We start from the raw sequence: 54,574 nt of genomic DNA on the forward strand, positions 1-54,574 counted from the left end.
GCGATACGCCTGGACAAATATGAAAGAAAGCTAATGTATTAATAGGGCCAGCGAACAGTAACAGCCAAATTAAGGATGCAGACACTCCAATATACGGCGCTATTGCCAAGAGATTGACTTTTTCATCTTTCGGCACTCAGCTTGTCGATGCCGATTTGGCTGATTTCGGCGCGAATGGAGACGATCATGAATTTTCGGATGCTTGCGGCCCTTGTCGTTGCTTTTGTCGGCTTGGCGGCCTTTCCTGTTTCGGCCTCCGCAGCCACCGCCTATACCACCGGAACGTTGAATGTGCGAAGCGGCCCCGGCCCCGGCTATGCCAGGGTCGCGACACTGCCGGCCGGCCACAGGGTGACGGTGTTCGGTTGCGAAGGCAGCTGGTGCTCGATTCGCGCCGCTGGAATACGAGGCTGGGCCAGTGCAAACTATCTGGATCGCGTCCACGTGGTGCGCCCGATCGTCGTGCAGCCACACATCGTCATTCGCCCGCCGCATTACCGTCCGCATAGGCCGCACCGGCCGCACAAGCCGCGTCCCCACAAGCCGCAGTGCAAGATCGCGCCCGGCTTCCCTTGCAAGTAGCGGCAGTCAGTCAGTCAGTTATAGCGATCAGCCCCGTGCACCTGCCAAGGCACGCGGGGCTGATCGTATGATGCGCTGTTCCCAATCGCGATCGACGGAAACTTCTGACTCTCAAGCGCCGCCCACATCGAAATGCAGCCTCTTGGCAGAGTCGATCGACTTGTGCGAGCGCACCTGTTCCAGCACGTTTTCCGGGAACGGCGCGTCGAGATAGAGCAGCGCAATGGCGTCGCCGCCTGGCCGGTTGCGGCCAAGCTGGAAATTGGCGATGTTGACGCCGTTCTCGCCGCAGACCGTGCCGAGCAGGCCGATGATGCCCGGTGCGTCGGCATTGGTCGTGTAGAGCATGTGCTGGCCGACCTCGGCGTCGAGATTGATGCCCTTGATCTGGATGAAGCGCGGCTTGCCGTCCGAGAAGCAGGTGCCGGCGATCGAGCGCGTCCTGTGCTCGGTCTTGACCGTCAGCTTGATATAACCGTCGAACACGCCCGATTTGTCACGCTTGACCTCGGCGACGATGATGCCCCGCTCCTTCACCATGATCGGCGCCGACACCATGTTGACGTCGGAGACCTGCGGCCGGATCAGCCCGGCGAGGGTAGCGCTGATCAGCGCGCGCGTGTTCATCGTCGCGGTCGAGCCGTCGAACAGGATCTCGACCTCCTTGATCGGATCCTCGGTGACCTGGCCGACAAAGGCGCCGAGCACTTCGGCAAGCTTGACGAAAGGCTTCAAACGCGGCGCCTCCTCGGCGGTGATCGACGGCATGTTGATGGCGTTGGAAACGGCGCCCTTGATCAGATAGTCGGACATCTGCTCGGCGACATGCAGGGCGACATTCTCTTGCGCCTCGGTGGTCGAAGCCCCGAGATGCGGCGTCACCACAACATTCTCCATGCCGAACAGTTCGTTCTGCTCGGCCGGTTCGACCTCGAACACATCGATGCCGACGCCTGCCACCTTGCCGCTTTTCAGCGCCGCGACCAGGTCGGCCTCGACGATCAATCCGCCACGGGCGCAATTGATGATGCGCACGCCGGTCTTCATCTTGGCGATCGCCGCTGTGTCAATGATGTTGCGCGTCTTGTCGGTCAGCGGCGTGTGCAGGGTGATGAAATCGGCGCGGGCGAACAGCTCGTCGAGTTCGACCTTCTCGACGCCGAGTTCCTCGGCACGGCTGTCCGACAGGAACGGGTCGAAGGCGACGACGTGCATCTTCAGGCCGACGCCGCGCGTCGCCACGATCGAGCCGATATTGCCGCAGCCGATGATGCCCAGCGTCTTGCCGGTGATCTCGATGCCCATGAAGCGGTTCTTTTCCCACTTGCCGGCATGGGTCGAGGCGTTGGCTTCCGGTATCTGGCGGGCCAGTGCGAAGATCATAGCCACGGCATGTTCCGCCGTGGTGATCGAATTGCCGAAGGGTGTGTTCATCACGATGATGCCCTTGCGGCTCGCCGCCGGGATGTCGACATTGTCGACGCCGATGCCGGCGCGGCCGACCACCTTCAGCCTGGTGGCGGCGTTGATCAGCTTTTCGGTGACTTTCGTCGCCGAACGGATGGCGAGGCCGTCATATTGGCCGATCACTTCGAGCAGTTTTTCCTTGTCCTTGCCGAGATCGGGCAAGTAATCGACCTCGACGCCGCGGTCTTTGAATATCTGCACGGCAGTGGTGGAGAGTTTGTCTGAGACGAGAACGCGGGGCGCCATGGCGGCCTCCTTCAAATGGGATTAATCCGTTTGGGAATGGGCGGCCCGAGGGCCGCCACTGGAAAACTCAGGCGGCCGCCTTGAGCGAAGCCTTCTGCTGGGCGAAGGCCCAGTCGAGCCAGGGCAGCAGCGCCTCAACGTCGGTGGCCTCGACGGTCGCCCCGCACCAGATGCGCAGGCCGGGCGGCGCGTCGCGATAGGCGCCGATATCGTAAGCGACGCCTTCCTTGTCGAGCGCGGAGACCAGCCCCTTGGCGAAGGCCGCCTGCCCGTCGGCGTCGAGTGCTGCAACATCCGGATCGGTGAAGGAAAGGCAGACGGACGTGTTCGACCGCGTTGCCGGGTCGGTCGCGAGATGGCCGAGCCACGAGGACTTGTCGACGAAGCCGTCGAGAACGGCGGCATTGGCGTCGGCGCGGGAAATCAAGGCGTCGAGCCCGCCGATCGACTTCGCCCAGAGAAGCGCATCGAGATAGTCCTCGACGCACAGCATCGACGGCGTGTTGATGGTCTCGCCCTTGAAGATGCCTTCGATCAGCTTGCCGCCCGAGGTGAGGCGGAAGATTTTCGGCAGCGGCCAGGCCGGCTTGTAGCTCTCCAGCCGCTCGACGGCGCGCGGGCTGAGGATCAGCATGCCGTGCGCGCCCTCGCCGCCCAGCACCTTCTGCCAGGAGAAGGTGACGACATCCAACTTCCTGAAATCGAGCCTTTGTGCAAACGCCGCCGAGGTCGCGTCGCAGATGGTCAGACCTTTACGAACGGCCGGAATGAAATCACCGTCCGGCACGCGCACGCCGGACGTGGTGCCGTTCCAGGTGAAGACCACATCGCGGTCGAAGTCGATCTTTGTCAGGTCGGGCAATGCGCCGTAGCCGGCTTCGATCTTGCGCACGTCGGCAAGCTTGAGCTGCTTGACCACATCGGTGACCCAGCCGGAACCGAAACTCTCCCAGGCGACCATGTCGACGCCGCGCTCGCCGAGCAGCGACCACAGCGCCATCTCGACCGCGCCGGTGTCCGACGCCGGCACGATGCCGATGCGGTAATCTGCCGGAACCTGGAGGATTTCACGCGTCAGCTCGATCGCCTGTTCGAGCTTGGCCTTGCCAATCTTGGCGCGGTGAGAGCGTCCGAGCGCGGCCTTGGTCAGCGCCTCAACCGACCAGCCGGGGCGCTTTGCGCAGGGACCTGAGGAAAAATGGGGATTTGCCGGACGGAGTCCGGGCTTCGTATGCGTCGTCATCGTGGTCTATCCTTCCAGATAGTGGCCCCTCGTTGGGGAGGGGTGGCCCACGGACGGCGATATGCGTTCAGGCTTCCGGCGTCAAGAGGAAAGTTTTTGTCGCTGGCGGGATACTCGCCGCAATCTGCGGCTCGGTCCGAAATGAAAACGGCGGATCTCTTGATCCGCCGTAGGCATTTTCTGGTCTATGCAATTCACCAAAGGTCGTAGCGCAAGCCGAGCTTGACCTGATGGTTGCTGATCCCTTTTTGAACAGGGAACGAATTCAGGCTCTCGGCGGTGATATATTCGGCGTCGGGAGCGGAAAAATACTGGTAGCCCAGATCGATCTGCACATTCTTTGAAACCTGATAGGCAAGGCCCGCATTCAACGTATAGGCCACAGAGTATTTCGCCTTGGAGCTATGTTGGTCAAAATCATCCGTGTCGTCGCCATTGTCGGTAAAATAGCTCGCCGAGAGATCGTATTTGCTTCGAACGATGCCGATGCCGGCGCCGACATAAGGCGTAATGCCGACATATGTGCCGAGATCGACATAGCCGTTGAGTATGCCCGAGAGCGCATTGTTCTTGAGGTTTCCGGACGCCACGGTCGGCTCTGCCGCCGTTGCCGAATCGTCATAGCTGAAGCTGAACTTGTTGCCGGGCAGATAGCCGAGGTTGAGATCGGCGCGGAGATAATCATTGAAATGATATCCGAAGCCGATGCTCGCGAAATACGCGTCTTCGCTCTCGCTCTCGCTGGCGGGGGTAAAGGCGAAATCCTGATCCTCGAAGCTCGTGTCCGGCAGGTAGGCGACATCGCCGCGCAGGTACCATCCAGAGCCGACCTCGACCGGCTTATAGTCCGGCGCCTGATCGACATAGACAGGCGGATCGTAGTCGGCGCCGAGCGCCTTCGACAGAGGCATCAAGGCGATTGTGGCAAGCGCCAGCGCTATACGCGATTTGACTGTCATGGTCCCCGACTCCCGAACTTGGCGCCATATGCGAGCGCCGTTTCAAGAGCCATTGTTAACCATACTGGTTAAGTGGCGGTTAAGGATAACAGGTGGTTAGCGAATTGATTTCCGCCGGACCAAGCAATGCAGACAAAACGAAATCGCCCGGACAATGCCGGGCGGTTCGCGAATTGTAATGCTGCAAGTATTACTTTGTGTAGACCGGTTCCGGTTCGGGTTGATAGGCCACTGGCGCAGCGCATCCATTATTGCCGCCGAACTGATAGCGCAAACCGCCGCGCACCTCGTGCGTATTAAACCCGCTGTCGAAGCCCGGGCCGGAGCTGCTCACATCATACTCGAACATGCGGCCTCCCTGAATATGGGAGAAACGGTAGCCCGCGTCGAGGATCACTTTGTCAGTCAGGCAGTAGGAAGCACCGGCCATCAGAGCGTAAGCGAACCGCCAGTTGGACGTGCCAGGGTTGAATTCGGTGGTGTTCGGATCCCTGACATCATCCCATTTCACGCGTGCGCCACCGATGCCGGCGCCGACATAGGGAGTGATGCCGTGATAGGTGCCGAGGTCGACATAGGCGTTGGCAAGCAGCAGCAAGGCGCTCATTTTCGACACCTCGGTCGATGTCGTGACGCCATCCGTGGTTGCGCCATCGAAGTCCGAGTTGAACCAGTAGTCGGCCGTCAGATCGGTGCGGAAATAATCGTTGATTTTGTAGCCGACACCACCGCCGAACGAAAAGGCCCCTTTCAGATCGCCGCTGCTGAAACTGTTTGTGCCGGGCGGCGGCCCGTAGGTGATGTAGTCGGCGCCACGGAAATCCGACCAGTGATAATCGATATCACCGCGAATATACCAGCCACCAACATCCACCGGCTGCTCATAGACGGGCGGTGGCGCCTGCTCGACCACCGGCGGCTCCACCAAGTCGGCGGCGAACGCCGGTCCAGCTACGCCAGCCAACAGCGCGGCAAAGAGGGTCATTCTTGCTGTGTTGAACATACTTGTCACCCCTAAAACCCTCGGAACGGCGAATGCGTCCGGCTATGGTTGATTTCAACGTGGATAATGAATTGCAAAGGTTAAAAGGCATTTAACCCTATTGCTTAACCACGAATCTTTAGAATCCAAGGGATCGGGCGGCCGTTGCTTTAGAGCAGTTCCAGGAAAAGTGTGAAGCGGTTTTCCCGGGAAAAGCGCGTAGCGCTTTCCTTAGGGAATTGCGCAAAAACAAGGAGATAGAGCGGCTCGGTGTTTCCGTGGAACGATAAATCGCTCTATGCGGACAGACGCGTAGATCCAACGAAAAAGCCCGCCGGAAGGCGGGCTTTCAAACTGATTTCGGTGCGGATCCGTAAAGGAATCAGGCGGCGCTGCGCGCTTCCGAAATGACCTCGACGATGTCGTTGACGACCGCCTCGACCAGTTGCTGGTCGTCGCCTTCCGCCATGACGCGAATGAGCGGCTCCGTGCCGGACGGCCGAATGACCAGGCGCCCGGCCTTGCCGAGGCGGTGGCGTGCATCTTCGATCGCCGCCTTGACCGGGGCTTCCTCGAGCGGCTTGCCACCGGAAATATGGACGTTCTTCAGAAGCTGCGGCACCGGCTCGAACTTCTTCGACAATTCGCTGACCGGCCGGTTCTGCCGCTTGATGCAGGCCAGCACCTGGAGCGCCGAGACGAGGCCGTCGCCGGTCGTGGAAAAATCGGACAGCACGATGTGGCCCGACTGTTCGCCGCCGACATTCAAACCATGCGCGCGCATGTGCTCGACGACGTAGCGGTCGCCGACCTTGGTGCGGTGCAATTGCAGGTTCATGTCGCCAAGGAAGCGTTCGAGGCCGAGATTGGACATCACCGTCGAGACGACGCCGCCGCCGGCCAGTCGTCCGCTCTGCTGCCAGGACTCGGCGATCAGCGCCATGATCTGGTCGCCATCGACGATGGCGCCATTTTCGTCGACGATGACGACGCGGTCGGCGTCACCGTCGAGCGCGATGCCAATATCGGCGCGCACTTCGTGCACCTTCTTCTGCAGGCCGGCCGGATGGGTCGAGCCGCATTCCTTGTTGATATTGAAGCCGTTGGGTTCGACATTGAGGGCGACGACCTCGGCGCCGAGTTCCCACAGCGCCTCGGGCGCCACCTTGTAGGCGGCGCCATTGGCGCAATCGACGACGATACGCAGCCCCGAAAGCGACATTGACCGCGGCAGCGTGCGCTTGGCGAATTCGATATAGCGGTCATGCACGCCGTCGACGCGCTTGGCGCGGCCGAGCCCGTCCGAATCGGCGAGCGCCAGCTCGATGTCCTTGTCGAGCATCCCCTCGATGCGCTCCTCGATCTCGTCGGAGAGCTTGTAGCCGTCGGGGCCGAACAGCTTGATACCGTTGTCGTAGTAGGGATTGTGCGAGGCCGAGATCATCACGCCGATGTCGGCGCGCAGCGAGCGCACCAGCATGGCGACAGCAGGCGTCGGGATCGGGCCGAGCAGGAACACGTCCATGCCGGCGGCGCAAAGGCCAGCCACCATCGCATTCTCGATCATGTAGCCGGAAAGCCTGGTGTCCTTGCCGAGCACGACACGGTGGCGGTGGCTGCCGCGCTGGAACGAAAGGCCGGCGGCCATGCCGACCCTCATGGCGACCTCCGCCGTCATTGGAAACCTGTTCGCGCGCCCGCGAATACCGTCCGTGCCGAAATAACGTCCTGCCATGCTAGCCACCTTCCTCGATGGTTCTTCCCGAGAACTCATGCCACAATTGGCCTAAGCCCCTATCATCACATTGAATGATTGTGCGTTACCAATCCTTATAAAATCATTGTTTTGTGTGTTTTGTGCCACGCCGGCGCGGTGGATTTAAAGCTTTCGCAATGAGACCGCGTCGGGGTTCAGGAACTCTAGGTCAAACCGGGCGATTGCTACCACAGGGCGGCCTCACTGCGATAGACTGGTACTGGCAAAAGCGCAATCCGCCGTGAATGCGTCCGCGAAAACCCTTGCCCGGGACCGATGATCGGCAACGATTTCATCACCTTGTCGCAAAGAACGCGTTTTCTTTATGCTCCCTGCAGTACTTAGCATCTGGCGCAACCGGTCGTTGAGCGCTATTGATTTGCCAGGGACATAATATGGGCGGCAGCAACGGAGAAACGCCATGCTCATCCATCGACTAGCCACTATGACGGGCCTTGCCGTCGCGACCTTGTTCCTGGCGGCGCCGGCCAACGCGCTGACCATGGCCGAGTGCAGCACCAAGTACAACGCGGCCAAGGATGCGGGAACACTGAACGGGCAGAACTGGAACCAGTTCCGCAAGGCCGAATGCGGTACCGACGCCAGCGCCACCACCACTGACACCCCTACTGACACCAAGCCGGCCAAGAAGGCGGCAAAAGCCACCGACACCACCGGGGCCGCTGCCACGGACGACGCCGCGGCACCGGGCCTGACGGCGAAGGAATGCAGCACCAAATATCAGGCCGCGAAAGCCGCTGGCACGCTGAATGGCATGAAGTGGAACGATTTCCGCAAGACAGAATGCGCCGCCGGCGCCAGCGCCGCGGCAGCACCTGCCAAGGCGACGACCAACGCAGCGGCCACCGACGACGACGCACCGGGCCTGACGGCGAAAGAATGTAGCACCAAGTATCAGGCTGCAAAGGCCGCCGGCACGCTGAATGGCATGAAGTGGAACGACTTCCGCAAGAGCGAATGTGCCGCCGGTGCCAGCGCCGCGGCAGAACCCGCCAATACGACGACCACGGCAGCGACCACCCCTGACGCCGGCAAAGGCCTCAGCATGGCGGACTGCAGCGCCAAATACCAGGCGGCCAAGGCCGGCAACACGCTGAACGGCATGAAGTGGAACGACTTCCGCAAGAGCGCGTGCGGCGCCGGCGCATCCGACGACGACACCGTGCCGGCTGCCGACGAGGCAAACTACAGCAACGATCCGGAGACACCGACCATCACCGCGCCGAAGGGCGTCAAGTTCCCGAAGGCGATCTCCAACAAGTACAGCAGTGAAACCCCTGGCAAGGCGCGGCTGCACACTTGCCTCGATCAGTACTACGCCAACAAGGATGCCAATGCGCTGGGCGGCCTCAAGTGGATCCAGAAGGGCGGCGGCTTCTACAGCCTGTGCAACGCCGCGCTGAAGAGCTGATCGGCAGCAGCATCTGAAAACAGGAAGGCCCGCGAACCGCAAGGTTCGCGGGCCTTTTGTCGCCACCGCCCGGCGAATGAAGCGCTCTTGCCCCGAGATCGGCGAGAGGATGGGACTGACGCCACAACAAGCGCCCTCGAGCGCGGCGCATAGCGGGTAGATCGATTGACTAAATTAGTTGCCCTTGAGGGCGTCCGAAAGCGTTTCGAACGAGCCTGGAAAATAAGCGACATTGTGCCAAGGACGCTTGCTGAGCGCCTCGGCAAGCGCCCGCGCCTGCGCCGCGTCGCGGCCAAACAGCACAATGCGCGTATTGAAATCGTTGAGCGGCATCGGGCTTCCCTGTACTTTAGCAGCCTTTTCAGGGGGAAGGTTGCTGGCCAGCGGCAAGCTCCCCTTCGAGAATTGGTCGGCTGATCTCGCATCCAGAAAGACCGCTGTCTGGTCATTCCTGAAGATCCTGACGATCCCTTCGAGTTCGATTTCAGTGGGACCACCGAGCGCGCGCCAGATCGGCATGCCGAGTTGGAACCTCCGCACGTTGGTGAACCCGGCAGCAAGCAATTGGTCGCTCATCCGCCGACTGGCTTGGCAGAACGGACCATTGCAATAGAGGACTAAGGCCTTGCTCTTGTCGCCCTTGACCAACCGCTCGACTCCTGCGACCGCCCCGGCGGGCGGGCCTTCCAGATTCTGCGCACCAGGAATATGGCCACTCACGAACTCGTCACGCGGTCGCGTGTCGAGGACGATCGCGCTGCCATCGGCCAGGATGCGTCGCATCTGTCCGGTGCTGACCTCCTGGGTTTTCTGGTCAACTTCTCCAATAGTGGCCTGGTAGATATTGGCAGTTTGAGCGAAGGCGTCGCCCACGAATAGTGCTGCTGCTGCGACAATCGACGAAAGAAGACTTACGTTGCGCTTTCTCATGTACCATCTCGCTGTTACAAGGTTTGTCTTTTCCGGCTAAGCAAATGACGCCAAAGCGGATGGCGTGCGCTACGATTGGCAATGCGCGCTTTGGCCTTGGAGGCGAAATATTGAGGGAGGCCAGCTTACGCATCGCTTACGCATACGCGATGCCATCTGGCCCTTCTCGCTGGCCAAGACCGGCGGAAAAACAAAAACGCCACGGCCAGAGCCGCGGCGTTTCGAGAATTCAAGTCTCCTGGCCGAACTTAGCTTGACGGCTGGGGCTCCATGCCGCCTTCCGGCTCCGGACCCTTCTTGCGGCGGCTGCCGGACTTCGGCACGGCCGAGCCGCGGCTCGGCGGCGTGTCGTCGCCAAGGTCGCGCGAAGGCTTGTGGCCGGCGATCAGCTGCTTGATCTCCTCGCCGGACAGCGTCTCGTACTCCAGCAGCCCTTGAGCCAGCGCGATCCATTCCTTCTTCTTCTTGGTCAGGATCGACTTCGCGGTCGAATAGGCCTCGTCGATCAGCCGGCGCACTTCGGCGTCAATGATCTGCGCCGTCTCTTCCGAGACGTTCTGCGTACGCGCCACCGAGTGGCCGAGGAAGACTTCCTCCTGGTTGTCGCCATAAGCGACGTGGCCAAGCTTGTCGGAAAAGCCCCAGCGCGTGACCATGGCGCGCGCCAGCTTGGTCGCCTGCTCGATGTCCGAGGAGGCGCCCGAAGTGATGTTCTCCTTGCCGAACTTGAACTCCTCGGCAACGCGGCCGCCCATCATGATGGCGAGGCGCGAAATCATGTATTTGTAGCTCATCGAATAGCGGTCGCCTTCCGGCAACTGCATGACCATGCCAAGCGCACGGCCGCGCGGGATGATGGTCGCCTTATGCAGCGGATCGGCCGACGGCACGTTGAGCGCCAGGATGGCGTGGCCGGCCTCGTGATAGGCAGTGAGTTCCTTCTCGGCCTGGGTCATCGCCGACGAGCGGCGCTCGGCGCCCATCATGATCTTGTCCTTGGCGTCCTCGAATTCGGCCATGGTGACGAGGCGCTTGTTGCGCCGCGCCGCCATCAGGGCGGATTCGTTGACAAGGTTCATCAGATCGGCGCCCGAAAAGCCCGGCGTGCCACGCGCGACCACCTTGAGGTCGACATTGGGCGCCAGCGGCACGTTGCGCACATGCACCTTCAGGATCTTCTCGCGGCCGACGATGTCGGGGTTCGGCACCACCACCTGGCGGTCGAAACGGCCGGGCCTGAGCAGCGCCGGGTCGAGCACGTCGGGGCGGTTGGTGGCGGCGATCAGGATGATGCTTTCGTTGGATTCGAAACCGTCCATCTCGACCAGCAACTGGTTCAGCGTCTGTTCGCGCTCATCGTTGCCGCCGCCCAGCCCAGCGCCGCGATGGCGGCCGACCGCGTCGATTTCGTCGATGAAGATGATGCAGGGTGCATTCTTCTTGGCCTGGTCGAACATGTCGCGAACGCGGCTCGCGCCGACACCCACGAACATCTCGACGAAGTCCGAGCCGGAAATGGTGAAGAACGGCACATTCGCCTCACCGGCGACCGAGCGGGCAAGCAGCGTCTTGCCGGTTCCGGGAGGGCCGACCAAAAGCACGCCGCGCGGAATCTTGCCGCCGAGCCGCTGGAACTTCTGCGGATCGCGCAGGAACTCGACGATCTCTTCCAGATCTTCCTTGGCTTCGTCGACGCCGGCGACATCCTGGAATGTGACGCGGCCATGCGCCTCGGTCAAAAGCTTGGCCTTGGACTTGCCGAAGCCCATGGCGCGGCCGGAGCCGGACTGCATCTGGCGCATGAAGAATATCCAGACGCCAAGGATCAGGATCATCGGCAGCCAGGAGATGAGATAGCCGAACAGCGAATTGGAGCCGTCGGATTCGGGGCGCGCATTGATGGTGACATTCTTGTCCTGCAGCCTTGAAACCAGCGACGGATCGCCCGGCGAATAGGTCTGGAAGCCGGTGGAGCTGTCCGTATAGGTACCGGAGATGCGGGCACCCGCGATCGTCACCGTCTTGACCCGGCCCGCCGCGACGTCCTGCAGGAACTGCGAATAGGGGACATCGCTCGATGCGCCGCGCGTCTGCGGCGTCTGGAACAGATTGAAGAGGGCGATGAGCAGGACCGCTATGATCGCCCAGAGCGCGAGATTGCGATAATTCGGATTCATCAATTGTCCCGTTGGTGTCCGCCGGCGGACACGCGTCATGAGAGGAAACTTGGCCCTAACATAGGGAGAGCGCCTCCCCTTGCCAAGCTAAACAGAATGTCTCGGTTAAGCTTTCGCCGATCATGGACCGGCACTGCGGCCGCCGAATGGCAAGACCGGAACGGGTGGCGCGCCGATCAGTGCGGCGACAGCCCCAGCCGGCTCCAGGTCGAAGGACGGCAGGAAGCGGGCAAAGGGCGCAACGACCGGCCGAATGGCGATCATTGCCGAAACCTGGCTATCCCCCGGCAAACCAAGGCATTCGCCGCTGCGCCACAGTGCCGGTTCGGTCGCCAGCGCGGCGCGGAAAAGGCTTGATGGCGTGCTGTTCCCGGCAGTTGCGCGCTTTGCGGCAGGGGCCGTCCCGAGGGGCGCGATCGACAGCGATGCGATCACCAATGCATCTGATTTGTCGCTCAATGTGATCCGCCGGCGGCCGTCCCAAAGAGCTTTTTCCTCCGCTGGATCCGCAGGCGGCAGGTTGCGGTTTTCGCGGCGCAGGAAGACGCCGGCGCGCCGTGCATCGACCGCCGTCCGCGACAATGTGGCGCGAAAGGGAGTGGCGCGAAATGGTTCACCTCCCATTCGGTCGAACAAGACTTCGCTGCGGGCCTGGTCGGGCAGGAAGCCAACGCCGCCGACGGTCGCCAGAAGGATGCGCAACACATAGACGGCAGCCCGGTCGTCGCCAGCCATGGCGAAACCGGGATCGAGGCGGATGAGGCCATCGGCCGGCCGGGAGGCGTAACTGCGGATCAGGGCGGCCGCCCGACGGCCAAGCTCTTCGCGCTCGGTGGCCGCGCGGCCGGCCAGCGCCAGCGCGTCGCCCATGCGCTGTCCGCCGTCCTTGGCTGCGAGCACCGCGCGGATGCGCGGCCGCTCGAAAGTGTCATCTTCATTGGTCGGATCTTCGGCCCAGTCGACATTTGCGCACCGCAGGATTTCGCGTAGCGCCGCCCGCCGCGTACCGAGCAGCGGCCTCACGATCCAGGTTTGCCAATCATAGAGAGTGGCCGGCGCCATGCCGGCAAGGCCTCGCCCTTCCTCTCGCGGCCCCTCCTCGCGCGGCCCCTGCTCGCGCGCTTGCCGCATCAGCACGGTCTCGGCCTGGTCGTCGGCCGTGTGCCCGGTCAGGATCAGACCGATGCCTTCCCGCTCGGCGGCCTCGGCCAGCAGCCGGTAGCGTGCCGTGCGCGCGGCGGCGGGCAAGCCGGTCGACGGCTTCGGCCCCGACCAGACCATGATGCGATGAGCAATGCCGCGTTCCGCGCAGAGCCTGGCCACGGCCCGCGCCTCTATCGCCGCATCCGGCCTCAGGCCGTGATCGATCGTCACCGCCAGCAGTTTCGTTGCGGGCGCGGTACGGTCGAGATGGTCTTTGAGGAGAAGAAGAAGAGCGGTCGAATCGCTGCCGCCGGACACGGCTGCAACAGCGCCGTTGGTAAAATCGATCTCAGAAAAAAGGTGTTCCGAAAGGTCAGGCTCGGTTTCGAGCATCAATGCATGTCGCCCAAATGTAGGCCTGGTTTTGGGGCAACGGCATGCAAGGGAAAAACTAGCACGCCGCCAGCGCCCTTTCCTGCTTGACGCGTTCCTTGAGCGCGCCTGAGATGTCGGGATAACGCTTGCCGATCTCGCCGAAGGTGGCGCAGGCCACGTCGCGCTGGTTCAATCCGACCAGCGACACGCCGAGCTTCAGCAGCATGTCGGGCGCCTTCTTGGCTTTCGGGTATTCCTTGCTGGCGGAGAGGAACGTCTCGGCCGCGTCGCGGTATTTCTGCTGGCCAAGCAGCGATTCACCCAGCCAGTAGTGCGCGTCCGCGGCCTTGGCATCCTTGGGGAAACGGGAGATATGATCGCGAAACCCCTGTTCGGCGGTGCTGTAGTCGCCGGACAGGATGAACTGGTAGGAATTGCGGTAGAGCTCCTCCGGGTCGTTGGTCGAAGGCAGCGCCGCAACCACTGTGCCGTCGGACTTACCGGTATTTGCGCCAGCGGCCGGGGCGCCGGTGGCCGGCTCGGTGGTCTCCGCCGGAGCCGTCGCCTGCGTGGTGCCATCGGCGTTGACCACATTGCCGTTCTTGTCGACGGTGATGGTGCCGAACGTCTTCGGCGGTGCGCCGGTCACCACCTTGCCTGGATCGCCTGTGGGCGATTCGACGATGACCTCTCCGACGCTCTGGCCATCGGCGGGCGGCGCAGCCGCGTCGGCCGGTGCCTGCGTCGCCGGAGCTTCGGCGACGCTGCTGTCGGTGTTGTCGTCCTGAGGGGCGGCCTGCGACTTCTTCTGCTCGGCCGGCTGCTGCGCGCCCTGCGAACCGCCTTCCAACTGCTGGAAGCGGAATTCGTTGTCTTCCTGCTGCTTGCGGATCTGTTCCTGCATCTGCAGGATCTGGAAATTGAGCTCCTCGATCTTGCCGTTCATCTGCCGGAGCTGGTCCTCAAGGCCGGTGACGCCGGCGCCATCCTGCTGCGCGATCCGCTGCTCTTCCGGCTTCTCCTTGTTCTTGTCGCCGAAAATGCCGAGCGTCGGCAGATAGAAGGAGAATCCGCTCTCTGCTGGCTGCCCGGTGCTGCTTGCCCCGGTACCGCTAGCAAGTGTGGCAGCGCTTGATACAAGCAGTAACGCCAGCGTGCCGCTCAAGACCAATCTGAAATACATGTGCCTCTCGTCGTGAAAATCGTTTAGCCTTTTGCGCCCTTCGGTCAAAGTGGGACCAAGCGCTCTCGGCTCTTAGCAGGACGCGAGACTTCGGCCAAATTTTGTTTCGGGAGGTCACATATGAAAAAGGCGGCCAGATGGCCGCCTTTCGTATCGATGTGTGGCATTTCTGCCGACCACAGCGCCGCGCATCCTTGGATGCGCAAAGGACACTTTTGATCCTAGGAACCGGCGCCGCTGAGCGTGGTGACGGCGCGGCGGTTCTGCGACCAGCAGGAGATGTCGTCGCAGACCGCGACCGGACGCTCCTTGCCGTAGGAGATGGTCTTCAGGCGGCTGGCGGAAACGCCCCGGGCGACGAGAAAGTCGCGGGTGGCGGCGGCGCGGCGGGCACCGAGCGCCAGATTGTATTCGCGCGTGCCGCGCTCGTCGGCATGGCCTTCGATGACGATGGCATATTGCTTGTACTGGTTCAGCCACTGTGCCTGGCGCGAAAGCGTCGTCTGCGCGTCGGCGCGGATCGAGGACGAGTCCGTGTCGAAGAAGATACGGTCGCCGATATTGACGGTGAAGTCCTGGGCCGAGCCGGGTGTTGCCGCGCCGGCGCCGTTGAGGCCAAGGTCGGCGGCGCTGTTCGGGGTCTTCTTCGAGGCGCAACCGGTGATGGCGAGCATCGCGACCAGCGCGATCATCACCGGGTTTGTGGTAAGTCTTGCGATACGGCCCATGCCGCCTCTCCTTCGCATTTCGAGTGATTTCGTTGATCACCCAGTAACCACGTTTGGGTTAACCGGCATTCAAGAAACACGGTTAAAATTTGGTTTCGGCCGCCGTCCGCAGCCGAAATGACCGAGCGCCACAGTGGTCGCGGACCGTAGGCGGAAATGCGGCCAAAACGCGACTTTGACGTGAAAAAAGCCCCTCAACGGGGCTTTTGAGGCACTGTTGCCAAGTTGCAACGAAGCGAGCGAGAGGCTCGGCCAAAATCGCCTTGGTTTTATTCCAGCAGTGGCGACCAGGCCGGGTCCGAAGCGAAATTCGCCGTCGGGATCGACTGTTCGTTGCGGCCGGTGAGATCGACCGAAATCAGTTTTGGCCCACCGGCCGAATCCCGGAAGAACATCAGCACGCGGCCATTGGGCGCCCAGGTCGGCCCCTCCTGCTGGAAGCCGGAGGACAGGATGCGCTCGCCCGAGCCGTCGGTCTTCATGACGCCGATCTGGAATTCGCCGGCGGTCTGCTTGGTGAAGGCGATGAGGTCGCCGCGCGGCGACCACACTGGCGTCGAATAGACGCCATCGCCGAAGGAGATGCGGGTCTGGCCCGAACCGTCGGCGCCCATGACGTAGATCTGCGCGCGGCCGCCACGATCGGAGGTGAATACGACCTTGCTGCCGTCCGGTGAATAGGACGGCGAGGTGTCGATGGCGGTCGAATTGGTCAGCCTCGTCGTCGAGCGGCTTCTCAGATCCATGGCGAAGATGTTGGAATTGCCGTCGTCGCGCAGCAGGCTCATGATCACCTTCTGGCCGTCGGGCGAAAAGCGCGGCGCGAAGGTCATGCCGGGAAAGTTGCCGACCAGTTCACGCTGCCCGGTCTCGATCTGCAGCAGATAGACCTTCGGCTGGCCGCTTTCGTACGACATATAGGTGATTTCCTGCCGGTTCGGCGAGAAACGCGGCGTCAGCACGATCGACTTGCCGTTCGAGAGATAGCGGACGTTGGCGCCATCCTGGTCCATGATGGCTAGGCGCTTCTTGCGCGCGTTCTTGGCGCCCGATTCGTCGATGAAGACGACGCGCGTGTCGAAATAGCCCTTCTCACCGGTCAGCCGCTCATAGATGGCGTCGGCAATGATGTGGGCGACACGCCTGGTGTTGGCGTCGTTGGCGAAGAACTGCTCGCCGGACATCTGCTGGCCGGCAAAAGTGTCCCAAAGCCGGTATTGCGCGCGGACGCGGCCATCGGCCTCCTTGCTGACGCTGCCGGTCACCAGCGCCTGCGCATTGATGACCTTCCAGTCATCGAAGCGGGGCGCGGCGTCCGGGTTGGTGATCTTCTCTATGAAGGCGCTCTTGTCGATCGGCGCGAACAGGCCGGAGCGTTTCAGGTCTGCGCTGACGATGCCGGAAATCTCCGTGCCCAGTGCATCACCGCCCTGGAAATCGGTGATGGCGATCGGCAGCGGCTCGACATTGCCCTTGTTGACGTTGAGCTCAACCAGCGCATACGCGGGCAAGGTGGCGGCAGCGGTCATGCCCAGCGCCATCGCTGCGATCGTCAGGAGCGGCTTGAGAATGGATTTCATATCTTCTCGCTTCTCTTCCTTGATTGTGTGGACGCCCTGGCCTAGAGGCCAAGCATCTCCCTTGGGTCGAACGTGACCCGGATGTCGGACCAGATGTCTTGCTTGCCGGCCGGAACTTGCAGGCCGGCCACATCGCATTTCTGAACCGCGCGCACGGCACTTTCGTCGAACGGTCGGTTACCGCTCGATTTTTCGACTGCCGGCCGGCCGGTCAGCTTGCCGGAGGCGTCCAGATTGAACCGGACCACGACGACGAAATTCTCCGAACCCTCGAGCCCGACCGGAAGCGTCCAGCAGCCGCCGAGCTGAGACTCCAATGCCCCCTGCTCCGACCTGGAAAGCTTCTGGCCTTGGTCCTTTTCGCCGCCAAGCGACGACGGCTGGGTTGACCGCTTGGCGCCGCCGCCGGACGGCTTCTGCTTGTCGAGCAAGGCAGAAATCTCGTCGGCATTGAATTGCTTGTCGTCCGATTTCGGCCTGGACGAGGCTTCCTTGACCGACTTGTCGGCGTCCTTGCGATCCGGCGCCTTGGCGCTTTCGGCCTGGGCCGGCTGCGGCTTCGGGCGCGCTTCAGGCGCGGGCGCGGTGTCTGGAAGCTGCGTCGTCTCGGTCGGCGGCTCCTGGGCAATGGCCTCGGCCACGGCATCGGGCTTGACCTCAGGCTTCGGCTCGATCGCGGCGGTCTTGTCCTGCGGCGGAGCAGGCGTCGGCTCCTTGGCCGGTGTCGGCTTGGGATCCACCTGCTTGACCGGCTCGGGCTTGACCTCTTCTTTCGGCTGCGGCACCGGCGCAACCTCCGTCGCCGGAATAGGCTTCGGCTGTTCCTTCGGCTTCGGCACGTCCTCGGGCTTGGGCTTCTCGGTCGGCGTCGGCGCAGGCGGCGGCGCCGAGGCCAGATCGACCGGCTTTGGCTTGGCTTCCGGCGTCACGGGCTTGTCGGTGTCGACGCTGTTTTCGCCGACCTTCTGGGCATCGGGCACGATGTCCGGTCGCTGCGTCGGCAGCGGCGCCGGCTTCTCATGCATCACCGCCTTCTTGTCACCCTGCAGGACCTGCGCCGTTGCTTCCATCGGCACGATGTCGACCGACACCGATTCCACATCGGACGCGGGCATCGCGGGCGGCGAGGACAACGTGAAGAGGCCGAAGGCCAGCGCCACCGTATGCAAGATCACCGATGTGGTGAGGCCGGTCCGCATCTTCTCGTCTACTGTTCCTGTTCCTGCAGCGAAACCAGGCCGATGTTCTTGTAACCGGCGGCCGAAATGCGGGCCATCACCTTCATCGCGGTGCCATAGTCCGTCGATTTGTCACCGCGGATAAAGATGCGCTCGTCATAACCGGTCTTCGAAATCGCCTGCAGCTTTGCTATCAGTTCCTCGATCGGGATCTCGGTTTCCTGGAGATAGATCTGGCCGGTCGCGTTGATCGAAACGGTGATCGGCTGCGTGTCGACATTCATCGCCTTGGCCTGTGTGTCCGGCAGGTCAATCGGCACGCCGACCGTCAGCAGGGGTGCGGCCACCATGAAGATGATCAACAGCACCAGCATCACATCGACCATCGGCGTGACGTTGATTTCCGATATCAGCGCGTGATGGCGGCCGCGCCGCCTGTGGCCGCGCCCGCCGCGTCCCGCCATGCCTACGGACATACCCATCTCGTTACTCCTCAGGCCTTAGGCGCTACTTTTTCATCGATTTGGCGCGAGAGTATGGCGGAGAACTCGTCGGCGAAGCCCTCCATGCGCACGGCGATCTTGTTCGCGTCGGATGACAGCTTGTTGTAGGCGATGACGGCCGGAATGGCCGCGAGCAGGCCGATAGCCGTGGCCAGCAGCGCCTCGGCAATGCCGGGTGCCACCACCGACAGGCTGGTGTTCTTCGAGGCGGCGATCGCCTGGAACGAGGTCATGATGCCGATGACGGTGCCGAACAGGCCGATGAAGGGCGCGGCCGAGCCCGTGGTGGCGAGGAAGCCGAGGCGGCCTTCCAGCCGCTCCATCTCGCGGGTCAGCGCCAGATCCATCGCCTTGTCGATGCGGGTCTGCAGACCGAGCGGCGATTTCGCGCCCTTCTCGAAGCTCTTCTTCCATTCGCGCATGGCGGCCACGAAGATAGCGCCCATGCCAGTGGTCTTGCGGTCGGCGAGTGTGCGGTAAAGCTCTTCCAGCGACTGTCCCGACCAGAACACCTGCTCGAAGCGGTTGAGCGCCAGCCGCATGCGGGCATAGGCGACGAGCTTGTCGACGATGATCGCCCATGTCCAGATCGAGGCGCAGAGCAGGCCGATCATGACCAGCTTGACCACCCAGCCGGCCTGCATGAACAGCGCCCAAATCGACAAATGCGCGCCCGGTTCGGCGAGTGCGATGTTTTCCATGGTTACGTCCTTAAGATTTTCCGGGCATCGCTGGCGGCTGGCCCATGGGCATCCCTTGTGGTCCGTGCGCGCAAAGCTCGCGGAACAACCCCAAATGCACCGTTGGCGGCCTTTTCGGGGCAAATATTGGTGAAAGGAAGGCGCGTGGATTCTTCCAATCTTCACCAATCTCTTCATGAACCGTTATGGTTAAGGATGGGTTAGGACGCATGGCGCGACGCATTGCCGCGCCTCCGGCGCCAACCACCGTTCAGGGAGAATGCGCTTTAGCCCGCGGCTCGGGGCATGAAGGCCGCGACCCAATCTTTCGGAAAACGTCTTGGCCGGCCGTTCTCGCCGATGATCGCTGCCTCGACCCGCGCCTCGACCAGCACCTCGCCGCCGCGCTTCAGTTGTTGCGCCATGAAGATGCGTGCGCCGGAAATGTCCTCGGTGCGCGTGTCGATGGTCAGGATGTCGTCCATGCGAGCGGGCGTGCGGAAATCGATCTCCATGCGCCGCACCACCCAGACGATCTTTTCGCCATGCTTGCCCTCGGCCAACTCGGTATGATGGACGCCTGCGAGCCTGAGATAGTCAGAACGGCCGCGTTCGAAGAATTCGAGATAGCGCGCGTGGTAGACGACGCCGGAGAAATCGGTGTCGGCATAATAGACCCGCGCCATCAGCCGATGGCCGAACTCGGTCAGCGCCCCGGAAAGCCCGGCGGAGAGCGCCGCCGATTCACCATGATCGTCCATCGCGCTTTCCTTTTCTGGCCCGAGCGGGCAGGTGTTTGTGGGCGCAGGAACCGGATGGCACTGTTGGGCGCGATGATCAAGACCTTGATGGCGGCATTGCTGGCGCTCGGCGCGCTGGCGTTGCCCAGCCAGGCCGCAAGCTTTTCGATGAAGCGCGGCCTCAACCTCGACCAGTGGACGACGTGGCCGGGCGAGGACAAATGGGGCGACCGGCAGGCCATTTTGCCCTATCCGGAATGGCGCAAATTCCTCAACGACGATGACCTCAAGGCGCTGAAGAGCGCCGGTTTCGATTTCCTGCGCATGCCGGTCGACCCGTCGCCGTTCCTGTCCGGCGAGACGCTGACGCTGCGCGACGACCTCTATGCCAGCGTCCTGGACTCGGTGCGCATGATCAATCGCGCCGGCTTGAAGGTGATCGTCGACATGCATCTGATTCCGGCCGGCGGCAGCCGCAAGATCGGCATGGGCGAGGTGATGGACGACCCGAAGACCTTCGACGCCTATATCGAAATGGTGCGCACAATGGCGCGCACGCTGGCCGCGGAAGACCCGACAAAGGTCGCCTTCGAGCCGATGAACGAGCCGATCGTCGATTGCGACGGTGACGGCACCAGCCTGTGGCCGGAGCGTCAGCAAAAACTGTTCGCGGCGGCGCGTGCGTCGGCGACGAAGCTGACCCTGATCCTGACCGGCGCCTGCTATTCCAATGCGGCATCGCTGGCCAGGATCGATCCGAGGGCGATCCCCGACGACAACATCATCTGGACCTTTCATTCCTACGATCCGTTCCTGCTCACCCATCAGGGCGCGACCTGGACCGGCGATTTCATTCCCTATGTCACCGGCCTGCCCTATCCGCTCACCGCCGTGCCACGTGCTGAGCTCGATGTGACGCTCGACACGATCCGCGCCAGGATCAAGGCCGAGGCGCCATGGGCGCGCCAGAACGGCCTGCTCGCCTATCTCGACGAGCAGGTGGCCAGCATGGATACGGACGAAAAGCTGCTCGCTGTCATGGACGCGCCGTTCAAGACTGTCGAAGCCTGGGCGAAGGCCAAAGGGATAAAGCCGGAAAACATCACGCTCGGCGAATTCGGCATGATCCGCCAGGAGTATGGCAATGCTTATGTGATGCCGGGCCAATACCGCGCCGCCTATGTCAAAGACATGATCGCACGCGCCGAGGCGCACGGCATTTCATGGTCGGTGTGGAGCTATGGCGGCGCCTTCGGCATCGTCGATGCTTTTGATGGCGAGAAGGCTGAGCCGGACGTGATGGACGCGATCACATCGCTTCATTGAAGCCGTTCATGCCGAACCCAGTTCGATCGAAAGAATCTCCGGGCGCATCCAAAAACGCACCGGCAGGATACTGAAGCCGAGCCCTCCGGAGACGATCAGGTTGCGGTTCTCCTCCACGACATGGCCATAGGCGAAGCGGTTGCCAAAACGCGATGGCACGACCGGAGAATAGCCGAACAGCCGCACCTGCCCGCCATGGGTATGACCGGAAAGTGTGAGCGAAACGCGTGACGGCACCTTCGGGAAGATATCCGGCTCATGCGCCAGCAGGATGACGGGCGCTCCGTCGCTCGCCTTGGCAAGCGTGCCATCGAGATCGTCCAATCCCTTGAACCCGTCGCGATCCTGGCTTGGCAGCAAAGCGAGCTGGTCCGCCAGCCCGGCGATCCAAAAGCCATGCCCGTCTTTTTCCAAGCGCACGACATCGTTCTCCAGCACCGGAATGCCGACGTTTTCGAGCGCTTTGCGCGCCACGACCGGTCCGGCGCCCGCCTTCTGTGCCTCGGGATCCGACCACCAGTCGTGATTGCCGAGGATCGAGAGCACGCCGAGCGGCGCCTTCAGCCCGGAAAGGGCCTGCGCCCATTCCGATGCCGGCACACCATCCGTCACCAGACGCATGCTGGCCGTATAGTCGCCAAGCAGCACGATGAGGTCGGGCTGCAACGCGTTCGCGTCCCTGACAAGCGAAGCGATCCTTTCAGGCGTCATCCATGGCCGGCAGGCATGGATGTCGGCGAGGGCAACGACCCGTAGCCGCAAACCTGCCGGCCAGTTTGGCGGCGTCAGCGAATAACGCTTCACATGGGTCAGCAGCATCGGCTCGATGCCGACCGCATAGGCGCTGAGCGACACCATCGAGAAGAACGAGCCACCGACGAGGCGCAGGAAACCACGTCTGGAGATCATCGGTCAGCTCCGGCTGTTCCAGGGACCGGCGGTCCCACAGGCAAGGTTCGGGTTAAATCCGGGAATTGCGCCGGCACGCTGACCGAGATGAGAAGATTTTGCGTAGCTGGAGCATGTCGCCAAAAAAATGCGCAGCAGTTTGAGACAACGACATGCCCAGAAAAAGACCTGATGCGCATCACTTTTAATGGCGATACGCATCAGGATGCACATCAGGGCGTGGCTGGAAGTGCCGTTTTCAAGTCGTCGGCCTCGGCGACCTTCTCCATCGTGTTGATGCTCACATGCGGCCATCTGATCAGGCCCGGCAGACCATCGCGACGCGGGAAAAAATCGAGAAGCACGATTTGCAAATATTGCAGGATGAGGCGCGGCGTTCCCGCGGGCGTCAACTCCTCCAATTCCATTATCCAGAAAGTCGATATCATTTCGGCCGCGTTGGCCTGCCTTACGATGAAGGGAATGTTGACGATCCCGGCGGTCTCGACAGCCGTGCTGACCTGCAGCTTCGTCGTTCTGGTTACGGTTCCCGGGGCGCCGCCGACAAGAAGCAGATGTGGCTCCACCGGATCGAAACCCGGAAATCCGGGAGCGGTCACAACGCCCTTGAACGGAGTAGTATGAAAATGATTGTAGGGCGCCAGATAGGGACTGGCGAGGTTCTGGTTGACGCCTATCGGCAACCCGTTGATTGCCGGAATCGTCGGTGGCCCGTTGGTGACTTCGCCCGCACCCAGCGCAAGCAATGAATCGCCATGCGGAATGGTTCCAAGGCGTCCAATATTGCTCGTCTTCTCAGCCTCGTTGGTCATGAACAACCAAAGGCCCGGCTCGTGATGAATTGTGGTGTTGGGATCTCCCTGCAGGCCGCTTGCCGGAAAATCGGCGGCAAGCAACTGCTCGATCCGCTGCTCGTAGTCCAGTGCGACCACGACCTGGTCGGTATTGATCGCAGCTCCGTTCCTCTTGATGCCGCGATTCTTGACGCCCTTGTCCACCAAAGTGAACTTGAGCACCTCATCATATTGATTGACCAGGAGCCTGTAGTCGATGCCGCTGTCTGGCGAGGCGAATGGCAAAGCGATCGCGTTCCAGCCGCGACCCTTCATGCCCGGGTCATTCTTCCACGTACCCGGAAGCAACTTGAGTACATCGAGATCGCTGTCATCCTCTCTGGCGACTTCGATGTAGCGCGCTTCGTTTTTAAGTTCGGTCACTCGGCTTGCAGTAATCATGAGATTCCCCCTGCTGGCTTAGTTGACTAACAACATCATCCTTCGCCGCCATCAACGGCAAAGAAAGCTAAAAAACCCAATCTGTGTTGTTATGCGTGGACGTGTAGGGTCGCATAATACGCACTGCCTAAAATAACTCTATACTATTAAAAAAAGCCAATTCGAAAATTGGATCGCTAAAAAAAATGAGAATTACTATCAGTATTTCAGTCTTTTTCAGTCATCACCTTTCAGTTCCGGAGAAGACACGAAAGCATTCCTGGCCGAGATTCGTCTGTGAACTGCGTCACTCTTCCTGGAACAGGCTGATCTGCTGCTGGGCCAGATCCTTCGGCGCGTCGAGGCCGAGATGCCGCCAGGCATTGGCAGTCAGCACGCGGCCGCGTGGCGTGCGCTGGATGAAGCCCTGCTGGATAAGATAGGGCTCGATGATGTCCTCGATGGCGTCGCGCGGCTCGGAAAGCCCGGCCGCGATCGTCTCGATGCCGACCGGCCCGCCGCCGAAATTGCGGGCGATCATCGAGAGGTACCGGCGGTCGAGCGCGTCGAGGCCGAGCGCATCCACCTCCAGCCGGGTCAGCGCCTCGTCGGCGATCCGGCGGTCGACATGACCGTCACCGGCGACCGATGCAAAATCGCGTACGCGGCGCAAGAGCCGGCCGGCGATGCGCGGCGTACCACGGGCCCGCCGCGCGATCTCCAGCGCGCCGTCGTCGCCGAGCGACATTGAAAGGATGCGGGCACCGCGCCGCACGATCTGCTCGAGCTCCTCGACCGAGTAGAAATTGAGCCGCACTGGAATGCCGAAGCGGTCGCGCAGCGGATTGGTGAGCAGCCCAAGCCGCGTCGTGGCCGCAACGAGGGTGAAGCGGGCGAGATCGATCTTGACCGAACGCGCCGCCGGCCCCTCGCCGATGATCAGGTCGAGCTGGAAATCCTCCATCGCCGGATAGAGGATTTCCTCTACCGCCGGATTGAGCCGGTGGATTTCGTCGATAAACAGGACGTCGCGGTCTTCAAGATTGGTGAGCAGCGCTGCCAGATCGCCGGCCTTGGCGATGACCGGACCAGAGGTGGAACGGAAATTGACGCCGAGTTCACGCGCCATAATTTGCGCCAGTGTTGTCTTGCCGAGGCCCGGCGGTCCGACGAACAGCACATGGTCGAGCGCCTCGCCGCGCCCCTTGGCGGCGTCGACGAAGACTTTCAGATTGGCCCGCACCGCCGCCTGGCCGACAAACTCGCCGAGCGTCTGCGGACGCAAGGTCTGCTCGGCATCCTCGCCGCGCTTGTCGGGGGCAATGAGGCGGGGGGAAAGGCTCATGCCGCCTTCCTTGCATATGGCAAGGGACCGGACAAGCGCGGTCTCACCGCGCCAACTCCTTCAGCCCGAAGCGGATGAGCTTGGACGCATCCGCGCCCTCGCCGGCGCTCTTCAGCGCCGCTGCAACCGCATTGGCGGAGATATCGCGCGAATAGCCGAGATTGACCAGCGCCGAGACGGCGTCGGTGATCGGCGCCGGCGCCACGCCCTCGCCCAACTCCTGCTTCAGGCCGATGGTGCCGGAGGCAGCGCCCGCATAGGCCGGCGCCTTGTTCTTCAATTCGGTGACGATGCGCTCGGCCACCTTCTTGCCGACGCCCGGCGCGCGGCTAACCATGGCGATATCCCGCAACGCAATCGCATTGGCGAGATCGGCCGGCGCCATCGTCGACAGCACCGCCAGCGCCACCTTGGCGCCGACGCCTTGCACATTATTCAACAGGAGCCGGAACCATTCGCGTTCCAGAACTGACTGGAAGCCATAGAGTCTGATCATGTCCTCGCGCACATAGGTCTCGATGAACAGCACCACTGCCTCGCCGGGCGCGGGCAAGGCCGCCAGCGTGCGCGCCGAACAGTAGGCGACATAGCCGACGCCATGCACGTCGACGAGGCAGAAATCCTCGTCGATCTCGTCCAGCGTCCCCTTCAGCTTGCCTATCATTTGAGCTTGCCGATCATGCCTGACCCCTCATGCCAACGCCGCCATCCGGTAGGCGACGCTCTGCCGGTGATGCGCATGGCAGATGGCGATGGCCAGCGCGTCGGCGGCATCGTCGGTGTCGAAGATCGCTTTCGGCATCAGCACCTTGACCATCATGTGGATCTGCTTCTTGTCGCCATGGCCGACACCGATCACCGCCTTCTTCACCGCGTTGGGCGCGTATTCCGCAACCACAAGCCCCGCGCGCGCCGGCACCAACATGGCGATGCCGCGCGCCTGGCCAAGCTTCAGCGTGGCTGCCGCATCCTTGTTGACGAAAGTCTGCTCGACCGCAGCCTCATGCGGCATGGCGGAATGCAGGATTTCGGTCAGCCCATCATGCAATTGGCAAAGCCGTATCGCCAGCGCCGCCTTGTCGTCGGAGCGCACAGTGCCGGAGGCGACGAAGCGCAGCGAATTGCCGAGGCTCTCGACGATGCCCCAGCCGGTGCGCCTCAGCCCCGGATCGATGCCAATGATGCGAATCGCTTCCCCCATCCGCCAAGTGTACCTGCAGCGAAAGGCGATGCCAGCGAAATGTGAACAAACCAGAAACAAGTTCTAGCGGGCTCCACGGGCTGCATGAGAATTCGCTCTGACGAGACAGATGGGGTGGTTTTGAGAACCGGCCTACGCCGGCCGTAGCCTTCATAGGACGGAGGCGCCTATGAGGGCTTCGGCCGGCGAAGGCCGGAGCGGAGCGTACTTGAGTACGTGAGCACCGGAAGCGCAGAAGACCGTATCAGGTGTCCGTCAGAGTAGAATTATCAAGCAGCCTGTCAGCCGCGGGCAAAAGCCGTGTTGAGCAACGTGATCTGGTCGGAAACCGGATTGACGCGGCGGCTTGCTGGCGGCATGTCGGCCATCGCCTCGCCATAGACTTCCTCGTCCATGCGGCGCACCAGCGCCTGCAGGCGCAGCGAACGATTGACGAGGTCGACAAAGTCCTTGGGCAATTCGGCCCAGCCTACCGCTTCATCATGGGCGGAGGCGGTGTCGAGACGCACCTTGGATTTTTCGGAAGCAACCTGATCGCGCGTCATCTCGCCGGAATTCGCCGCCCGCTGCAGAAGCAGCCAGGATGCAACCTGCATCAGCCTGGTGGTCAGCCGCATCGATTCCGCCGCATAAAGCGTCGCCGCCAACCTGGACAGCTTCTTCGCCTCGGCCCGACCCTTGCCGTCCAGATATTCGGCCGCCTGCTCGACCAGGCCCATGCCTTCCTGGTAGAGCGGCTTGAAGGATTGGGAGAAAACCCGGCGCTCAGCCAGCTTGATGGTTTTCGCGTTTCCCATCGAAGTCTCGTTCATCGATACCCCAGCACTTGCCTTACAGCCGGCCGATTCGGCTTCCTTGCCGTCACGCCGCACCCTATCAACTGAGGCTTGAAAATGCGCTTCGGGGTCGATGAAGGCAAGCACATGTTTAACAAACGGTTAACGGCGCCGCGGGGACAAAAAAAGAGCCGCGGATAAGGCGGCTCTCAGGAGTTTAACAGGGAGGCGTCAAACAAAGTGGCTCCAACCACTCGGTAAGAATCCAGATCACTGGATGCGCATAGTAAACGCCTGTAAAGCTTAATGAACCCTTAACAGCGCGCATATTTTTTGACCGAGCGCCGCCCGCCTGTGCCGTAACAGCACAGAAGCCGGCCTGTCAGGATCTCCACAGCGCCGGCAGGGCGATGAAAGCGAACAGCAACATCCCCGCGTAAAAGGCCATCGAGGACACTGCCACCAACGGCTCGATCGCCGGGTTGCCGGCAAGCAGGAAATAAAGGCCGATCAACAGGCCGATACCACTGATGGCCGTCAGCCAGAAATGCACGGTGGCCAGCCTCTTGTGGCCGATCGCCGGAAACAGATGGTAGAAGAAAGCAAACACTGCCGACATCAGCCACCCCGCCACCATTGTGTGGGCGTGGGTCGGCATCTGGCCATGGTCCTGGCTGATCGACATGTGCAGCCCCAATGCCATGCCGCACAGTGAGTAGATGATGGCCAGTGTGAAGAAATTTCGTGCCGTCCCTTGCATAGTATCCCCCGAATTGCCTTTTCCCGCCACGGGAATGGGTTTTTAGACTCAGGCGGTTGACCCGCCACCGGTTCCCGGATTCGGCGCATTATCGTCGACAATGTTTCCAACTGATGCCGCCCGACCCCTTCCGGCGCTGTGACTGTAGGACGGCGCGGCGCGTTTGCGCAATCGCTTACGGCTAAGCTCCGGCCGCGTTCGCATGACGCCGAAACAAACCCGCCCCCCACGCGACATCTTTCCGAAACCGGCGCCGCGTTAAACGCCCGCTCCTCGTAGCGAGGCTGAGGCAATTGCGCCGCTCGCAATCATCAAAAACGTCCAAGGAGGGACCATGGACTGGTACTCGATCGTCAAATTTCTGCACATCGTCTCGGCAACACTGTGGGTTGGTGGTGGCTTCGCGCTGATGATGCTTGCCGTGCGCGCCGACCGCGCCGGAAACATCGAAGGCATGCTGCAGGCGATGCGCGCCACCGGCGAGCTCGGCAACAGGTTCTTCGCGCCGATGTCGATGCTGACGCTGGCCTTCGGCCTCATCATGTGCGGATTCTGGGTCGGCTTCTCCGACCTGTGGATTCTGATCGGCCTCGCCGGCTATGCCATGACGTTCTCCATCGGCATGTTCATCTTCAAGCCGACCGCCGACCGCATGGCGGGGATGATTGCCAAGGAAGGTGTGACGCCGGCAGCTCTCGCTCAGGGCCAGCGCATTCTCGCCGCCGCACGCTTCGACTATGCAGTGATGCTGGTGATCATCGCCGACATGGTGCTGAAGCCGACGCTGAACGACATCACCATCCTGGGCTGTATGGCGCTGGTCCTGACCACCGGCGTTGCCCTCGCCCTCGGTGGGGCGCGGCGGCTGGTGCCGAGCGCCGCCTGAATCTGTGGTGGAACTGGCAGCGGGCGCGGCCGCCGTCAGCTCCCAGAGGCCACGCTCTAAAAGAGGCCGGCGATGCCGTCCCACAGAAGCTTGACCGCGACGACGGCCACCGTTGCATAGGTGAACGGATAGAACAGCTCCGGCCGCATCCGCCGCACCAGCCAGGCGCCAGCGATGGTCGAGAGCGGCGCCAGCGGCATCAGCACCGCCGACGCCGTCAGATTAGCGGTGTCGAACTGGCCGAGCGCGAAATAGGGGATGAGCTTCAGCGCATTGGTGGCGGCGAACAGGATGGCGCTGGTGCCCGATAGCACCTTAGGGTCGAGCCGTATCGGCAGCGCGTAGATCTGGAAGGGCGGGCCGCCGACATGGGCGACGAAGCTGGTGAAGCCGGCTATCGTGCCCCAGAAGGCGGCCGCCACGCGATTAGGCTGCGCCGAATGCGTCGCGCCATGGCGGATCTGCACATAGATCCAGCGCAGGACGAAGACGATGGCGACCGTTCCGACGATCAGCCTGACCATCTCCTCCGTGACGAACGCTGCCGTCAGCCAGCCAAGCCCGATACCAGCGACGGCGCCCGGCATCATGTCGACCAGCATCTTGCGGTCGTAGACGCCCCACCACGTCCATACCGAGACGACGTCCATCAGGCACAGGATAGGCAACAGGATGGCCGCCGCCTGCACCGGCGGCATGGCCAGCGCCATCATCGGCACGCCGATGAGGCCGACGGCGCCGCCGAACCCACCCTTGGACAGGCCGGTCAGAATGACGGCCGGAATAGCCGCGGCATAGAACCAGGGATCGACAAGAAGACCGGACATGGGGAAAGCAGGCTGGAGGGAAAGGTCGGACTCTGGAATAGACCAGAAATGGTCACGTCGCGACCGCAAATGTGCCCGATGCCGCCGGAACCTGTCACAAGCTCGGGAGGTCGAGCGGCGGTGGGCGCCGCCGGATCGGCTGCGCCTTGATGATGGCGGTGCTCGTTTCGGCCTTGTCGGCGATACGGTCGAGGAGCCGGTCCAACTCGCCGATCGAGCGCACGAACAGCCTGGCGACAAAGCAGTCGTCGCCGGTCACCTTGTCGCATTCGCCAAACTCGGGGATTTCTTCGATCAGCTTCTGCACGATGTGCAGCTTGCCCGGCAGCGGCCGAATGCGAACGATCGCCTGCAGGGGATAACCCAACGCTTGCGGATCGATCTCGATGGTGAAGGCCCTGATGACGCCGCGCTCCTCGAGCCGCCGCAGCCGTTCCGAAACGCTGGGCGACGACAGCCCGACCTCTCGGGCCAGTTCCTTCAACGAGGTTCGCGAATCCTTGATCAGGATTTCAAGAAGGCGTTTGTCGAGATCGTCCAGCATTTAACATTCTCATATGAAAGATGGAATCTTCCTTACTTAATTAGGCGATACCTAAATACAACCTGTTTCAACACATGGAAACCATCCGAGCCGCATGAGATTATTTCTTTTCAACGCAACCGCTCGCAAGAGGTATCTTCATGGACAGCACAACGCGCGGCACGATCGAAATGACGGCCGCGATGGCGATCCTCGGCACGATCGGCTGGTTCGTCGTCATGTCGGGCCAACCGATCATGGACGTGGTGTTCTGGCGCTGCGCCTTTGGCGCCGTCACGCTGCTCGCCATCTGCGCAACCGCGGGACTGCTGCGCGGCAGGCTGTCGCTTCGTATCGTCGCGATTGCCGCCCTCGGCGGTGCTGCCATCGTCGTCAATTGGCTCTTGCTGTTCAGCTCATTTTCCCGCGCTTCGATCTCGATCGCCACGGCGGTCTACAACACGCAGCCCTTCATGCTGGTAGGCTTTGGCGCGCTCTTCTTCTCGGAACGGCTGACCATGACCAAGCTGACCTGGCTTGGCATCGCCTTTGCCGGCATGCTGCTGATCGTGCAGGCCTCGCCCCGTGCAGGCCCCGATGCAGGCAATGTCGGTGCGGACTATTTCACCGGCATCGCGATGGCGCTGGGAGCGGCCTTCTTCTGGGCAGTCGCCGCCATCGTCACCAAGAAACTCAGAGGCACGCCGCCGCATCTGATCGCCCTGATCCAGGTCTGCGTCGGCGTCGTCATGCTGGCGCCTTTCGCCAATTTCTCCCAACTTCCGGCCGATGCCTGGAGCTGGACCATGCTGGCGACGCTTGGCGTCGTCCACACCGGCCTGATGTATATATTGATGTATGGCGCCATCCAGAAGCTGCCGACGCATCTGCAAGGGTCGCTGTCCTTCATCTATCCCGTGGTCGCGATCCTGGTCGATGTCGTCGCCTTCGGCCATAGGCTGCATCCCACCCAGATCGTCGGCGCCGCCGCCATCCTGATTGCAGCGGCCGGCATGAACCTCGGCTGGTCGTTATGGAAACAGAAACCTCCGGCTGAAAGCCCGCAAGCAATCAGGTGAAGGAACAGCGCTGTCGCCCGGCGCTGGCCGAGCATCAATGATCCCGCTCGCCCGCCTGTTCAAGGCGGGCGCTTTGCTCTATGCCGCAATGCAACCATCTTCGCCCGGCATAGGCGAAAACCGGGATCGAAGACCAATGAACGACGCTACGCCTCCAAATCGCTGCCGCATCGTGCTGATCGCGCCACCCGGCGCGTCGGCCGAGCGCATTGGCGCAGCGTTCGAAGGCGGCGACATCGCGTCGCTGATCCTGCCCGAAAACGGCATGGACGAAGCCTCCTTCCAGGCCTTCGCCGAGAAGATCGTGCCGATGGCGCAAGCGGCGGGCGCCGCCGTCGTCATTGCCGGCGACACCCGCATTGCCGGCCGCGTCCAGGCCGACGGCATCCATGTCGAGGTCGGCAAGGCCGAACTCGCCGAGACGATCGAACACTTCCAGACCAAGATGATGGTCGGCTGCGGCGGCGCCAAGACCCGGGACGATGCGCTGGAGCTCGGTGAGCTCAGGCCCGATTATATCTTCTTCGGCCGCTTCGGTTATGACAACAAGCCGGAGCCGCACCCGCGCAACCTGTCGCTGGGACAATGGTGGGCGGATGTGATCCAGATCCCCTGCATCGTCATGGCCGGGTCGGACATCGCCTCAGTCGAAACAGTCGCCGCCACCGGCGCCGAATTCGTGGCGCTGTCCAGCGCCGTCTTTGCCGACGGCGTCGATGCAAAGGCGGCGATCGCCGGGGCCAACGCGCTGCTCGACGAAACCGCGCCGCGTTTCGAGGACTGACGTGCCGCCCCGGACAATCCTTTTCAACGTCTTTCTAGCGACGCTCACGGCGCAGGCCGCCGCCGCCGAAACCATCCCTTTGCCGCAGCCCAAACCGGACGCCGGCCCGCACGCGGACAAGCCGATCGACACGCCGTTGCCGCAGCCCGCAACCACAGCCCCGCTACCGTCGGCCGACACGATCAATCCCGAACGTTTCGGTGCGAAACCGTCGGACCCCGCCTACGGCGCCTTTCAGCGCGGTCTCTACAAGACGGCCTATAACTTGGCTTTGGTCCGCGCCCAGAACGGCGATCCGGCAGCTCAGACGCTGGTGGCCGAGATACTGTCGCGAGGGCTTGGCGTGCCGCTCAACGCTTCGGAAGCGGCAAAATGGTACGCGCTTGCCGCCGAGCAGGGCATACCGGAATCGCAGTTCCAGTATGCGCTGATGCTGCTCGACGGCCGCTACGTCAAGAAGGATGAAAAGGAAGCCTATGCGCTGATGCAGTCGGCCGCCGAGGCTGGCAATCGCCTGGCGCAGTTCAACTTCGCCCAGTTGCTTGTCAAGCAGGATCCCGGCGACGCGGGCCTCGCCAAGGCTGCGTCCTATTATGAACGCGCCGCCGCGACCGGCCTTGCCGACGCGCAATATGCTATGGCGCAGATCTATGCCAATGGCGCCGGCGGCAAGCCGCATGACGATGTCCAGGCACGTGGCCTGTTGGCGCAGGCTGCACGGCAGAACTACGACACGGCGCAGATCGATCTCGCCGCCTGGATGATCGAGGGACGCGGCGGCCCACGCGACCTGAAATCCGGCTTCGGTTGGATGAAGCAGGCCGCCGAAGGCGGCAATGTCGCCGCCCAGAACCGGCTCGCCAAACTCTATATGGAAGGCATCGGCACCGATCCGGATCTGATCCTGGCCGGCGCCTGGTACATTGTCGCCCGCCGCGCCGGGCTCATCGATCCGCAGATGGACGATTTCCTGCAAGGTTTGGATGACGACCAGACCAAGCAGGCGCTGCAGAAGGCCAATCGTCTGCCGTAAGAAGCCGCGGATCGTGAGCATCCGGCGATAGCGCCAACAACAGGCTTGCCTGGGCAAGGCGTCGCCGCGGTTCAGACCTCTCTTGCTCGCTCCCTTGCCTCTTCAGGCGATTTGTGGTCTTGGGGGCCCGAAATCGCCCTTCGGCGAGCATCTCATTCCGGATCAAGATCATCATGGCCAAGATCAATGGCAACGAAATCCGTCCCGGCTATGTCATCGAGCACGATGGCGGCCTGTGGGTGGCGGTCAGGACCAATACGGTCAAGCCCGGCAAGGGCGGCGCCTACAACCAGGTCGAGCTGAAGAACCTCATCAACGGCACCAAGCTTAACGAGCGCTTCCGCTCGGCTGAGACTGTTGAGCAGATCCGGCTCGATCTGAAGGATTTCTCCTTCCTCTACGAACAAGACGGGGCGCTGGTGTTCATGGACACCGAAAGCTACGAGCAGCTCGAACTGCAGAAGGATTTCGTCGGCGACCGTGCCGCCTTCCTGCAGGACGGCATGATGGTGACGGTCCAGCTCTATGAGGAAAGGCCGATCGGTATTTCGCTGCCCGACCAGGTGACGCTGACCATCACCGAAGCCGACCCGGTAGTGAAAGGCCAGACGGCGGCCTCGTCCTACAAGCCGGCGATGCTGGAAAACGGTATCCGTGTGCTGGTGCCGCCCTTCATCGGCTCGGGCGAGCGCATCATCGTCGACACCAACGAAATCACCTACGTGCGCCGCGCGGACTGACGCCCAGTGCATGTCGCCCAAAAGTGCGCAGCGGTTTTGGGATAACGACATGCACAAAACAAAGATTTAAAGTACGTCGCATAAATCCGGATAGCTGCGACGTGCTTTAGCAGCAGGAAGAAGCACAATGGCGCGTTCAGCACTTCTCAATGTCATGGTCCAGGCCGCCATGAAGGCCGGCCGCTCGCTGTCGCGCGACTTCGGCGAAGTCCAGAACCTGCAGGTCTCGATGAAGGGGCCGGGCGACTATGTCAGCCAGGCCGACCGCAAGGCCGAGGAAATCCTGTTCACCGAGCTGTCAAAGGCGCGGCCGGGCTACGCCTTCCTGATGGAGGAACGGGGCGCAGTCGCGGGCGATGACAGCCAGCACCGCTGGCTCGTCGATCCGCTCGACGGCACCACCAATTTCCTGCATGGCATTCCGCTCTTCGCCATCTCGATTGCGCTGGAACGCCAGGGCCAGATCGTCGCCGGCGTCGTTTACAATCCGGCGATGGACGAGCTCTACACCGCCGAGCGCGGTGGCGGCGCCTTCATGAACGACCGCCGGCTGCGCGTTGCCGGCAGAACGAAGCTGAACGATGCCGTGATCGGCTGCGGCGTACCGCATCTCGGGCGCGGCCAGCACGGCAATTTCCTCCTCGAGCTGCGCAATGTGATGGCCGAGGTTTCGGGTGTGCGCCGCCTCGGCTCCGCCTCACTCGATCTCGCCTATGTCGCCGCGGGGCGCATGGACGGATTCTGGGAAGTCGGCCTGTCGGCCTGGGATATCGCGGCCGGGCTGCTTTTGATCCGCGAAGCCGGCGGTTTCGTTTCCGATTTCGCCGGCGGGCAGGAGATGCTGGAGGGCGGCTCGGTCGTCGCCGGCAATGAGATCATCCAGCGCGCGCTGCTGAAGACAGTGAAGAAGCCGATCACATCACGCTGACGGTTTCTGGGCGCTGACGACGTTGGCGCGCCGAAGCGCCGCTAGCGCATGACCCCGAAAATCGGAACCGATTTTCGGAAAGGATCATGCGCAAATCAAAAGTGCTACGGCGTCCTTTGCGCGTCGAAAGGACGCGCGGCGCTGTAGTCGCAAAACCGCAACCGAAACTTGAAATACTGTCCGGCGCCCACCCAGATAAGGGAGACGCAGGACCTTTCATGACGAACGCCGGCCCCGAATCCCAGATCGAAATCCCCTTTATGGGGCGCTGGCACTATTCGCGCGCCGAGATGATCGCCGACGGTATCGTCCATGCGGTCGGCATCGTACTGGCGATATCGGCAGGTTCGACCTTGCTGGCGTTGGCCGCCTTCCATACCGGTCCTGGCGAGTATATCGCCGCCGCCTTCTATGTGGTCTCGCTGCTCACCGTGCTCTCGGTCTCGCTGGCCTATAATCTGTGGCCAATATCCTCACCGGTGAAGTGGATATTGCGGCGCTTCGACCATGCCGCGATCTACCTTTTGATCGCCGCCACCTACACGCCCTTCCTTGCCCAGCTCGACGGCTCGCCGCTGACGGTCTCGATGATCGTCCTGGTCTGGGTTGCGGCGGTGATCGGCATCGCCATCAAGGTGCTTCTTCCCGGCCGGTTCGATCGGCTGGCGATCGTCTTCTATCTCGCCATCGGCTGGAGCGGTATCGTCCTGGTCGAGCCGCTCGTTCAGACGCTGCCGGCGACATCGATCGTGCTGATCGTTGCCGGCGGCTTCGTCTATTCCTGCGGCGTCATCTTTTTCGCTTGGAAGGGCCTGCGCTTCCACAATGCGCTGTGGCATGGCTTTGTCGTCACCGGCGCCGGCTTGCACCTGGCCGCCATGGTCGACTGCCTGGTCATTAACCGACTCTAATCTCTAGGTTGCAATCGGCGGCCAATATTGCCAAGCGCCATTCAATTTCGTCACAATTGCGTTTAGAGTCGCGCTCAACGTGATCGGCGGTGGCATCGGAAACGGGGCACGGATGGCTTTTCTCAAATCCTTCGGCATAGGCAGGCGCTCCGACGTCCTGGTCTACGACCCCCACAAATTGTCGAGCCCGCAGGTCTTTCTGCTCACCATGGTCATTTTCCTGGTGATCGTCGCCTTCATCGCTGCAATCCTGACCCGTCAGATCTCGACCGCTTTCGTCACCAATCCCGGCCTCAATGGCCTGATCATCGGCGTGCTTGTGGTCGGTATCCTGCTGGCCTTCGTGCAGGTCGGGCGGCTGTTTCGCGAAGTGCGCTGGGTCAACTCCTTCCGGGCCGGCTCCGAAACCACCGAACCGGTGCTGCTGGCGCCGATGAAGGCTATGCTCAGCCGCTCGTCGTCGATGGCCTTTTCGACCAGTTCGATGCGCACCATGCTCGATTCGATCGCCACCCGCCTCGACGAAAGCCGCGACACCTCGCGCTACCTCGTCGGGCTGCTGGTGTTCCTTGGGCTGCTCGGTACTTTCTGGGGCCTGCTCAACACGATCGGTTCGATCCGCGAAACCATCGACTCGCTCGATCCCGGCACCGGTGACGCCGCCGCGGTGCTGGATTCCCTGAAGCAAGGGCTTTCCGCGCCGCTGGCCGGCATGGGCACCGCCTTCTCGTCTTCATTGTTCGGCCTGTCCGGCTCCCTGGTGCTCGGCTTCCTCGACCTGCAGGCCGGCCGCGCCCAGACGCGCTTCTACACCGAGCTTGAGAACTGGTTGTCCTCGGTCACCGATCTGTCGTCGGATATCGTCGTTTCCGATCCGGCGAAGGTCGAATCCTCCGACGAGATCCGCGTTCTGTCGGAGAAGCTGCGCAGCCTCCAGGAGAATGGCGGCAGCCCCAACCCGCGCGTCGCCACCGCGATGGCCAACCTTGCCGACGGCATTTCCGGCCTGGTCAAGAACATGCGCTCCGAGCAGCAGATCATGCGCGACTGGGTCGAGGCCCAGTCCGACGAACAGAAGGCGATGCGCAACACGCTGGAGAAGATCGCCGACGCCCTGAAGAAGCCGGGAGTCCACTGACGTGGCCCTGGCGCGGACGCGGCGCAGCGATCGCCGCATCGACTATTGGCCGGGCTTCGTCGATGCGCTGTCGACGCTGCTGCTCGCGATCATGTTCCTGCTGACGGTCTTCGTGCTGGCGCAGTTCCTGCTCGGCCGCGAAATTTCCGGCAAGGACACGGTTCTCAACCGCCTTAACTCGCAAATAAACGAACTGACCCAGCTTCTGGCGCTGGAACGCTCGACGACGCAGGACAAGGAAGATTCGCTCGCCAATCTGCAGGCCTCGCTGTCGCAGTCGGAAGCGGAAAAAAGCCGGCTCGAACAATTGCTGGCGCAAGGCGCCGGTGCCGGCGACGCGGCCAACCAGCGCGCCACGGCACTTTCGGGTGAACTCGAAGGCCAGCGCCAGATCAGCCAGCAGGCGCTAAGCCAGGTCGAGATCCTCAACCAGCAGATCGCCGCGCTGCGCAAACAGATCGCGGCACTCGAAGACGCGCTCAACGTCTCCGAAACGCGCGACCGCGAATCCAACACCAAGATCGCCGACCTCGGCCGCCGGCTGAATGTCGCTTTGGCGCAGCGCGTGCAGGAACTAAACCGCTACCGGTCTGACTTCTTCGGGCGCCTGCGCGAAATCCTCGCCGACCGCGAAAACATCCGCATCGTCGGCGACCGCTTCGTCTTCCAGTCGGAAGTGCTTTTCCCGCCCGGCTCCGAGGTGATCAACGATGCCGGCAAGGTCGAGATGAAGAAGCTCGCCGACGCCATCATCGAGTTGCAAAAGGAGATCCCGCCGGAGATCAGCTGGGTGCTGCGCGTCGACGGCCACACCGACAACGTTCCGCTATCGGGCACCGGCCGCTACCGCGACAATTGGGAGCTGTCGACGGCGCGCTCGACCTCGGTGGTGAAGTTCCTGATCGAAAACGGCGTGCCGGCCAACCGGTTGGTCGCGGCCGGCTTCGGCGAATTCCAGCCGCTCGATCCCGCAGACACCGAAGAAGCGCGCAACAAGAACCGCCGCATTGAACTGAAGCTCACCGAACGGTGATCCCGCATCACGCGAATTTGTTCGCCGGCTCAACGCTAGGGCGCAGATATCGGGTCGACAAGGCCTGAAAACATTATCTTTTTTTAATTACACTTTGCCGCAGCGCAGTCCTAGTCTCTGTCGCGGGCTGAGAACCGCCGGCGATGAGCCCCTCGTCGCGACGCGACGGAACCGGACGGCCTGCGGCCGGAAGGCAGGACGACCCAATCGCCCCCTTCCTCAGTAAAGGAGACGCAGTCATGCGCTCTTTCAAGACCCTCAGGACTGCAACCCTCACCGCGCTTCTCATCGCCGTTCCGTTTGCTGGCGCCTATGCCGCATCGAGCGTCTTCTCCGGCCCCAGCGTGACAGCGTTGATCGATCAAGCGCAGGGCGTGGAGAAAGGCATCACGGACGCGATGCAAGTGAATAAAATCACGCCGGCCGAGGCGCATAGGCTGCATATGCGGGCTGCTCACATCAGCCAGGTCGCCGAAAGGACGGCCGCCGCGGGACATGGCAGGATACCGGCCACGCAATATCAGCAGTTGCTGCACCAGCTCGATGACCTGAGCCAGACGCTCCGGGTTGACACTGGCAGCGCCTTCCTAATGGGCAACGGCGGCGATGGCGGATATTATCCAAACGGCTACGGCCCAAATCATCCAAACGGCTGAAACCATCCATCAGCGCCCCGCGGCTTTTTTTCGGGCGCGCAAAGGACGCTGTAGCAATTTGATCTTGCGCATGATCCTTTTCCGGCCTTCGGTTCGGGATCATGCGCTAGCTTAACACGAGCGCGATCAGCGCCAGCACTGCCGGCACGGTCTGTATGAACAGGATTTTCCGGCCGACCGTCGCCGCGCTGTAAAGGCCGGCAATAGCAACGCAAAGCAGGAAGAACATTTTGATCTGAAAACCGGCCGCGCCGAGATAAAGTCCCCAGATCAGCCCGGTGGCGAGAAAGCTGTTGTAAAGCCCCTGATTGGCGGCAAGCACCTTCGATGCGCTGGCGAATTCCGGCGTCAGGCTGAAAGCTTTGTGGCCGCGCGGTGTATCCCACAACACCATCTCCAGATAGACGATGTAGAGGTGGATCAGAGCCACCAGCCCGACCAGCACATTGGCGATCATGTTTCGTCTCCCCTCGCGGTCTTGCGCCGCCAAACGACATTGATCACGCACCCCACCGCTTCCGCAAGGTGTGTTGCTCCTGGCATGGCGGATCGCGATCGGATCACCGTGGCAGTGCACCGCTTCAGGGTTGCCAACGTCAGCGCATTGGTATCTTTTCCCTGCCGTTCAAATTCACCGGAACCGCCATGTCCTTTCAAAAACTCGACGACCTCGGCCACAAGCTCGAAGCGCTGGAACATGCGCTTGCCATCCTCGGCGCCGACGAGGCGACGCATATGGCCGTCGGCGGCGGAGAGAAGCGCGCCGAGGCGATGTCGGCCCTTGCCGGCATGCATCACCGGCAGGCCACCGTACCGGAGATCGCCGACTGGATCGCGGCGGCTGAACGGGAAACGCTGAACGAGGAACAGCAGGCAGCACTCAGGGAGTTCCGGCGCCAATACACCAACCTGACCTGCCTGCCCGTCGAATTCGTCGAACGCCAGACCGCTGCGCGCATGCGCTCCGAGCAACTCTGGCGCGACCTGCGCGCCAAGAACGACTGGGCTGGCTTCCTGCCGGCGCTCGAAGGTGTCGTGGGCCTAGTGCGCGAAGAGGCTGCACTGCGCGCCGACGTGCTCGGCCTCGATCCCTATGACGCGCTGATGGAGCAGTATGACCCCGGCAACCGCGCCGCCGATATCACGCCGGTCTTCGCCGAACTGAAGGTTTTCCTCAAAGGCTTTGTTCCCGAAGCGCTCGCCGTGCAGGAGGCGCGGCTGGCAAAGCGGGCACTAAAACCGCTTTCGGGCAGCTACGCCATCGACAGGCAGCGCGAGCTTGGTCTGGCCATGATGGCGGCCGTCGGCTTCGACCTGACCCACGGCTCGCTTTCGGTGTCGCATCATCCGTTCTGCGGCGGCGTGCCCAGCGACGTGCGCATCACCACCCGCTACAAGACGACCGATTTCCTGTCGGCGCTGATGGGCGTGCTGCACGAGACCGGCCATGCGCTTTACGAGCAGAACCTGCCGAAGCAGTGGTCGCACTGGCCGCTCGGTAAGGCGCGCGGCATGGCGGTGCATGAAAGCCAGAGCCTGTTCGTCGAAAAGCAGCTCGGCCGCAACCCACAATTCTGGCGCTGGGCGTTGCCGGTGGTCGAAAGGCACCTCGGCGAGGCCTGGTCGATCGACGACATCCTGCCGCATGTGCACCGGGTCGAGCGCGGCCTGATCCGCGTCGACGCCGACGAGGTGACCTACCCGCTGCATGTCATCCTGCGCTACGAGCTGGAGCAGGAGCTTGTCGCTGGACGGCTGGAGGTCGCCGACCTGCCCGAAGCCTGGGACGCCAAGATGCGCGACTATCTCGGCCTCTCCACCATCGACAATCCGGCCGACGGGCCAATGCAGGACGTGCACTGGCCGGGTGCTGCCTTCGGCTATTTCCCCTCCTACACGCTGGGCGCCATGATGGCGGCGCAGCAATGGGCGGCACTGACCAGGGATCATCCATCGGCCGACGATGATCTCGCCAAGGGAGATTTCGCCGCCATCAACGACTGGCGCCACGAAAAGATCTGGTCGCAGGGCTCGCGCTGGTCAACGCCGGAGCTGCTCGAACGCGCGACGGGCGAAAAACTGAACGCCGCGTATTTTGCCGAGCACCTGAAGAAGCGCTACGGCGCTGCCTGACAGGCGAGCGATACAGGCCTGCGCCATGCCAGATGGCGTTTGCTACTCCGCCGCGCCCCTGAAGGCACTCGCCCCGTTCTCGAACTGCAATTTGGCCAGCCGCGCATAGATGCCGCCCTTGGCGACGAGGCTTTGATGCGTGCCTTCCTCGACGATGCGGCCGCTTTCCATGACCAGGATGCGGTCGGCCTTCAGCACTGTCGCCAGCCGGTGGGCGATGACGATGGTGGTGCGACCCTGCATCAGCCGTTCCAGCGCCGTCTGCACCAGCGTCTCGCTTTCGGCGTCGAGCGCCGAGGTTGCCTCGTCGAGCAGCAGGATCGGCGCGTCGCGCAGGATGGCACGCGCAATCGCCACGCGTTGGCGCTGGCCGCCGGACAAGGTCACGCCGCGCTCGCCGACCTGGCTGTCATAGCCCTTCTCGAGTTTCAGGATGAACTCGTCGGCGAGCGCATCCTTGGCGGCCGTCTCGATCTCGGCATTGCTGGCGCCCGGCCGGCCGAAACCGATATTGTCGCGCGCGCTGGCCGCGAAGATGGTGACATCCTGCGGCACGATGGCGATGCGCTCCCGGATCGCGGCGGGGTCGGCTTCGCGCGCATCGACACCGTCGATCAGGATCCTGCCGGTTTCGGGATCGTAGAAGCGCAGGATCAGCGAAAAGACGGTGCTCTTGCCGGCGCCTGATGGGCCAACGATCGCCACCGTCTCGCCGGGCTTGACCTCAAAGCTCAGGCCATGGACGGCAGAGCGATCCGGCCGGGCCGGGTAGGAGAAGGACACGTCATCGAAACGGATCGCGCCCCTGGCTGTCGCCGGCAGCGGCTTCGGGTCGGCGGGTGGTTGGATGGCGGGCCTCTCGGCCAGGATCTCGGTCAGCCGCTCCGCGGCACCCGCTGCCTGGGCCAGCTCGCCCCAGACTTCCGACAGCGCGCCGAGCGCGCCGGCGGCAAACACCGAATAGAGCAGGAACTGGCCGAGCGTGCCCGGCGACAGCGTGCCGGTAAGCACGTCGCGCGAGCCGAACCAGAGCACCGCCACCACCGAGGAGAAGATCATGAAGATGGCAAAGAAGGTGAGGAAGGAGCGGGCGAAGATCGAAGAACGCGCCGCCTCGAAGGCGGCTTCCACGGCGGATGAAAAATGCCCTGTGACCAACCTCTCATTGGTGAAGGCCTGCAGCGTGCGCACCGCGCCGATCTGCTCGCTGGCATAGGCGGTGGCGTCGGCCAGCGTGTCCTGCGCCTGCCGCGACTTGCGCCTGACCGAGCGGCCGAAGGCGACCAGCGGCAGCACGATGACGGGAATCGCTGATATCACCAGGCCGGATAGTTTCGGACTGGTGACGACCATCATTGCCACGGCGCCGAGGCCGAGGATGACATTGCGCAGTGCGACCGAGGCGGTGGCGCCGACGGCGGATTTCACCTGCGTCGTGTCGGCGGCGAGCCGCGACACGATCTCGCCGGACTGGGCGGTGTCGAAGAAGGACGGCGACAGCGTCGTGACATGGGCGAACACATCGCGGCGGATGTCGGCGACGACACGCTCGCCGAGCGTGATGACGAAATAGTAGCGGCCGGCCGACGCCGCCGCCAACAGCGCGGCCATCGCCACCAGCGCCGCGAAATACTCGGCGATGAAGCTGGTGCTGGAAGCGGAAAAGCCGTGATCGATCATGCGCCGCACCGCCAGCGGCAGGGCCAGCGTGGTTGCCGCTGCGACAACCAGCGAGATAACCGCGCCAATGACCAGTTTGCGGTAGCGGGTAAGATAGGGAAACAGGCGGCTGAGCGGCCTCAGCGAGCGCCGGCGCTCGTCTGCATCGCCACTGATGTTCGCCATGACCGTTTCCTCTGGCCGCCTTTTGTCATGCGCCTCAATATGCGCTTGCTGCGGCCTTGTGATTCAATTCCGGCTGATGTATAGGCTCGCCGACCGTTTTAGAAGCCGTGGCTCCTCAATAGCTGCGGCTTCGAGTTTTAAAAAGGGGCGCATCGACGCAGGCTTTGTGCCCGTCAGCCGCGCCGGCAAGCCAGGAATAGAACCATGAAGACCGACATCCATCCCGACTACCACACCATCAAGGTCGTCATGACCGACGGCACCGAATACATGACCCGTTCGACCTGGGGCAAGGAAGGCGATACGATGAACCTCGATATCGACCCGACCACCCACCCGGCCTGGACCGGCGGCCAGCAGACCCTGCTCGACCGCGGCGGCCGCCTGTCCAAATTCAAGAAGCGTTTCGAAGGTTTCGGCCTCTAAAGCCCTTTTGGCTTTGTCGCAGATCAAAAACCCGCCTGGAGGCGGGTTTTTTGTTGCTGACTGCCAAGCAGCACCAGCATTGCGGACATACGCTGCCTACTGGTCAAGCAACTCCCTGAGCGCCATGCACTTGTAGGCGGCGACAAGCCTGTCGCCTTCTTCTCGCCCGACCGAGATCGCCAGCCGCATCGCCGCTTCTCCCATCTGCCAGACGAGGAAAGCCGTTGTCTCCAGCGCCGCCGGATCGGCGGCGGGCCGCAGCCGCTTCAGCACCGCGGTGAGAAACTCGGCATTGGCCCGGCTGTCGGCGAGTTCAAGTTCGCGCAGCGCCTTATCGGCCTGCGTGCCCGACCAGATGTCGCGCATGACAGGCTCCGCCAGGAACAGCCGGTAGTAGGTATCGACCAGCTCCGAAAAAGCCCGCCTTAGGTCTTCGGCATCAGTGACACCTGCCAGCGCCGCCGAGATGCAGGCCTGGCTTTCGGTGGTGTAGCGCTCGGCCAGCGCCCAGATGATCGCCCGCTTGTCGGGGAAGAACTGGTAGAGCGAGCCGATCGACACCCCGGCCCGTTCCGCCACCTCGCCCATGCGCATGGCATCGCTGCCCTGCTCGGCGATCAGCTCCGATGCGGCGGCCAGCATGCGTTCGACCCGCTCGCGGCTGCGCTGCTGGCTTGGCGCCCGGCGTGGCGAGACGATCTGTCCATCCTGCGAACCAGCTCTGCCTTCCATGAATGTCTCCGAACAGATTCTCGACAAATCGGCTTGACTCACAAAATACGAGGGTTTATCACGTTTTGCAAATGTGAGGATTATTCATATTTCCAAACGGAGGATAACCACCATGAATGACGCAAGCAAACCAACCTTGATCCTTGGCGGCACCGGCAAGACCGGCCGCCGCCTGGCGGAACGATTGACGGCGCAAGGCCTGCCGGTACGGATCGGCTCACGCTCGGGCATGCCGGCCTTCGACTGGCAGGACAAGGCGAGCTGGGCTCCGGCGCTCGATGGCGTCGGCGCCGTCTACATCAGCTACTATCCCGATCTTGCCGTGCCGGGCGCCGCCGAAGCGGTCGGCGCCCTCGCCGAACTTGCCGTGGAGCACGGTATCACCCGGCTGGTGCTGCTGTCGGGGCGCGGCGAAACGGAGGCGCAGCGCGCCGAAGAGATGCTGAAGGCTTCTGGCGCCGACTGGACGATCCTGCGCTGCGCCTGGTTTGCCCAGAACTTCAGCGAAGGCTTCCTTGTCGAGTCCTTGCTCGAGGGCGAAGTGGCATTGCCGGTCGGCAATGTCGGCGAGCCATTCGTCGATGCCGACGACATCGCCGAGACGGCATTAGTCGTGCTGACCCAGCCGGGCCATGTCGGCCAGCTCTATGAGTTGACCGGACCACGGCTGCTGAGCTTCGCCGATGCGGTCGCTGAGATCGGCAAGGCCACCGGGCGCGACATCCGCTATATCAGGATTTCGCATGCCGAGTTCACCGCCGCGGTGGCAGCCCAGCAGTTGCCGGCCGAGTTCGTCTGGCTCATCAACGAGCTGTTCACCGAAGTGCTCGACGGCCGCAACGAGACGCTGGCCGACGGTGTCGAACGCGTGCTCGGTCGCGCGCCAAAAGACTTTTCCGCCTACGCAACCGAAACCGCCGCATCCGGCATCTGGAGCAAGTGACATGATCGCGAAACTTCTTCCCACCCTCATCTTCTCCGCCGCAATCGGCTCGGGCATCGTCGGCGGCGTCTTCTTTGCCTTTTCCAATTTTATCATGCCGGCGCTTGCCCGCCTGCCTGCCGCAGGCGGTATCACCGCGATGAATTCGATCAACATCACCGTCATCACGCCGCTGTTCATGACAGCGCTGTTCGGCACCGGGCTGGTCTGCCTCGTGCTTATCGCCGGCGCCGTCATCGGCTGGGGTCAGCCGGGTTCGCTCTGGCTGCTCGCCGGCGCGCTGCTCTACCTCGTGGGCAACCCGATCGTGACCATGGTCTTCAACGTGCCGCTCAACAACGCCCTGGCCACCGTCGATCCGGCCAGCGTCAACGGCGCCACTGTCTGGACCACCTATCTCAGGGATTGGGTGATGTGGAACCATGTCCGCACCATAACCGCTGTCGTGGCGCTGGGCTGCTTCATTTTCGCATGGCGGTGATCGTGGGCAAAAATGCAGAAGACCCGTTTATGCGGGGTCTTTTGAAGTATGGCCCTTGCGGTCGGCATGGCCGAGATCGCGGCCCGGATCGATGACGTCGCGGACCAGTTGCTTGAGCTTGGCTGCATCCGGAAAGCCGCCGTCGCGCTTGCGGTCCCAAATCAGCGTGTCGTTGCAGGAAATGGTGAAGATGCCGCCGGTGCCAGGCACCAGCGTCACTTCACCAAGATCAGTGCCGAAGGTGGACAGCAGCTCCTGCGCCATCCAGCCGGCCCGCAGCAGCCACAGGCACTGCGTGCAATAGATGATGCGGATTGTGGGCAGTGGCTTTTCCGTCATGTCAGTTCTGCCCGTGTCCGCTCATGCCGCGCTGAGCTTGGCCAATGTCTCGTCGTCGACCTCGAAATTGGCGTAGACGCTCTGCACGTCGTCGTCATCTTCCAGCGTGGCAACCAGCTTCATCAATGATTGCGCCCGCTCTTCATCGACCGGGATGTTGTTCTGCGGCCGCCAGATCGGTTTGACCGATTCCGCCTCGCCGAGCGCGCCTTCCAGCGCCTTCGACACTTCACCGAGATTCTCGAAGGCGCAATAGATCATGTGGCCTTCCTCGTCCGACTGGACGTCATCGGCGCCGGCCTCGATCGCTGCGTCCATCACCTTTTCGGCGCTGCCGGCCGAGGCCGGATAGTAGATCTCGCCGACGCGGTCCCACATGAACGACACCGAGCCGGTTTCGCCCATCGCTCCGCCGGCTTTGGTGAAGGCGGCGCGCACATTGGAGGCCGAACGATTGCGGTTGTCGGTCAGCGCCTCGACGATCAGCGCCACGCCGCCCGGCCCATAGCCCTCGTAGCGCACGGCTTCGTAGTTCTCAGCATCGCCCATCGAGGCCTTGTTGATGGCGCGCTGGATGTTGTCCTTCGGCATCGACACCGCCTTGGCGTTCTGCACGGCAAGGCGCAGGCGCGGGTTCATCGATGGATCGGGTGTACCGCTCTTGGCGGCGACGGTGATTTCGCGCGCCAGCTTGGAAAACATTTTCGACCGCACCGCATCCTGGCGGCCCTTGCGGTGCATGATGTTCTTGAACTGTGAATGGCCAGCCATGGCACCCCTGTCGTCTTCGGCTAGAGCATCGCGGCGGGGCGGACAGCCCGGCATCCTGCAAAAATGCTCGAATTCAAATCTCAGAACGTCTCTGCAATGCCCGGATGGGCATACGGCGCGTTCTGTCGGAATGGCCGGCTTATAGATAAATCGGCTCAATTCGTCCAGCCGCGCCGTCGGCCTGCTGCACGACACGCGCAGGACGGGCTCGCCGCAATCGCTCATCCCTCGAGATCGGACTTCAACCGGTCGATGATGCTGATCGCGTGGCCGGCATATTGGCTGATCCAGCGGTCGTGGATCTGCTTGATCGGCAGCGCGTTGAGGTGGTTCCAGCGCTCGCGCCCTTCACGCTTTGCCACGATCAGCTCGGCCTCTTCCAGCACCTTCAGATGTAGCATCACGGTGCAGCGGTCCATGTCGGGAAAGGCCTCGCACAGCATGCCGGTAGTGCGCGGCGCATCCTTCAACCGATCCAGCAATTCGCGCCGGCGCGGATGCGCCAGCGCCTTGAAAACATTGTCGTCTTGCGATCGGCTTGACATGTTATATTTATATAACATATTCTTGAGTCAATCAAGGAAGGAGCTGTGGATATGTCTCTTGGATTCAGGGTTTCCGGACGCATCGGCAAGCCGGTCGCCGAAGTCTTCGACGCGGTCGTCAATCCAAACAAACTGAGCGGCTATTTCACCACCATTGGCGGCGCCAGCGCACCGCTTGCGGCCGGCACGGGCGTCGTCTGGTGGGGCAAGGTCCCGGTCGAGGTCGACGAGGTGACGAAGGACAGCCGCATCGTGCTGCGCTGGGACGCCACCGACGCCGACGGCAAGCCGGCCTACAAGACGCGCATCGAGATGAATTTCGAGCCACTGGACGATGGCGGCACTTTCGTCACCATTGCCGAGACCGGCTGGCACGAGGACGCGGTCGGCCTGAAGAAATCCTACCTAAATTGCGAAGGCTGGTCGCAAATGCTGGCCTGCATGAAGGCCTATGTCGAATACGGCGTCAATTTGCGCGACGGCTACTATCGCAGCGAGATGAAGGGCGAGCCCGCCAACGAGACCAATATTTGAGCGTCCGTGAGAAAGAAGGAGGCCCGCGATGAGGAAAGTAACGCCGCTCCTGATGTTCGAGGGCAAGGCCGAGGAGGCAATGGCCCTCTATTGCGAGACCATTCCCGACAGCAGCATCCTTGACGTCACACGTTACGGCCCCGGCGAAGACGGCCCGGAGGGAGTAGTCAAGCTGGCTCGCCTGTCCATAGGTGGCAGCCTGGACGTAATGGTCTTCAACAGCCCCGTGCACCATGCCTTCACGTTCACGCCATCGGTCTCACTCTATGTGGACTGTTCTTCCGAGGAGGAACTGAACCGCATTGTCGAGACACTGGCAAAGGGCGGCGGGTTCCTGATGCCACCCGACAATTATGGCTTCAGCCGCCGTTTCGCATGGCTGAACGACAGGTTCGGAGTCTCTTGGCAGATCAATCTGGCATAGCGAGGTCTGGGCCAAGTCGGCCAACAACATCTGAACACGATAACGGAGCCAGCAATGAGCGCGAAAATCACCGGCGGCATCAACATCGCCATGAAAGTGCCGCCACACCAGTATCAGGCGACGGTCGCCTTCTACCGCAATGTCGTCGGCCTGAAGCCATTCACCGCCAAGGCGCCGGCAATCGGTTTCGAGCTTGGCCCCAACCGCCTGTGGATCGATGAAGCGCCGATGCTGAGCCAGGCCGAGGTCTGGCTGGAGCTTTTCACCGACGATTTTCCTAAGGCCGCGGATCATTTCGCCAAGGCCGGCATTGTGCGCTGCGATGCCATCGAGCCTTTGGGTGAGGGTTTCCGCGGCGGCTGGATCACCAATCCGGCCAACATCATTCACATGGTGCGCGAACCCGATGCCTGGTGAGCGAGGACCGGACACCTGTTGGAAAGGAAGAACAATATGGAAATCCGCGAAACGCCAACCGCCGAAGCCGGCATGCTGATCCGGCGGCCGGTCGCAGAAGTGTTCGAAGCCATCATCGATCCGGCGATCACCACAAAATTCTGGTTCACCCATTCCAGCGGCCGGCTGGACAGCGGCAAGCAGGTCCGCTGGGAATGGCGCATGTACGACGTCTCGACGACGGTCGATATCAGCGAGATCGTCAAAGACAAGAAGATCGTCATGCAGTGGAGCGAGCCGCCGACCACCGTGGTCTGGACCTTCACCGAAATGCCTGGGGGTGCCACCTTTATCGAGGTTCGCAATTTCGGCTTTGCCGGCAATGGCGACGATCAGGTGAAAGAGGCCATCGGTTCAACTGGCGGCTTCACGCTCGTGCTCGCTGGCGCCAAGGCATGGCTGGAGCAGGGCCTGACGCTTGGCCTGATCGGCGGCCGCTATCCGAAGGGTGTGCCGGCGAATTAGAAAGCGCTCCGTCTTGCTCCGAAGCAGCGCCTTGAGTTCAATGCCCGCCGCCGGACTTGGCCTTCCTCCGGCGCCTCGCCAGCATATTGAGCCCTTCGACCAGCGCCGAAAAACCCATGGCCGCGTAGATATAGCCCTTCGGCACATGGTAACCCATGCCGTCGGCGATCAGCGTCATGCCGATCATTAGGAGGAAACCCAGTGCCAGCATGACGATGCTCGGGTTCCTGGCGATGAAATCGGCGAGCGGCCCTGCCGCCAGCATCATCACGGTGACCGCCACGATCACGGCAATGTACATGATGGCGATCTCGTCGGTCATGCCGACGGCGGTGATGATCGAATCGATCGAGAAGACGAGATCGAGCAGCAGGATCTGGAAGATGGCGCCGGCGAGCGAAATCTGCAGCGTCTCGCCCATCATCGAATCCTTGTGATCGTCCGGATCGACCGTGTGATGGATTTCCTTGGTCGCCTTCCAGACCAGGAACAGGCCGCCGGCGATCAGGATCAGATCGCGCCAGGAGAAGCCATGGCCAAAGGCGGTGAACACCGGCGTGGTCAGTTGCACGATGATCGAGATGGTGGCGAGCAGCACCAGCCGCATGATCAGCGCGGCAGAGATGCCGAGTCGTCGGGCGCGGGCCCGCTGAGCCTCCGGCAATTTGTTGGTCAGGATCGAGATGAAGATCAGATTGTCGATGCCGAGCACGACCTCCAGCACCACCAGCGTCAGCAGGGCGACCCAGGCGGTCGGATCGGAGACGAAGGCGAAATGCGGCGCCAGGAATTCGATGAGCTGCATGGAGGTCGTCCCCTCTACGATCTAGAGCAGTGTCGCCGGCAGTTAGGTATTGCAGGCCTCTATATCAATGTCACGACCAGAAGGATGGCGCGGTTTCTTCCAGCCGCGGTCCGCGACGAAACGGCGCGATCTTCTCGGTCAGGCCGGTCCGGTCGGAAATCTCGGCGCCGATGCCGCACAATGTCGCCGGTCCCGTCGCCGCCTCGAAACGGCCTTTCGGCACCTTCGACAGGAACCGGTTGAGCGGCTCCTCCTTGTCCATGCCGAGCGAGGAATCATAGTCGCCGCACATGCCGGCGTCGGAAATATAGCCGGTGCCGCCATTGAGGATCTGGTGGTCGCCGGTCGGCATGTGTGTGTGGGTGCCGACGACCAGGCTGGCGCGACCGTCGACGAAATGCGCAAAGCACATTTTTTCCGAGGTCGCCTCGGCATGGAAGTCTATCACGACAACATCGGCCTGCTCGCCGAGCGGGCAGGCCGCCAGTTCGCGCTCGCCGGCCTGGAACGGATCGTCGAGTTCGGGGTGCATGAACACCCTGCCCATGATGTTGGCGACCAAAACGCGCGCGCCATTCCTGGCGATATAGACACCGGAGCCGCGCCCCGGAGTGCCCTTGGGAAAATTCGAGGGGCGCAGAAAGCGCTCCTCGCGCGGCGCGAAGATCAGCGCATCGCGCTGGTCCCACACATGATTGCCGGTGGTGACGACATCCGCACCCGCCGCAATCGTCTCGCGAAAGATCTCCTCGGTGATGCCGAAGCCACCGGCGGCGTTCTCGCCATTGACGATGACGAAGTCGAGCTTGAAATCGGAGATCAGGCCGGGCAGTTGTTCCCACACTGCCGTGCGTCCCGTCTTGCCGACCATATCGCCGAGGAAGAGAAGTCTCATCTAAGCATGATCCCGAACCGAAGGTCAGTGCAGCCAAAAGTTGCATGACTTTCCAGAAAAGATCATGCGCCCAGGAAACTATCTACAATTGTGGCGCGAACTGACGCAACCCGCTCTCGGTCAGTATTTCCGGGATGATCACGTCATGGTCCTCATCCGGGACCAGCGCCACCTCCTGGCAGTCGAAGGCGATGCCGATCAGCCGCGGCGTCGTTCCCTTGTCGACCAACCTGGCAATGGCGCGGTCGTAATAGCCGGCGCCATAGCCGATGCGATGGCCGCGCGCGTCGAAGGCGGCGAGCGGCACCAGCATCACCGAGGGATCGAGCACCGCGGCCTCCTCATGCGGACCGACAGTGCCGAAGCCCATCTCGACCATCGGCGCGCCGCGCACCAGTTCGCGAAAGACGATGGTGGTCTTGTCGAGTATGGCCGGCAGGCAGAGTCTCGCGCCCTTCTCGCGCAAGGCAAACATCAATGGCCTGACATCGACCTCCGAGCGCATCGGCCAGAAGCCGGAGACGACCTGTCCGGGTTCGACATCGAGGTGGTCCCGCGCCGTCTCGGCCATCTCAAGCGCTACTTCCACCCGCCAGAATTCATCGAGCGCATCGCGGCGCCCGAGCGCTTCCTTGCGCAGCTGTTTTTTCAGTTCTTTTGATGAGGTCATGCGCCGACGGTAGAAAAGGTCAAATCTGGTTGAAGCTTTCGGAGCGACGTTTTCCACCGCATGATCCACCAAATGGATCCTTTGCGTCGAGTGACGATCCACACAACCGGTGGAGAAGTCGATCCCGGGTGCCTACAAAGTAGGTGGGCGCCGTGTGAGAAAACCCACGGGTCTTCCCAGGGACAGCTCCCTAAGGATCGTTAAGGCCCCGGGGAAAAGTGTCTCCTGCCGGGAAGCGCAGACCGTCACTCCCAATATAGGCCGATGGCCGGCCAAGCGCCATAGAAACGGCAAGGCAATTTCGCTGCAAAATCCTGGCTGACAGGCAGCATCGCCACGAAGTCCGTCACGCCCTTGGCCGCGGCGCTTGCACTGGCCAGGCCGTCTCCTTACGGTCGCCGGAAAAACCGAGGAGCAGAGATGCGTTTTGAAGGCACGGCGGCCTATGTCGCCGACAAGGATCTGATGGTGGCGGTCAACGCCGCGATCGCGCTGGAGCGGCCCTTGCTGGTCAAGGGCGAGCCCGGCACCGGCAAGACCGAACTTGCCCGCCAGGTGGCGGCGGCGCTTGGCCTCGACCTGATCGAATGGCACGTCAAGTCGACGACCAGGGCGCAGCAAGGCCTCTACGAATATGATGCTGTCTCGCGATTGCGCGACAGCCAGCTCGGCGATATCAGGTTCAACGACATCAGGAACTACATCAAGCGCGGCAAGCTCTGGGAAGCCTTCGCGACAGCCAAGAAGGTCGTGCTTTTGATCGACGAGATCGACAAGGCCGACATCGAATTCCCCAACGACCTCTTGCAGGAACTCGATAGGATGGAATTCTTCGTCTACGAGACCGGCGATACGATCCGCGCGGCAGTCAGGCCAATCGTCATCATCACCTCCAACAACGAGAAGGAACTGCCGGACGCCTTCCTGCGCCGCTGCTTCTTCCACTATATCCGCTTCCCCGATGTCGACACGCTGCACCGGATCGTCGACGTGCATTATCCCGGCATCAAGCAGCGCCTGGTGCGCGCCGCGCTCACCCAGTTCTACGAGATCCGCGAGGTGCCGGGACTGAAGAAGAAGCCCTCGACTTCCGAAGCGCTCGACTGGATCAGGCTGCTGGTTGCCGACGACATCGCGCCGGAGGATCTGCGTGGCGACTCGAAGAACGCGCTGCCCAAACTGCACGGCGCATTGCTGAAGAACGAACAGGACGTGCATCTATTCGAGCGGCTGGCCTTCATGGCGAGACGGCAGCAGTAGCGGTTTCTCCGGTCGTGGACCGTTGCAGCAGAGTAGACGGAAAGGCAGCTTCGGGCCTGAACTTTGCAGGAGAACGAGAAATGACCGACATAATTGTCCGCCCCCTGGCGCAATCCGACCATGCTGATTGGCAGCGTCTTTGGACCGCCTACCTCACCTTCTACGAAACCAAGCTGCCGGAAGAGGTCTATGCCGTCACCTGGAAGCGGCTGTTCACGGCGGGCGAGTTCGAGCCGAAGGGTTTCATTGCCACACTCGACGGCAAGGCGGTCGGCCTCACCCACTATCTCTATCATCGCTCCTGCTGGTCTGAAAAAAACAACTGCTACCTGCAGGATCTGTTCGCCGACCCGGATGTGCGTGGCAAGGGCGTCGGTGCCGCCTTGATCGAAGCGGTCAAGCAGGAGGCCGGCAAGATCGGCGTCAAGAATGTCTACTGGATGACCCACGAGACCAATGCCACGGCGCGCAAGCTCTATGACTACGTCGCGCGCCGGACGGGCTTCATCGAGTACGATCTGCTGTAGATAGGCCATGTTCCTCCCCTTCTTCCTCGAACTGAAGGTCGCGCGCGTTCCCGTCTCGCTCAGGGAATATTTGTCGCTGCTGGAAGGGCTGGAAGCCGGGCTGGTCGACTATGACGTCGAGGGCTTTTATTACCTCGCCCGCTCGGCCCTGGTGAAGGACGAGCGTTACATTGATCGCTTCGACCAGGTCTTTGCTCACGTCTTCAAAGGTGTCGAGGCCTTGGCCGGGACAGATGCCGTCGACGTCGCGAACATTCCCGAGGAATGGCTGCGCCGCCTCGCCGAAAGGCACCTGACCGACGAGGAGAAAAAACTGGTCGAGGCGCTCGGCGGCTTCGAAAAGCTGATGGAGACGCTGAAGCAGCGGCTGGAGGAGCAAAAAGGCCGCCATCAGGGCGGCTCGAAATGGATCGGCACCGGCGGCACCTCGCCCTTCGGTGCCTATGGCTACAACCCCGAAGGCGTGCGCATCGGCCAGCACGAAAGCCGCCACCGCCGCGCCGTCAAAGTCTGGGACAGACGCGAATTCAGGAATTTCGACGATGCCGTCGAGCTCGGCACCCGCAACATCAAGATCGCGCTGAAACGCCTGCGCCGCTGGGTGCGCGAAGGCGCGGAGGAGGAGTTCGACCTGCCCGGCACCATCCATGCCACCGCCGAGCACGGCTATCTCGACGTCAAGACGCGGCCCGAGCGGCGCAACGCCGTGAAGCTCCTGATGTTCTTCGATGTCGGTGGCTCGATGGATGACCACATTAGGAGCGTCGAGGAGTTGTTTTCGGCCGCCCGCGCCGAATTCCGCCAGCTCGAATATTTTTACTTTCACAACTGCCTCTACGAGGGCGTTTGGAAGGACAATCGCCGCCGCCATGCCGAGGTAATCCCGACCTTCGACCTGCTCCACAAATACGGACCGGACTACAAGGTAATCGTCGTCGGCGACGCCTCAATGAGCCCCTACGAGATCGCCCATCCCGGCGGCTCGGTCGAACACTGGAATCCCGAGGCCGGTGCCGTCTGGCTCGGCCGGCTGCTGCAGCAATGGCCGAATGCGGTCTGGTTCAACCCGGAAAACCAGAAGAACTGGGGTTTTACCCATTCGATCGCCATGATCAGCGACATCTTCGGCGGCCGTATGTTTCCGCTGACGCTGGCTGGCCTCGAAGCAGCGACAAAGCAATTGTCGAGGAAACACTGACAACGGCGGCTGGGCAGGCCTGTAACAAATGCCTATGTTGGAACGAAAAGGAATTGCAACCAATAACGAGCCGCCAAGGCTGAGGAGATTTCAATGGACACCCACGCCTACCCCGTTACCCGCACCGACGCCGAATGGCGCGCCAGGCTGACACCGGAGCAATATGCGGTCATGCGCGGCCACGGCACCGAGCGGCCGGGAAGCTGCGCCCTGCTCTACGAGAAGCGCGCCGGCACGTTTTCCTGCGTCGGCTGCGACCAGCCGCTGTTCGAATCCAAGCTGAAGTTCGAGAGCGGCACCGGCTGGCCGAGCTTCAACGACCCGGTGCCCGGTTCGGTTGAGACCACCGTCGACCGCAGCTACGGCATGGTGCGCACTGAATGCCACTGCGCCCGCTGCGGCAGCCATCTCGGCCATGTCTTCGAGGACGGCCCGCCGCCGACAGGCCTGCGCTACTGCATCAACGGCGTGGCGCTGAAATTCGAGCCGACGGCCTGAGCCATCGCTTCGATCGTCACCTTGCAAAGGGCGGCTGCGGCCGCCCTTTTTCATGCGCGTATCGTTGTCAAACCACGACCACCAGGATCAGCCACAGCGCAGAACCGATCATCATCAGCGAGGCCTTGAGGCCGCCGGACTTTTCCGCGGTTCGCCAGACGGCAAGGGTGAGGAAGATGTTGTAGGGCACCGGCGCGAAATGCACGGCGAGGACGAGGGCAAGCGGCATTTTCAGCCCGAGCAGGATGAGTGCCAGCACCGACGCAGCAGCGTTGATCGCCGTGCCTACCAGGACCAGATCCCGCCAGAACAGCCGGTCGAGTGGCGCCGCGCCCTGCCAGCGCGAACGGAAGAAACCGGCCGGGTGACTGGCCTTCTTCGCCGCCATTTCGGCCGGATCCGAATTGCCCATCGATTGAGCCTCGCTTGCGCTCGTGGAGCGTCGAAAATGCCGAACCTTACCGGCAAAGCAAGACCCCGCGAAATGTGACACGTACATGACACAGAAATCTGTCATTAACCTTTCACGACCCGGAACCGATGATCCGAAATAGTCATTCAGTCATTTGCAACGCCAGCATGGAGGAGTTCTGAATGAGCGATCATGTCTACAATGTCCTCTTTCTCTGCAACGCCAATTCGGCCCGGTCGATCATGGGCGAAGCTATTCTCAA

The 54,574-nt window shown here is 62.2% G+C and carries 60 protein-coding genes and 1 other RNA gene (1 of these 61 cut by a window edge); 26 read left to right on the plus strand and 35 right to left on the minus strand.

The window, feature by feature from the left end; all coding sequences use genetic code 11:
* Positions 1-186: 186 nt before the first annotated feature.
* A complete protein-coding gene (locus OHD62_RS14760) occupies positions 187-582 on the plus strand; it encodes an SH3 domain-containing protein (RefSeq protein WP_263783519.1) in 396 nt (131 codons plus the stop codon).
* Positions 583-693: 111 nt separating this feature from the next.
* Here the strand turns inward: OHD62_RS14760 and serA are convergent, their stop codons facing one another.
* From serA to glmM, 5 genes are all read right to left on the minus strand, one after another.
* A complete protein-coding gene (serA, locus tag OHD62_RS14765) occupies positions 694-2,295 on the minus strand; it encodes a phosphoglycerate dehydrogenase (protein ID WP_263783520.1) in 1,602 nt (533 codons plus the stop codon).
* 67 nt (positions 2,296-2,362) lie between these two features.
* A complete protein-coding gene (locus OHD62_RS14770; RefSeq protein WP_263783521.1) occupies positions 2,363-3,538 on the minus strand; it encodes a phosphoserine transaminase in 1,176 nt (391 codons plus the stop codon).
* A 194-nt stretch (positions 3,539-3,732) separates the two neighbouring features.
* Entirely contained in the window at positions 3,733-4,497 is a 765-nt protein-coding gene (locus OHD62_RS14775) for an outer membrane protein (protein WP_263783522.1), read from the minus strand.
* Between the two features lie 190 nt (positions 4,498-4,687).
* Positions 4,688-5,500 carry an outer membrane protein gene (locus tag OHD62_RS14780; protein ID WP_263783523.1) on the minus strand — a complete coding sequence of 271 codons (813 nt, stop codon included), beginning with the start codon at positions 5,498-5,500 and terminating at the stop codon, positions 4,688-4,690.
* 361 nt (positions 5,501-5,861) lie between these two features.
* Positions 5,862-7,214 carry a phosphoglucosamine mutase gene (gene glmM, locus OHD62_RS14785; RefSeq protein ID WP_263783524.1) on the minus strand — a complete coding sequence of 451 codons (1,353 nt, stop codon included), beginning with the start codon at positions 7,212-7,214 and terminating at the stop codon, positions 5,862-5,864.
* Between the two features lie 796 nt (positions 7,215-8,010).
* Between glmM and OHD62_RS35735 the strand changes: the two genes are divergently transcribed.
* Positions 8,011-8,667 carry a hypothetical protein gene (locus OHD62_RS35735; protein ID WP_412177387.1) on the plus strand — a complete coding sequence of 219 codons (657 nt, stop codon included), beginning with the start codon at positions 8,011-8,013 and terminating at the stop codon, positions 8,665-8,667.
* A gap of 174 nt (positions 8,668-8,841) precedes the next feature.
* Here OHD62_RS35735 and OHD62_RS14795 read toward each other — a convergent pair whose 3' ends face one another.
* From OHD62_RS14795 to ybgC, 10 genes are all read right to left on the minus strand, one after another.
* Positions 8,842-9,597, minus strand: a complete 756-nt coding sequence (locus tag OHD62_RS14795; RefSeq protein ID WP_263783526.1) for a rhodanese-like domain-containing protein — start codon at positions 9,595-9,597, stop codon at positions 8,842-8,844.
* Between the two features lie 248 nt (positions 9,598-9,845).
* Positions 9,846-11,774: an ATP-dependent zinc metalloprotease FtsH gene (gene ftsH / locus OHD62_RS14800; RefSeq protein ID WP_263783527.1), complete on the minus strand. Its 1,929-nt coding sequence runs from the start codon at positions 11,772-11,774 to the stop codon at positions 9,846-9,848.
* A 120-nt stretch (positions 11,775-11,894) separates the two neighbouring features.
* Positions 11,895-13,310: a tRNA lysidine(34) synthetase TilS gene (tilS, locus tag OHD62_RS14805; RefSeq protein ID WP_263783888.1), complete on the minus strand. Its 1,416-nt coding sequence runs from the start codon at positions 13,308-13,310 to the stop codon at positions 11,895-11,897.
* Between the two features lie 58 nt (positions 13,311-13,368).
* The gene (gene ybgF, locus OHD62_RS14810; protein ID WP_263783528.1) at positions 13,369-14,475 is read right to left on the minus strand and encodes a tol-pal system protein YbgF; all 1,107 of its coding nucleotides are present in this window, start codon (positions 14,473-14,475) and stop codon (positions 13,369-13,371) included.
* A gap of 221 nt (positions 14,476-14,696) precedes the next feature.
* Positions 14,697-15,203, minus strand: a complete 507-nt coding sequence (pal, locus tag OHD62_RS14815) for a peptidoglycan-associated lipoprotein Pal (RefSeq protein ID WP_097573472.1) — start codon at positions 15,201-15,203, stop codon at positions 14,697-14,699.
* 269 nt (positions 15,204-15,472) lie between these two features.
* Positions 15,473-16,744, minus strand: coding sequence for a Tol-Pal system beta propeller repeat protein TolB (tolB, locus tag OHD62_RS14820; RefSeq protein ID WP_263783889.1), 1,272 nt, complete (start codon positions 16,742-16,744; stop codon positions 15,473-15,475).
* A gap of 80 nt (positions 16,745-16,824) precedes the next feature.
* Positions 16,825-17,982 carry a TonB family protein gene (locus OHD62_RS14825; protein ID WP_263783529.1) on the minus strand — a complete coding sequence of 386 codons (1,158 nt, stop codon included), beginning with the start codon at positions 17,980-17,982 and terminating at the stop codon, positions 16,825-16,827.
* Positions 17,983-17,990: 8 nt separating this feature from the next.
* Complete coding sequence (gene tolR, locus OHD62_RS14830) at positions 17,991-18,443, minus strand: protein TolR (protein ID WP_263783530.1); 453 nt, start codon at positions 18,441-18,443, stop codon at positions 17,991-17,993.
* 11 nt (positions 18,444-18,454) lie between these two features.
* Positions 18,455-19,165, minus strand: coding sequence for a protein TolQ (gene tolQ / locus OHD62_RS14835; RefSeq protein ID WP_006327716.1), 711 nt, complete (start codon positions 19,163-19,165; stop codon positions 18,455-18,457).
* Positions 19,166-19,431: 266 nt separating this feature from the next.
* Complete coding sequence (ybgC, locus tag OHD62_RS14840; RefSeq protein WP_263783531.1) at positions 19,432-19,905, minus strand: tol-pal system-associated acyl-CoA thioesterase; 474 nt, start codon at positions 19,903-19,905, stop codon at positions 19,432-19,434.
* Between the two features lie 54 nt (positions 19,906-19,959).
* On the opposite strand from ybgC, the gene OHD62_RS14845 reads away from it, so the two are divergent.
* Positions 19,960-21,210, plus strand: coding sequence for a glycoside hydrolase family 5 protein (locus OHD62_RS14845; RefSeq protein ID WP_263783532.1), 1,251 nt, complete (start codon positions 19,960-19,962; stop codon positions 21,208-21,210).
* A 6-nt stretch (positions 21,211-21,216) separates the two neighbouring features.
* Here OHD62_RS14845 and OHD62_RS14850 read toward each other — a convergent pair whose 3' ends face one another.
* The 7 genes from OHD62_RS14850 to OHD62_RS14880 all read right to left on the minus strand — a co-directional run bounded on the left by OHD62_RS14850 (position 21,217) and on the right by OHD62_RS14880 (position 27,415).
* A complete protein-coding gene (locus OHD62_RS14850) occupies positions 21,217-22,119 on the minus strand; it encodes a metallophosphoesterase (RefSeq protein WP_263783533.1) in 903 nt (300 codons plus the stop codon).
* Between the two features lie 212 nt (positions 22,120-22,331).
* On the minus strand, positions 22,332-23,354 hold the full coding sequence (locus tag OHD62_RS14855; protein ID WP_263783534.1) for a heme-binding protein: 1,023 nt from the start codon (positions 23,352-23,354) through the stop codon (positions 22,332-22,334).
* A 286-nt stretch (positions 23,355-23,640) separates the two neighbouring features.
* Positions 23,641-24,678 (minus strand): Holliday junction branch migration DNA helicase RuvB, encoded by a 1,038-nt coding sequence (ruvB, locus tag OHD62_RS14860; protein ID WP_263783535.1) that lies wholly within the window; start codon positions 24,676-24,678, stop codon positions 23,641-23,643.
* 43 nt (positions 24,679-24,721) lie between these two features.
* Positions 24,722-25,342, minus strand: coding sequence for a Holliday junction branch migration protein RuvA (gene ruvA, locus OHD62_RS14865; RefSeq protein ID WP_263783536.1), 621 nt, complete (start codon positions 25,340-25,342; stop codon positions 24,722-24,724).
* A 27-nt stretch (positions 25,343-25,369) separates the two neighbouring features.
* The gene (ruvC, locus tag OHD62_RS14870) at positions 25,370-25,879 is read right to left on the minus strand and encodes a crossover junction endodeoxyribonuclease RuvC (protein WP_263783537.1); all 510 of its coding nucleotides are present in this window, start codon (positions 25,877-25,879) and stop codon (positions 25,370-25,372) included.
* Between the two features lie 281 nt (positions 25,880-26,160).
* A complete protein-coding gene (locus OHD62_RS14875; protein ID WP_263783538.1) occupies positions 26,161-26,691 on the minus strand; it encodes a DUF1465 family protein in 531 nt (176 codons plus the stop codon).
* 346 nt (positions 26,692-27,037) lie between these two features.
* Positions 27,038-27,415 carry a hypothetical protein gene (locus tag OHD62_RS14880; protein ID WP_263783539.1) on the minus strand — a complete coding sequence of 126 codons (378 nt, stop codon included), beginning with the start codon at positions 27,413-27,415 and terminating at the stop codon, positions 27,038-27,040.
* A 334-nt stretch (positions 27,416-27,749) separates the two neighbouring features.
* Between OHD62_RS14880 and OHD62_RS14885 the strand changes: the two genes are divergently transcribed.
* The gene (locus OHD62_RS14885; protein WP_263783540.1) at positions 27,750-28,301 is read left to right on the plus strand and encodes a DUF2269 domain-containing protein; all 552 of its coding nucleotides are present in this window, start codon (positions 27,750-27,752) and stop codon (positions 28,299-28,301) included.
* A gap of 56 nt (positions 28,302-28,357) precedes the next feature.
* Here the strand turns inward: OHD62_RS14885 and OHD62_RS14890 are convergent, their stop codons facing one another.
* Both OHD62_RS14890 and OHD62_RS14895 read right to left on the minus strand, forming a co-directional pair.
* Positions 28,358-29,128, minus strand: a complete 771-nt coding sequence (locus OHD62_RS14890) for a sulfite exporter TauE/SafE family protein (protein ID WP_263783541.1) — start codon at positions 29,126-29,128, stop codon at positions 28,358-28,360.
* Between the two features lie 94 nt (positions 29,129-29,222).
* Positions 29,223-29,672, minus strand: coding sequence for an Lrp/AsnC family transcriptional regulator (locus OHD62_RS14895; protein WP_263783542.1), 450 nt, complete (start codon positions 29,670-29,672; stop codon positions 29,223-29,225).
* 140 nt (positions 29,673-29,812) lie between these two features.
* Here OHD62_RS14895 and OHD62_RS14900 point away from each other — a divergent pair, with 140 nt between their 5' ends.
* The 9 genes from OHD62_RS14900 to OHD62_RS14940 all read left to right on the plus strand — a co-directional run bounded on the left by OHD62_RS14900 (position 29,813) and on the right by OHD62_RS14940 (position 37,953).
* Positions 29,813-30,730, plus strand: coding sequence for a DMT family transporter (locus OHD62_RS14900; RefSeq protein WP_263783543.1), 918 nt, complete (start codon positions 29,813-29,815; stop codon positions 30,728-30,730).
* 136 nt (positions 30,731-30,866) lie between these two features.
* Positions 30,867-31,514 carry a thiamine phosphate synthase gene (locus OHD62_RS14905; RefSeq protein ID WP_263783544.1) on the plus strand — a complete coding sequence of 216 codons (648 nt, stop codon included), beginning with the start codon at positions 30,867-30,869 and terminating at the stop codon, positions 31,512-31,514.
* Position 31,515: 1 nt separating this feature from the next.
* Entirely contained in the window at positions 31,516-32,547 is a 1,032-nt protein-coding gene (locus tag OHD62_RS14910; RefSeq protein ID WP_263783545.1) for a tetratricopeptide repeat protein, read from the plus strand.
* A gap of 173 nt (positions 32,548-32,720) precedes the next feature.
* Complete coding sequence (gene efp, locus OHD62_RS14915) at positions 32,721-33,287, plus strand: elongation factor P (protein WP_008873762.1); 567 nt, start codon at positions 32,721-32,723, stop codon at positions 33,285-33,287.
* Positions 33,288-33,414: 127 nt separating this feature from the next.
* A complete protein-coding gene (locus tag OHD62_RS14920) occupies positions 33,415-34,215 on the plus strand; it encodes an inositol monophosphatase family protein (RefSeq protein WP_263783546.1) in 801 nt (266 codons plus the stop codon).
* Between the two features lie 218 nt (positions 34,216-34,433).
* On the plus strand, positions 34,434-35,126 hold the full coding sequence (gene trhA / locus OHD62_RS14925; protein ID WP_263783547.1) for a PAQR family membrane homeostasis protein TrhA: 693 nt from the start codon (positions 34,434-34,436) through the stop codon (positions 35,124-35,126).
* A gap of 112 nt (positions 35,127-35,238) precedes the next feature.
* The gene (locus OHD62_RS14930; RefSeq protein ID WP_263783548.1) at positions 35,239-36,264 is read left to right on the plus strand and encodes a MotA/TolQ/ExbB proton channel family protein; all 1,026 of its coding nucleotides are present in this window, start codon (positions 35,239-35,241) and stop codon (positions 36,262-36,264) included.
* 1 nt (position 36,265) lies between these two features.
* Entirely contained in the window at positions 36,266-37,297 is a 1,032-nt protein-coding gene (locus tag OHD62_RS14935) for a peptidoglycan -binding protein (protein ID WP_263783549.1), read from the plus strand.
* Positions 37,298-37,536: 239 nt separating this feature from the next.
* A complete protein-coding gene (locus tag OHD62_RS14940) occupies positions 37,537-37,953 on the plus strand; it encodes a hypothetical protein (protein ID WP_263783550.1) in 417 nt (138 codons plus the stop codon).
* A 106-nt stretch (positions 37,954-38,059) separates the two neighbouring features.
* On the opposite strand, the gene OHD62_RS14945 is transcribed toward OHD62_RS14940, so the two are convergent.
* Positions 38,060-38,410, minus strand: coding sequence for a DUF1304 domain-containing protein (locus OHD62_RS14945; protein WP_263783551.1), 351 nt, complete (start codon positions 38,408-38,410; stop codon positions 38,060-38,062).
* Positions 38,411-38,598: 188 nt separating this feature from the next.
* On the opposite strand from OHD62_RS14945, the gene OHD62_RS14950 reads away from it, so the two are divergent.
* Positions 38,599-40,086, plus strand: coding sequence for a carboxypeptidase M32 (locus OHD62_RS14950; RefSeq protein WP_263783552.1), 1,488 nt, complete (start codon positions 38,599-38,601; stop codon positions 40,084-40,086).
* Between the two features lie 42 nt (positions 40,087-40,128).
* Here OHD62_RS14950 and OHD62_RS14955 read toward each other — a convergent pair whose 3' ends face one another.
* Positions 40,129-41,931: an ABC transporter transmembrane domain-containing protein gene (locus OHD62_RS14955; protein ID WP_263783553.1), complete on the minus strand. Its 1,803-nt coding sequence runs from the start codon at positions 41,929-41,931 to the stop codon at positions 40,129-40,131.
* 204 nt (positions 41,932-42,135) lie between these two features.
* On the opposite strand from OHD62_RS14955, the gene rpmE reads away from it, so the two are divergent.
* Positions 42,136-42,357 carry a 50S ribosomal protein L31 gene (gene rpmE / locus OHD62_RS14960; protein WP_006327661.1) on the plus strand — a complete coding sequence of 74 codons (222 nt, stop codon included), beginning with the start codon at positions 42,136-42,138 and terminating at the stop codon, positions 42,355-42,357.
* 96 nt (positions 42,358-42,453) lie between these two features.
* Here rpmE and OHD62_RS14965 read toward each other — a convergent pair whose 3' ends face one another.
* Complete coding sequence (locus tag OHD62_RS14965; protein ID WP_263783554.1) at positions 42,454-43,089, minus strand: TetR/AcrR family transcriptional regulator; 636 nt, start codon at positions 43,087-43,089, stop codon at positions 42,454-42,456.
* A 112-nt stretch (positions 43,090-43,201) separates the two neighbouring features.
* Here OHD62_RS14965 and OHD62_RS14970 point away from each other — a divergent pair, with 112 nt between their 5' ends.
* Complete coding sequence (locus tag OHD62_RS14970) at positions 43,202-44,032, plus strand: NAD(P)H-binding protein (RefSeq protein ID WP_263783555.1); 831 nt, start codon at positions 43,202-43,204, stop codon at positions 44,030-44,032.
* Between the two features lies 1 nt (position 44,033).
* A complete protein-coding gene (locus tag OHD62_RS14975; protein ID WP_263783556.1) occupies positions 44,034-44,513 on the plus strand; it encodes a DUF1772 domain-containing protein in 480 nt (159 codons plus the stop codon).
* A gap of 27 nt (positions 44,514-44,540) precedes the next feature.
* Here the strand turns inward: OHD62_RS14975 and OHD62_RS14980 are convergent, their stop codons facing one another.
* The 3 genes from OHD62_RS14980 to OHD62_RS14990 form a co-directional block, all read right to left on the minus strand.
* Positions 44,541-44,852 (minus strand): SelT/SelW/SelH family protein, encoded by a 312-nt coding sequence (locus tag OHD62_RS14980; RefSeq protein WP_263783557.1) that lies wholly within the window; start codon positions 44,850-44,852, stop codon positions 44,541-44,543.
* A gap of 21 nt (positions 44,853-44,873) precedes the next feature.
* On the minus strand, positions 44,874-45,623 hold the full coding sequence (locus tag OHD62_RS14985) for a YebC/PmpR family DNA-binding transcriptional regulator (protein ID WP_263783558.1): 750 nt from the start codon (positions 45,621-45,623) through the stop codon (positions 44,874-44,876).
* 221 nt (positions 45,624-45,844) lie between these two features.
* A complete protein-coding gene (locus OHD62_RS14990) occupies positions 45,845-46,168 on the minus strand; it encodes an ArsR/SmtB family transcription factor (RefSeq protein ID WP_263783559.1) in 324 nt (107 codons plus the stop codon).
* 51 nt (positions 46,169-46,219) lie between these two features.
* On the opposite strand from OHD62_RS14990, the gene OHD62_RS14995 reads away from it, so the two are divergent.
* The 4 genes from OHD62_RS14995 to OHD62_RS15010 are packed head-to-tail and all read left to right on the plus strand — an operon-like array spanning position 46,220 to position 48,047.
* Positions 46,220-46,702 carry an SRPBCC domain-containing protein gene (locus tag OHD62_RS14995; RefSeq protein ID WP_263783560.1) on the plus strand — a complete coding sequence of 161 codons (483 nt, stop codon included), beginning with the start codon at positions 46,220-46,222 and terminating at the stop codon, positions 46,700-46,702.
* Between the two features lie 28 nt (positions 46,703-46,730).
* Positions 46,731-47,126, plus strand: coding sequence for a VOC family protein (locus OHD62_RS15000; RefSeq protein WP_263783561.1), 396 nt, complete (start codon positions 46,731-46,733; stop codon positions 47,124-47,126).
* Positions 47,127-47,180: 54 nt separating this feature from the next.
* Positions 47,181-47,543: a hypothetical protein gene (locus OHD62_RS15005; protein WP_263783562.1), complete on the plus strand. Its 363-nt coding sequence runs from the start codon at positions 47,181-47,183 to the stop codon at positions 47,541-47,543.
* A gap of 36 nt (positions 47,544-47,579) precedes the next feature.
* Complete coding sequence (locus OHD62_RS15010; protein WP_263783563.1) at positions 47,580-48,047, plus strand: SRPBCC family protein; 468 nt, start codon at positions 47,580-47,582, stop codon at positions 48,045-48,047.
* 37 nt (positions 48,048-48,084) lie between these two features.
* On the opposite strand, the gene OHD62_RS15015 is transcribed toward OHD62_RS15010, so the two are convergent.
* The 4 genes from OHD62_RS15015 to ssrS all read right to left on the minus strand — a co-directional run bounded on the left by OHD62_RS15015 (position 48,085) and on the right by ssrS (position 50,664).
* A complete protein-coding gene (locus tag OHD62_RS15015) occupies positions 48,085-48,852 on the minus strand; it encodes a TerC family protein (RefSeq protein ID WP_263783564.1) in 768 nt (255 codons plus the stop codon).
* A gap of 70 nt (positions 48,853-48,922) precedes the next feature.
* Positions 48,923-49,747, minus strand: coding sequence for a YmdB family metallophosphoesterase (locus tag OHD62_RS15020; RefSeq protein ID WP_263783565.1), 825 nt, complete (start codon positions 49,745-49,747; stop codon positions 48,923-48,925).
* An 82-nt stretch (positions 49,748-49,829) separates the two neighbouring features.
* Complete coding sequence (locus OHD62_RS15025; protein WP_263783566.1) at positions 49,830-50,417, minus strand: 5-formyltetrahydrofolate cyclo-ligase; 588 nt, start codon at positions 50,415-50,417, stop codon at positions 49,830-49,832.
* Between the two features lie 91 nt (positions 50,418-50,508).
* Positions 50,509-50,664, minus strand: a non-coding RNA gene (ssrS, locus tag OHD62_RS15030) — 6S RNA.
* Positions 50,665-50,837: 173 nt separating this feature from the next.
* On the opposite strand from ssrS, the gene OHD62_RS15035 reads away from it, so the two are divergent.
* The 4 genes from OHD62_RS15035 (at position 50,838) to msrB (ending at position 53,900) form a co-directional block, all read left to right on the plus strand.
* Positions 50,838-51,677 carry an AAA family ATPase gene (locus OHD62_RS15035; protein WP_263783567.1) on the plus strand — a complete coding sequence of 280 codons (840 nt, stop codon included), beginning with the start codon at positions 50,838-50,840 and terminating at the stop codon, positions 51,675-51,677.
* An 80-nt stretch (positions 51,678-51,757) separates the two neighbouring features.
* Positions 51,758-52,204, plus strand: coding sequence for a GNAT family N-acetyltransferase (locus OHD62_RS15040; protein ID WP_263783568.1), 447 nt, complete (start codon positions 51,758-51,760; stop codon positions 52,202-52,204).
* Positions 52,205-52,211: 7 nt separating this feature from the next.
* Positions 52,212-53,402, plus strand: coding sequence for a vWA domain-containing protein (locus OHD62_RS15045; RefSeq protein ID WP_263783569.1), 1,191 nt, complete (start codon positions 52,212-52,214; stop codon positions 53,400-53,402).
* Between the two features lie 93 nt (positions 53,403-53,495).
* Positions 53,496-53,900: a peptide-methionine (R)-S-oxide reductase MsrB gene (gene msrB, locus OHD62_RS15050; protein WP_263783570.1), complete on the plus strand. Its 405-nt coding sequence runs from the start codon at positions 53,496-53,498 to the stop codon at positions 53,898-53,900.
* A 67-nt stretch (positions 53,901-53,967) separates the two neighbouring features.
* Here msrB and OHD62_RS15055 read toward each other — a convergent pair whose 3' ends face one another.
* Positions 53,968-54,312, minus strand: coding sequence for a hypothetical protein (locus OHD62_RS15055; RefSeq protein WP_263783571.1), 345 nt, complete (start codon positions 54,310-54,312; stop codon positions 53,968-53,970).
* A 182-nt stretch (positions 54,313-54,494) separates the two neighbouring features.
* Here OHD62_RS15055 and OHD62_RS15060 point away from each other — a divergent pair, with 182 nt between their 5' ends.
* Positions 54,495-54,574, plus strand: the 5' portion of a protein-coding gene (locus OHD62_RS15060) for an arsenate reductase ArsC (RefSeq protein WP_263783572.1). It continues 430 nt past the right edge of the window; 80 of the gene's 510 nt are visible here — the first part of the coding sequence; the start codon lies at positions 54,495-54,497; the stop codon falls past the right edge of the window.

It is taken from the genome of Mesorhizobium sp. YC-39, assembly GCF_025753795.1.
GTDB lineage: Bacteria > Pseudomonadota > Alphaproteobacteria > Rhizobiales > Rhizobiaceae > Mesorhizobium.

Bases quoted from the DNA above. Each gene is read 5' to 3' on its own strand.
- OHD62_RS14760 (WP_263783519.1), top strand. From the start codon at position 187: ATGAATTTTCGGATGCTTGCGGCCCTTGTCGTTGCTTTTGTCGGCTTG.
- serA (WP_263783520.1), bottom strand. From the start codon at position 2,295: ATGGCGCCCCGCGTTCTCGTCTCAGACAAACTCTCCACCACTGCCGTG.
- OHD62_RS14770 (WP_263783521.1), bottom strand. From the start codon at position 3,538: ATGACGACGCATACGAAGCCCGGACTCCGTCCGGCAAATCCCCATTTT.
- OHD62_RS14775 (WP_263783522.1), bottom strand. From the start codon at position 4,497: ATGACAGTCAAATCGCGTATAGCGCTGGCGCTTGCCACAATCGCCTTG.
- OHD62_RS14780 (WP_263783523.1), bottom strand. From the start codon at position 5,500: ATGTTCAACACAGCAAGAATGACCCTCTTTGCCGCGCTGTTGGCTGGC.
- glmM (WP_263783524.1), bottom strand. From the start codon at position 7,214: ATGGCAGGACGTTATTTCGGCACGGACGGTATTCGCGGGCGCGCGAAC.
- OHD62_RS35735 (WP_412177387.1), top strand. From the start codon at position 8,011: ATGAAGTGGAACGATTTCCGCAAGACAGAATGCGCCGCCGGCGCCAGC.
- OHD62_RS14795 (WP_263783526.1), bottom strand. From the start codon at position 9,597: ATGAGAAAGCGCAACGTAAGTCTTCTTTCGTCGATTGTCGCAGCAGCA.
- ftsH (WP_263783527.1), bottom strand. From the start codon at position 11,774: ATGAATCCGAATTATCGCAATCTCGCGCTCTGGGCGATCATAGCGGTC.
- tilS (WP_263783888.1), bottom strand. From the start codon at position 13,310: ATGCTCGAAACCGAGCCTGACCTTTCGGAACACCTTTTTTCTGAGATC.
- ybgF (WP_263783528.1), bottom strand. From the start codon at position 14,475: ATGTATTTCAGATTGGTCTTGAGCGGCACGCTGGCGTTACTGCTTGTA.
- pal (WP_097573472.1), bottom strand. From the start codon at position 15,203: ATGGGCCGTATCGCAAGACTTACCACAAACCCGGTGATGATCGCGCTG.
- tolB (WP_263783889.1), bottom strand. From the start codon at position 16,744: ATGGCGCTGGGCATGACCGCTGCCGCCACCTTGCCCGCGTATGCGCTG.
- OHD62_RS14825 (WP_263783529.1), bottom strand. From the start codon at position 17,982: ATGCGGACCGGCCTCACCACATCGGTGATCTTGCATACGGTGGCGCTG.
- tolR (WP_263783530.1), bottom strand. From the start codon at position 18,443: ATGGGTATGTCCGTAGGCATGGCGGGACGCGGCGGGCGCGGCCACAGG.
- tolQ (WP_006327716.1), bottom strand. From the start codon at position 19,165: ATGGAAAACATCGCACTCGCCGAACCGGGCGCGCATTTGTCGATTTGG.
- ybgC (WP_263783531.1), bottom strand. From the start codon at position 19,905: ATGGACGATCATGGTGAATCGGCGGCGCTCTCCGCCGGGCTTTCCGGG.
- OHD62_RS14845 (WP_263783532.1), top strand. From the start codon at position 19,960: ATGGCACTGTTGGGCGCGATGATCAAGACCTTGATGGCGGCATTGCTG.
- OHD62_RS14850 (WP_263783533.1), bottom strand. From the start codon at position 22,119: ATGATCTCCAGACGTGGTTTCCTGCGCCTCGTCGGTGGCTCGTTCTTC.
- OHD62_RS14855 (WP_263783534.1), bottom strand. From the start codon at position 23,354: ATGATTACTGCAAGCCGAGTGACCGAACTTAAAAACGAAGCGCGCTAC.
- ruvB (WP_263783535.1), bottom strand. From the start codon at position 24,678: ATGAGCCTTTCCCCCCGCCTCATTGCCCCCGACAAGCGCGGCGAGGAT.
- ruvA (WP_263783536.1), bottom strand. From the start codon at position 25,342: ATGATAGGCAAGCTGAAGGGGACGCTGGACGAGATCGACGAGGATTTC.
- ruvC (WP_263783537.1), bottom strand. From the start codon at position 25,879: ATGGGGGAAGCGATTCGCATCATTGGCATCGATCCGGGGCTGAGGCGC.
- OHD62_RS14875 (WP_263783538.1), bottom strand. From the start codon at position 26,691: ATGAACGAGACTTCGATGGGAAACGCGAAAACCATCAAGCTGGCTGAG.
- OHD62_RS14880 (WP_263783539.1), bottom strand. From the start codon at position 27,415: ATGCAAGGGACGGCACGAAATTTCTTCACACTGGCCATCATCTACTCA.
- OHD62_RS14885 (WP_263783540.1), top strand. From the start codon at position 27,750: ATGGACTGGTACTCGATCGTCAAATTTCTGCACATCGTCTCGGCAACA.
- OHD62_RS14890 (WP_263783541.1), bottom strand. From the start codon at position 29,128: ATGTCCGGTCTTCTTGTCGATCCCTGGTTCTATGCCGCGGCTATTCCG.
- OHD62_RS14895 (WP_263783542.1), bottom strand. From the start codon at position 29,672: ATGCTGGACGATCTCGACAAACGCCTTCTTGAAATCCTGATCAAGGAT.
- OHD62_RS14900 (WP_263783543.1), top strand. From the start codon at position 29,813: ATGGACAGCACAACGCGCGGCACGATCGAAATGACGGCCGCGATGGCG.
- OHD62_RS14905 (WP_263783544.1), top strand. From the start codon at position 30,867: ATGAACGACGCTACGCCTCCAAATCGCTGCCGCATCGTGCTGATCGCG.
- efp (WP_008873762.1), top strand. From the start codon at position 32,721: ATGGCCAAGATCAATGGCAACGAAATCCGTCCCGGCTATGTCATCGAG.
- OHD62_RS14920 (WP_263783546.1), top strand. From the start codon at position 33,415: ATGGCGCGTTCAGCACTTCTCAATGTCATGGTCCAGGCCGCCATGAAG.
- trhA (WP_263783547.1), top strand. From the start codon at position 34,434: ATGACGAACGCCGGCCCCGAATCCCAGATCGAAATCCCCTTTATGGGG.
- OHD62_RS14930 (WP_263783548.1), top strand. From the start codon at position 35,239: ATGGCTTTTCTCAAATCCTTCGGCATAGGCAGGCGCTCCGACGTCCTG.
- OHD62_RS14940 (WP_263783550.1), top strand. From the start codon at position 37,537: ATGCGCTCTTTCAAGACCCTCAGGACTGCAACCCTCACCGCGCTTCTC.
- OHD62_RS14945 (WP_263783551.1), bottom strand. From the start codon at position 38,410: ATGATCGCCAATGTGCTGGTCGGGCTGGTGGCTCTGATCCACCTCTAC.
- OHD62_RS14950 (WP_263783552.1), top strand. From the start codon at position 38,599: ATGTCCTTTCAAAAACTCGACGACCTCGGCCACAAGCTCGAAGCGCTG.
- OHD62_RS14955 (WP_263783553.1), bottom strand. From the start codon at position 41,931: ATGGCGAACATCAGTGGCGATGCAGACGAGCGCCGGCGCTCGCTGAGG.
- rpmE (WP_006327661.1), top strand. From the start codon at position 42,136: ATGAAGACCGACATCCATCCCGACTACCACACCATCAAGGTCGTCATG.
- OHD62_RS14965 (WP_263783554.1), bottom strand. From the start codon at position 43,089: ATGGAAGGCAGAGCTGGTTCGCAGGATGGACAGATCGTCTCGCCACGC.
- OHD62_RS14970 (WP_263783555.1), top strand. From the start codon at position 43,202: ATGAATGACGCAAGCAAACCAACCTTGATCCTTGGCGGCACCGGCAAG.
- OHD62_RS14975 (WP_263783556.1), top strand. From the start codon at position 44,034: ATGATCGCGAAACTTCTTCCCACCCTCATCTTCTCCGCCGCAATCGGC.
- OHD62_RS14980 (WP_263783557.1), bottom strand. From the start codon at position 44,852: ATGACGGAAAAGCCACTGCCCACAATCCGCATCATCTATTGCACGCAG.
- OHD62_RS14985 (WP_263783558.1), bottom strand. From the start codon at position 45,623: ATGGCTGGCCATTCACAGTTCAAGAACATCATGCACCGCAAGGGCCGC.
- OHD62_RS14990 (WP_263783559.1), bottom strand. From the start codon at position 46,168: ATGTCAAGCCGATCGCAAGACGACAATGTTTTCAAGGCGCTGGCGCAT.
- OHD62_RS14995 (WP_263783560.1), top strand. From the start codon at position 46,220: ATGTCTCTTGGATTCAGGGTTTCCGGACGCATCGGCAAGCCGGTCGCC.
- OHD62_RS15000 (WP_263783561.1), top strand. From the start codon at position 46,731: ATGAGGAAAGTAACGCCGCTCCTGATGTTCGAGGGCAAGGCCGAGGAG.
- OHD62_RS15005 (WP_263783562.1), top strand. From the start codon at position 47,181: ATGAGCGCGAAAATCACCGGCGGCATCAACATCGCCATGAAAGTGCCG.
- OHD62_RS15010 (WP_263783563.1), top strand. From the start codon at position 47,580: ATGGAAATCCGCGAAACGCCAACCGCCGAAGCCGGCATGCTGATCCGG.
- OHD62_RS15015 (WP_263783564.1), bottom strand. From the start codon at position 48,852: ATGCAGCTCATCGAATTCCTGGCGCCGCATTTCGCCTTCGTCTCCGAT.
- OHD62_RS15020 (WP_263783565.1), bottom strand. From the start codon at position 49,747: ATGAGACTTCTCTTCCTCGGCGATATGGTCGGCAAGACGGGACGCACG.
- OHD62_RS15025 (WP_263783566.1), bottom strand. From the start codon at position 50,417: ATGACCTCATCAAAAGAACTGAAAAAACAGCTGCGCAAGGAAGCGCTC.
- OHD62_RS15035 (WP_263783567.1), top strand. From the start codon at position 50,838: ATGCGTTTTGAAGGCACGGCGGCCTATGTCGCCGACAAGGATCTGATG.
- OHD62_RS15040 (WP_263783568.1), top strand. From the start codon at position 51,758: ATGACCGACATAATTGTCCGCCCCCTGGCGCAATCCGACCATGCTGAT.
- OHD62_RS15045 (WP_263783569.1), top strand. From the start codon at position 52,212: ATGTTCCTCCCCTTCTTCCTCGAACTGAAGGTCGCGCGCGTTCCCGTC.
- msrB (WP_263783570.1), top strand. From the start codon at position 53,496: ATGGACACCCACGCCTACCCCGTTACCCGCACCGACGCCGAATGGCGC.
- OHD62_RS15055 (WP_263783571.1), bottom strand. From the start codon at position 54,312: ATGGGCAATTCGGATCCGGCCGAAATGGCGGCGAAGAAGGCCAGTCAC.